This window comes from Clostridia bacterium (assembly GCA_017410375.1).
GTDB lineage: Bacteria > Bacillota > Clostridia > RGIG6154 > RGIG6154 > RGIG6154.
Genome location: JAFQQW010000005.1, coordinates 1 through 45811, shown reverse-complemented (window position 1 = coordinate 45811; position 45811 = coordinate 1). Strand labels below are relative to the sequence as shown.

Genomic DNA, 45811 nt, shown 5'->3' with positions numbered 1-45811 from the left:
TAAGAAGCTGGAAGAATACATACATTACTACAACAACAAGAGAATATCTCTTAAATTAAACGGAATGAGCCCGGTACAATACCGAACTCATTCTCAAGCAATTTAATATTAAATTTTGTCTAAACTTTTGGGTTCACTCCAAATTTACGTGTTTTCTTCATCATAGGTCTTTCTTTTTAAGTTTGTAGAACCTTCGTTTGCCTTTATACTCGCGTTTTTGCGGTCCGGACTTTTTTACATTCCCTTTATCAATCTAAAATGTAAACTCTTGCATTACGTCTGCCGAACTGAATGCATTCATTGTAGGTGTTAAAGAACAGGTCTACACGATTGCCTTTAATTGCACCGCCGGTATCCCCTGCTACAGCATAGCCGTAGGTCCAGGAACCGTCTACCGCTTCAATATAAAGCTTTGTGCCCAAAGGAATCACTCTCGGGTCAACCGCTACAACACCAACACCTGCGCGCATACCGGATGCGGTAATACCATATCCTCTGTCGCCGGGACGTTTGCCACAGCTTTCATACGACAAATCGTATGCAGTACACGAAACCGTAAAGGAATTTCTGTAGGATGTGGGCTTGGTCACCCATGTACCGAAAAAGGTCTGCTTGGTTTCAGGTCTTACTTTTGTACCCACATATTTAATTGTATCCACAGGCTTTACAAGCATTTCTTCAGCAAGCAATACCTTAGATACCTCTACGCCGTTTTCATAGCGCACTGCGTAGTTGTTGGAAACGACACCGTCCTGACCCTGTACAGATACATAAGAATCACCGATAAACATATCAGGACGCTTAATTTCAATGGTGTCATGCTTTATAATAACCTGTTCACTTACATTCACTTGTTCTACAGCAACCTCGGTTGCCGGGTTCTGACCTTCCGACAATGCTTTTGCAGCATATACGTGCGCGGTATATGTCGGAGCAATCACGATTGCGGTTAAACAAATTGCAAGAAGCACTTTGCCTGCCGACTTGATTTTTGCTTTTAACATATTTACCTCCCGGGGATTATGGCCCCTTTTTTTACCTCGCTAATTGTAACACTCTTTTAACATGTTGTCAAGTTCTTTTTTCCAACACGGTCTATTTTATCCAAAATCACGGAAAAAAATTCCTCCATTTTTCAGGTGCCGATTTCGCAAAAAATCAAAAGTGGTGAAAAAAACACAAAAAACAGTAAAAAACACCATGAATAGTGGTGATTTATCCCCACATACACTACAATTTGATTCATTTTTCTCTGTTTTCCGTTTCTTTTTCCTACGGGAAATTTTCGTTTATATTTTTGTAACAATTTAAATTTCAATTTTTTTCAAAAAAGTGTTCATTTTTGACAGACTTAATCTATAATACATTTTATTAACATTACGTTCATATAAGCAAAACACATTTCTAGCCCCGCAAATATGCGTTTCTTCTATTAAATAAATATATGTGCACACGGAAACAAATTCTATTGACAAATCCGCTGTTTTTTTATATAATAAACTTAATTAAGTATGCATGGAGGTATGTTTTGGACTTTTCAAGAATCAAATGGCAAGCCAATATCATAGAAGGTATCCGGAACGGCATCCGCACCAACACATTACGGCACGCCATGCTTTTTATCGGCTCGCCTGACACCGCAAAAGATTTGGCACATGCAACCGCAAACACCCTTCTTTGTGACGCAAGAGGCACCGATATGTGCAAAGTCTGCCCCGCCTGCAAAAAATTAATTGCCGGAAGCCACCCGGATAAAATTGTGGTTGAAAAATTAAAAGCAAAGCAAAGCTACGGTGTAGAGGAAGTCCGCGAAATGATTGGACGCATGTACATCAAGCCCTTTGAGGGTGACCGCAAAATATTCATTTTAGAGGATGCTTCTGCTCTGACTCCCGGTGCACAAAACGCACTTTTAAAGGTCATTGAAGAACCGCCCGCCTACGATATGATTATTATGTGTGCCAAAAAGGAAGAGGATTTGCTCCCCACTATTTTGTCCCGCATCACCCATAAATTCAAGCTGACACCGCCCGGCACGCAAGAAATACAGCTGTATTTAGAACAGAAGTATCCGGAAAAGAAATCCATCTGTGCTTTTTGTGCCGCTTTTTCACAGGGCGACCCGGCTTTAGCAGAAGCCCTTTTGGAAGAGGACGGTGCCTTTAGCCGCCGCAAACGACTTGCTTTGTTTTTAGAACGCCTGTGCGGTACCGAAAAATCCTGCATTTTTGATTTTTGCGGATATTTAAAGGACAATGCGGAGGAAATACAAAAAAACGCTGACTATATGTTTGCTATATTAAAAGACATGCTTTTTACAAAGCTCTCTGTTCCGGGATTATTAAATGAAGATTTAAAAGAAACAATTTTAAATCTTTCGGGAAAATGGAGCATAAAAGCAATTGAAAACACAGCCACCCGTTTGGCTGAATTACTGGAAGCACTGAAAAACGCCGCAGCATTTGAAGGCTCGGTGTTAAACTTCTTATTAGATACCTGGGAGGACTTACATGATTGAAATTGTAGGAATTAAGTTTAAAGACGGAGGCAAGGTTTACTACTTTGACCCTGCAGGCAATAAACTGGAGCTTGGCGCAAAAGCCGTTGTGGAAACCGCAAGAGGTGTCGAACTTGGCGACGTTGCCATTGCAAACAAAATGACAGATGAAAAGAATGTTATCTCACCGTTAAAGCCCGTTTTACGCGTTGCAACCGAGCAGGACATTCAAAGAGCAGAGGACAATATTAAAAAAGAAAAAGAAGCCTTTAAAATCTGTCAGGAAAAAATCGAAAAGCATAACTTAGACATGAAGCTGGTAGAAGTGGAATATACATTTGACCAGAACAAGATTTTATTCTACTTCACCGCAGACGGCAGAGTGGATTTCCGTGACCTGGTAAAGGATTTAGCTTCCGTATTCCGCACCCGCATTGAGCTTCGGCAAATCGGTGTGCGTGACGAAGCAAAAATGTTAGGCGGTCTTGGCATCTGTGGCAGAAAGCTTTGCTGTGCATCCCATTTAGGCGGTTTTGAACCGGTTTCCATCAAAATGGCAAAGGAACAAAACCTTTCATTAAACCCCACTAAGATCTCAGGCACCTGTTCCAGACTGATGTGCTGTTTGAAATACGAGCAGGAAGCCTACGAGGATTTGCTCAAAACCACCCCGAATGTCGGCTCGCTGGTTAACACGCCCGAGGGCAAAGGCAAGGTTGTGGAGGTGAATCTTCTGCGCGGCATGCTAAAAATACACTTTGACAAGGATGCAGAGGGTGTTTCACACCTGATGCATGTCAGCGACGTAACCGTTTTGAAGTCTGCAGAAGTACGTGTAAACCCAGAAGAAATGAAAAAATTAAAGAATTTGGAATAAAAATCCACTTTTTTTTAAAAAAATGTTTGCAAATATAAATATTTATGTTATAATAATCTAAATGGAACAAGGAGAAATACCTTTTTTCATAATTTGATGAAGTTAGAACGGATAGGAGGTGCCACGAATGGCTTACATTATCTCTGATGATTGCATCAGCTGCGGTGCTTGCGTAGACGAATGTCCCGTTAGCTGCATTTCCGAAGGTGATGGCAAATATGTTATCAACGCTGACGAATGCTTAGAATGCGGTGCATGTGCAGGCGTATGTCCTGTTTCCGCTCCTCAGGAAGCGTAAAACAAAAATGCAAAAAGAGCGACGGATTTTAAAGTTCGTCGCTCTTTTCATAAATCAGAAGTATTAAAGGTGAATGTATGAGCTTACGGTTAGACGACCTTGGGGTCGGAAATTTAAAAATCTGGCAGGACAAGGATTTGTTTTGCTTCGGCACCGACGCGGTGCTTTTAGCAAATTTTGTTTGTCCAAAGCCGAAAGATACCATCTTAGATATCGGCACGGGCAACGGCATTATTCCGCTTTTGCTGACCGCAAAATGCAATGCAAAAAAAATCACAGGGCTTGAAATTCAACCCGAGTCCGCTTCCCTCGCCCAAAAAAATGTAGAATACAACAGCCTTACAGATAAAATTGAAATCAAAGAGGGGGACATAAAAGATGTTTCTCTTTTTCCCGCCGCCTCTTTTTCCTATATAACCTGCAACCCACCGTATAAGCCGGCAGGAACAGGGCTGAAAAATCCGTCCTCTCCCCTTGCAATTGCACGACATGAGGTGCTTTGCACTTTAGAGGACATTATCAAGCGGAGCGCATACCTTTTGCAATCCAAGGGCAAGCTGGCTTTAGTCCACAAGCCCGAGCGTGCCGCACAAATTATATATTTAATGAAAGAAAACCGTATTGAACCCAAACGGATTTTAACGGTATATCCCAGAGAAAACACTGCACCCTGCCTGATTTTAATTGAGGGCATGAAAGACGGGAACGAGGGTTTAAAGTGGGAAACGCCGCTTACGGTATACGACCAAAACGGCGTATACACCGCTCATTGCAGTGCATTGTATCAGAAAACAAAGGAGAATCAGTCATGAATGGCGTTTTATATTTGGTAGCAACCCCCATCGGCAACCTTTCGGATATTTCGGAACGGGCGTTGGAGGTGCTGAAAATGTCGGATTTTGTCGCCGCGGAGGACACGAGGCACACCTTAAAGCTACTCAATCATTTCGGCATCAAAAAGCCGATGATCAGCTACTATGAACATAACAAGCTCCAACGGGGTGAAATCATTATAGCCAAAATAGCAGAGGGCGAAACCTGCGCGCTGGTAACCGATGCAGGCACCCCTGCCATTTCCGACCCCGGCGAGGATCTGGTACGTCAATGTGCCGAAGCCGGCATAGATGTCATTCCCGTCCCGGGTCCCTGTGCATTTGTGCAGGCGCTTATCGTTTCGGGTCTGCCCACCGGAAGATTTTCATTTGAAGGATTTCTTTCGGTAACCAAAAACTCCAGAAAAGAGCATTTGGAAAGCGTTAAAACCCTTCCCCACACATTGATTTTTTACGAAGCACCTCACAAATTACTGACCACCTTAAAGGATTTGCTGTCTGCCCTTGGCAACCGCAAAATCGCGGTTGTGCGTGAAATCACAAAGATTCACGAAGAGGTGTTGCGCACCGATATTTCGGGTGCATTGGCACATTTTGAAGAAAATCCCCCGAAGGGCGAGTTTGTTCTGGTGGTAGAAGGCTACACCGCATCTATAGAAGATGTACAAACTATTTCCGAGGAAATGATTTTAGAAAAAGCGCAAGCCCTTATGGATGCAGGCATGAGCAAAAAGGATGCCGCAAAAGAAACCGCCGCCTTTTATAATCTGCCCAAAAACAGCGTGTATAAGCTTTTGCACAGCTGATACACATTTTTAAGTCAAAAGCATATACTGTCATTGAGGTGACGTATATGTTTCAGATATTTCTTTTCTCTTTTGCAGGCTTTGGTCTGCTGGCGCTTGTCTTTACTGCTTTTCAGCTGATGCGCCGAAGCTTTACAGATGCCGTAATCCTCTACCCCATGTACCGGGAGCAGGGTGACGCGTATTTTTCACTCCGCACCTTAAGCAGTTTGTGTTTACCCATGGTGGTCATCACAAAAGACGGAGAGGATTTTTCCTCATTGGAAAACGAATTTTTGTATGCGGATTTCGTTTCCCAATCGGATTTTTCTGCATACATACATGACCGATACATAAGAAAGGATACATAAAATGGAGCATTTGTCCGGCACAATTGAAGAAATCATTTTCCGCAACGATGAAAACGGATACTGCGTTTGCGATATGAATGTACAGGATGTTATGGTAACTTTGGTAGGTTACCTTCCTTTTGTTGCGCCCGGCGAAATGATTGATGTGGAAGGCGAATACATCAACCATCCCACTTACGGCAAACAATTTTCTGTATCCACCTTCAGTAAAACACCCCCAAATTCCATCGAAGCCATCTACAAATACTTAGCGGCAGGCATGATTAAGGGCATTGGTCCGTCTACTGCGCAGAAAATTGTAGAAACCTTCGGGGAAGATGCTTTAAATATCATCGAAACCGACCCCGAACGCCTGGCAGAGCTGAAAGGTATCTCTTTAAAAAGAGCCATCGAAATCAGCAACAGCTATCAGGCACAGTTCGGGGTACGAAACATTATCATGTTTCTGCAACAAAACAATATTTCTCCCGTATACGCAGGCAGAATTTACAAGCAATTCGGCGGCAGCGCCATTGAAATCATTCAGAATAACCCCTATGTACTTGCCCGGGAAATTCAAGGCATCGGCTTTAAAACCGCCGATAAAATCGCCCAGGGCTTAGGTGTGCATGCCGACAATCCCGAGCGCATCAAGGCGGCAGTTATTTTTATTTTGCAGGAATCCTCCTCCAACGGACATGTGTACCTGCCCCGCTACACTCTGCTTTCCAAAACCATTCAGCTTACAGAATGTGACGGTGAGGCGGCAGACATTGCAGTAAGCGAGCTTTGCATGGAACACTATTTGATTCGTGAAGAACACGAAGCTTTTGAGGCGGTTTACCTTGCCGGCATGTATATGGCAGAAACGGGCGTTGCAGACAAACTGCGCGAACTAAACAACATTCCGCCCAAGTCGGTAACCCCTGCCCTGGAAAAGCTGGTAGACAAGGTGTCTGCCCGTATCGGCATTAATTTGGAAGAAAAACAACGGTGTGCCGCAATTACTGCCATGACCACTCCGGTTGTGGTAATCACAGGCGGTCCCGGTACCGGTAAAACCACCGTCATCAATACCATTATCCAGACCATGGAGGCAGATGGCAAAACCGTCCTGCTTGCCGCACCCACGGGTCGTGCCGCAAAGCGCATGACCGAGGTGACCAACCACGAGGCGTGTACGCTTCATCGCTTACTGGAAGCTGAATACTCCCGAGAGGAGCATCGCACAAAATTTGCCCGCAACGAAGCCTCGCCTTTAGAAGCGGACGCTGTGATTGTAGACGAAATGTCCATGGTGGATATTTTGCTTTGCCACGCCCTTTTACGGGCAATTCCCCACGGCACTTCCCTGATTTTGGTCGGAGATGCCGATCAGCTTCCCTCGGTAGGCCCCGGCAATGTATTGCGGGATATTATCAAAAGTGAAGGTGTGCTGACCATCCGCCTGACCGAAATTTTCCGTCAGGCACGCGAAAGCATGATTGTCATGAACGCCCACCGCATCAACAGCGGACAGTTTCCCGTTTTGAATCAAAAAGACAAGGATTTCTTTTTGATGAACCGCAATTCCCCCGAAAAAGTGGTGGAAACCATTGTGGAGCTTTGCAAATACCGTCTGCCCAAGGCATACAACGTAAATCCCTACACCGACATTCAGGTTTTAACCCCCATGCGTAAAAATGCTGTGGGTGTAAACGTGTTAAACGAAGCCCTGCAAAACGCCTTAAACCCCGCAGACAATAAAAAGAACGAGAAAAAGTTCGGCGAACACCTCTACAGAGAGGGCGACAAGGTGATGCAGATTAAAAATAATTATGACATTCCCTGGGAAAGCAATGACCCGTTCATGCCCGAGGGACAGGGTTTGTTCAATGGGGATATGGGCATCATCCAGACCATTGACAACCGCAATGAACAGATGACCATACTGTTTGACGAGGACAAGCTGGTAACCTATCATTTCGCTTCTCTTATGGAGTTAGAGCCGGCTTTTGCCACTACGGTACACAAAAGCCAGGGCAGTGAATTTCCCATTATTGTTATGCCTGTCTTTTCGGGGAACACCATGATGCAGTCCAGAAATCTTCTGTACACCGCCGTAACCCGTGCCAAACAGCTGGTGGTACTGGTGGGCCAGGAAACCGTTTTGTCCCAGATGATTGAAAACAATAACGAATTCCGAAGATACTCGGGACTACAGGAGCGTTTAACCTATGATTCTTAAAAATCTGTTCTTTCCGCCAAAGTGTATTTTCTGCCGGAAGGTCATGCCCATAAATCAAAAGCCGCCGAATCTTTGTGACAAGTGTCGGGTAAAATTACCCTTTTTACCGATACGCACCTGTCCCCGATGCGGAAAGGCTATGGATGCTGTGTATGAAAAGCCTTTCTGTCCCTATTGTGCAGGACATTTTCCGGGCATCCGCGGTATTGTTTCCCCTTTTCTGTATAAAGAAGAATTGCGTGAAGCCATTTTATGCTTCAAATTCCGCAACCGCCCCTACTATGCGCAAAGCTTTGCGCCTTTTCTTCTGGAACGGTTAAATAAGTATAACCTTACAAATTTTGATGCATTGATTCCCGTCCCTGTTTCTAAACAGCGACTGAAGGAGAGAGGCTACGACCAGTGTGTCCAGCTTGCAAAAGCCCTCTCCGTCCTGTCCGGGATTCCCGTGGTTCATATGCTCCGCAAAACCATGCATACCCCAAGGCAAAGCACCTTAAACAAAGCAGAACGCCAAAACAATCCCAAAAAGGCTTTTGAGGCAATTCCCACGGATAACCCACCCAAAACCGCACTATTGCTGGATGATATTTACACCACCGGTGCAACCACCCTCGCCTGCGCGGCAAAGCTCCGCAAAGAGGGTGTGAGAAACATTTATATCTGCACCGTCGCCATGCATTTGCCTTATATTACAAATGTTGAAGAAGACATAGAATTTTAAAAGGAGATAGCTTAGCTATCTCCTTTTAAAATTCTATATACACTTCCGGATTTACTGCTTTTTCGTTCTCATAAAGCTCAAAATGCAAATGCGGTTCAGATTGAGCTTCCACCAGAGCCGTTTCGCCCACTGTACCGATGACAGCGCCCTGTTCTACCGTCTCACCGACCTGCACCTTCACCTGTGCATCAAGATTCGCGTATTTGGTCAAAAATCCGTTTTCGTGTTTAATTTCAACGGTTTTTCCGTACATGTTATCTGCATAAATGGCATGTACCTCACCCTTTTCGCAAGCGCGCACCGTTTCTCCCACAGCACCGTACAAATCAATACCGGCGTGTGCCCGATAGTCTGCAAAAACCGGAGAATATACCAGTCTCTCTCCTGTATACGCAGTCATAACGTCTCCCGCAACCGGTGCGCAAAGTGCAAACAGATCTGCTTCCGCTTCTGCAATCGTTTCTTCGGGCATAGGTTCTTCGGGCACCTCTTCAACCACCGGAACAGTATGCATTTCCGGCTCAGGTACAGACAACATCTCCTGCATATTTTTCATGGACTGCTGTTGCGTATCCAATACATTCTGACTGATTTCGTTGGTTCTGGAGATATAATAACGGCTGATAACCCCTGTAAGTAAAATACCTGCCAGAAAAATTCCGACACCAATAAAAACCGGCTTTTGTAAAACTTTCATTCATTCTCCTCCTTTTCATGAATTCTATACAGATTTTCCCCAAAAAATTTAAAATTAAACCTTGTTTTTTTGAAAAAACTATTGCTATTATCCACAATATATGGTATGATATAAATACCATGAAACTAATTAGGGAGGAATACACATGATTAAAAAAATAATTACAGGTGTAATGTGTGTCGCACTTTTGCTTTCGCAACTTACCTTTTCTGTTTTCGCTTTTGACGATGTGGATGCAGAAAGATACAGCTGGGCAACTACACAGATTAATGAAATGGCTGACATGGGTATCATCAACGGCTTTGAGGACGGATCATTCCGACCGGATCAGGGCGTAACCCGTATTGACTCTTTGCTTCTGATTTCCAGAATTCTTGGTGTGAATAATCCGACAGAAGCAAAAATTGTTGAGCTCGCCGAAAACAATTATTATCCTGTTGTGAATTTATTGAAATATCCTGCCTACCAGAAAAACTTAGCATACATTTTATACCGCGAGGTTTTCAGTCCCGAAGAATTACAGACTTTTCTTAAACTGGATCTGGGCGCACAGCCCGTTAAGCGCTATGAAGCAGCTGTTCTTATGGTAAAAATGGCAAATGCAGAGGATGAACTGCTCAAGGCTGACGAAATTTCGCTCCCCTTTGCTGATGTGGAAGAAATTTCCGCAAAAACCTTACCGCATGTAAACTACTGCTACCAGCACGGTTTAATGAAAGGTGTAGAAGATAACAAGTTTGATCCCAACGGCATCGTAACCCGCGCACAAATGTCGGTTTTGCTTTACAATGCCATGAAAACGTTAAACCTTTCTACCGTATGCGGTACTGTTGAAGAGGTAAGCGGTTTCGATAACTCCATCACCTACATTGATGAGTTTAACAACAAGGAAGTATTTAATAATACCGGCGATGTTCGCATCACCTTAAATGCAGAAAACATTGAAGACATCGACATGATTTCCACCGGTGACATCATTAACGTTCAGTATTCCGGCAAAGACATTTATATGATTGAAGCCTTGACCGTACTGAAAGACGAAACAATTGAAGGCTATTATGCCGGAAAAGGTTCTTCCTCCACAATTCAGAAAATTCTGGTTCGCGAAATCGGAGACGACCCCAGCACCTTAAGCTATATTTTAGACGATGATGTTCGCATTTACTTAGACGGCGAAGAGGTTTCCATGTCTTCTCTGCAGAGTGGCGACCGCATTAAGCTCACCATTCGCGACAGCCGTGTAACCATTATCAACGCAGCTGCAAGAAAAACCACCATCAACGGCTATATCAGCGCCTTTGATTACGAAGAAGAAGGCAGCCTATCCATCAAGCTTTCCAACAACAGCGTTGTGACATATCCGCTCTCTGAAGACGACGTATCTGTTACCAGAAACGGTGATGAAGTAACCATGCGCGACTTAAAGGTTGGCGACAAGGTTACCGTTAAAATGGAATACGATATCATCTACTCTGTTGATGCAACCAGCGTAAAGAAATCCTACGAAGGTACCATTGAAGAAATCATCATTTCCAGCACCAATCCCAGAATCAAGATTGATATCGGCAAGGAAGAAATTGAATGTGCAATGGATAACAGCATCGCCATTACCATCAACGGTGAAGAAGCAACCATTTACGATGTTCGTCTCGGTTTCCCGGCAGTCGTTAAAACCGACAGCTCCACCGTAACCGAAGTAACCATCACCTCTACACCGACAGTTGAAAGCGTAAATGTAATGGGTACTGTAACTGAAGTAAACACCAACTATTCTTCCATTACATTACTCTTAAATGACGGCTCGTACGAAAAAGTGTTTGTGAAATCCGGTGCAAGCATCATCAACGGTACCACCGGCAAAAAAGCAACACTTTCTACCATCAAGCCCGGTGATACTTTAACCGCCGTGGTTTCCACCACAGGCTTTACCGCTGAAGCAATTTCCATCGTTGTTTTTCCCGCAGGTAAATAAATGAATAAAAAAGCTGTGCGAAAAGCACAGCTTTTTTCAAAGGAGTACAAAAATGATAAAGACCCAGAAATACTATGACTTTATGGAGCTTTTTGAGCAGGACGACTGCCCGATTTGTCTCATGCGCCAGAAATGGGCAGACGAGTTTATTGATGCTTTTTTGTACGAAGGCGTCAATGACCGAAATTTCCGTACAACCATCCGCAATAACGGTGGTCTCTGTCGCAAGCATGCCTATGATATGATGGCGCAGGGTGACCCGCTTGCCCACTCTATTTTATACAGCGACTTAATCGGTGACTATTTAAAAAATATTGACGCCAAAAAGAAACCCGGTTGTCTGGTTTGCTCTAAGGAAGTGGAAGCAGACGAGGTAACCTACAGAGCTTTTATGGAATACTTTTCGGGCGATAAGGCGTTTTATGACAAGTTTGCAGACACAAAATCCTGCATTTGCCGACCGCATTTAAAAGAGCTGAAGATACGCTTCAAAAAGCAAAAAGAGCTTTTAGCCGGGCTTTATGAGGTGCAGATTCGAAACTTAGAAACTGCAAAGGAGCATTTAGATGAAATTGTCCGCAAGCACGACTACCGTTATGCAAATGAAAGTATTACCGAAGAAGAAAAGCTTGCATGGCAACGCGCCGTAAAACTGATGGTAGGGAGGTAACTGTATGAACGCAAAAGAACGCATGAAAAGCGGAGAAATCTACTTTTGTGATGACGAAGCACTGATGAAAGAACAGATTTTATGTCTGGAGAAATTATACGACTTTAATCAGACACGTCCCTCAGAATTCGAAAAACGCGCCTTCCTTTTAAAAGAGTTGTTAGCTGAAGTTGGCAAAAACTGTTATGTAGAGCCGCCCCTGCACGCAAACTGGGGCTGTCACACACATTTTGGCAACAATGTATATGCAAATTTTAATTTAACGTTGGTGGACGATACCGATATTTTTGTAGGGGATTCGGTTATGTTTGGTCCGAACGTCACCGTTGCCACCGCAGGACACCCGATAAATCCCGATTTGAGAAGAGATGTGGCACAGTACAACATTCCCGTGCACATTGGAAATAACGTCTGGATTGGTGCCAATTCTGTAATCCTGCCCGGCATTACCATCGGAGACAATTCGGTCATCGGTGCAGGAAGTGTTGTTACCAAAGATATCCCCGCAAATGTTGTTGCGGTAGGCAACCCTTGTAAAGTATTACGCGAAATCGGCGACCATGACAAAGAATACTACTACAAAACCAAAAAAATTGATTGGGAGGCTTTAAAAAAATGAATCCTATTTCCAAGATTGATAAAAACTTTGATGTTTCCCAAACCATTGACAAGGACGATGTGGTGTTTTACAACATTAAAGAAAATGACTGGTGCTTACACGGTTTGAAATATGATAACAAATGCTTTTACCGTATGGACAAAGAGATTGCAAAAGAAGTCAGCACAGGCGTTGAAGTCTTGAACTACCACACATCGGGAGGCAGACTTCGTTTTGTTACCGATTCAGAGTATATTGCCATCTCTTTTAAAGGAAGCCTTGAACATCACATGAATCATATGCCTCTTTCGGGCAGCTCCAGCTTTGATATTTATGCAGACAACATATTTTACCGTCCTTTAATCACCACAGTAGATGCTGTAGGCGGTATGGATACCTATCGGGAATTCCCCGACCGTAAACCGCGCGAAATTTTGATACATTTCCCTCTTTATAACCCCGTTGATGAGGTGTATCTCGGTTTGCAGAAGGATGCTACCTTCCTGCCTGCAAAGCCGTATACATACCAAAAGCCGGTGGTGTTTTACGGCTCGTCCATTACGCAAGGCGGATGTGCTTCCAGACCGGGCTGTCAGTATTCTGCAATACTTGCCCGAAAGCTTGATTTTGACCACCTCAATTTAGGCTTTTCGGGAAATGCCAAAGGGGAACCTGCTATGGCTGACTATCTTGCAAACCTTGATATGTCCGTTTTTGTCATGGATTACGACCACAACTCAAGTGTGGAAGGATTGCAGGAACGGCACGAACAGCTGTTTAAAACCATTCGCGAAAAACAACCTGAATTGCCTGTTATCATGATTAGCAAGCCCGATTTTGGTATCCCTTACAACACAAAGGAAGAGGATATAAAACGTCGCGACATCATTTATACCACCTACAAAAATGCCCTTGAAAACGGAGACAAAAACGTATACTTTGTAGATGGCGAAAGCTTCTGGATAAACGAAACCGACCCGGGCGATTGCACAGTAGACGGCGTTCATCCCACCGACCACGGCTTTGCGCTCATGGCAAAAGGCATCGAGCCTGTTTTAAAACAAGCACTAGAATCCCTGAAAAAGGAGTGTTAAAAAATGAGCGATATTTCTAAAATTGATAAAAATTTTACAGTTCCCGAAGCGATAGACAAAAAAGATGTTGTGTTTTACAATGTTAAGGAAAACGATTGGTGCTTATACGGTTTGATGTATGATGAAACCCAGTTTTTTCGCATGGACAAATCAGTTGCAGAAAAAATCAGCCAAAATCTCATTTGGCTGAACGAGAACACCTCAGGTGGCAGACTTCGGTTTGTTACAGATTCAGACTACATTGCCATTTCCTGCAAAACCAACGGTATCGCAAGACCTAATAACATGACCCTTACCGGTGCTGCCGGATTTGATATTTACGGAGACAATCTGTTTTTCCGTCCGTTGGTTCCGCCCCCCAATACAACCAAGGACTATGACACCTATTGGGATTTCCCTGACAAAGGCATGCGTGAAATCACAATCAACTTCCCACTATATAATAATGTAGCCGATGTGTATATCGGTTTACAAAAAAATGCGGTGTTTAAACCTGCAAAACCCTATACATACCAAAAACCGGTTGTGTTTTACGGCTCATCTATTACGCAGGGCGGATGTGCCTCCAGACCCGGTTTGCAGTACACTTCCATTCTTTCCCGTGCGCTTGATTTTGATTATATCAACTTAGGCTTTTCAGGAAACGCAAAGGGTGAACCGGAAATAGCAGAATATCTTGCAAGCCTTGATATGTCTGTTTTTGTATTGGATTACGAACACAACGCCCCCACCCTTGAGCATCTTCAAAACACCCACGAGAATGTATTTTTAACCGTGCGCAAAAAACATCCCGAAATACCGATTATTATGATTACCAAGCCTGATTTCGGACACCCTGCACACGGCAAAGAAGGAATAGAAAACAGCATCAAACGTCGTGCCGTTGTCTATCAGACATACCAAAATGCACTTGCTCGTGGTGACAAAAATGTTTATTTTATTGATGGAGAAACCTTCTTCAAAAACGAACACGACCACGCAGATTGCACCTTCGATGGTTGTCATCCCAACGACCTCGGTTTTCATCTTATGGCAAAAGGCATTGAGCCTGTTTTAAAGCAAGCACTAGAATCCATTAAATAAAAAAAGACCGCGTTGCGGTCTTTTTTATTTGCTTTTTATCTGAACCAGGTCGTTCCGTCATCAAACGCAACTTTTTCGATATACACATTTCCGACTTTTCGCATTCTGCTGCAGTCATCAATTGTCCAGGTGTATGTCACAGTGTCTCCCCATGTTAAGTCGGCAAAATCGGTATAACCGCTTATGATTGCATCATAATAGTTATAATCATAAGTAATTTCACCATATGCATTCATGCATGTAAATTCCAGTTCAAAGGCTTCTATATTTTTATTGGATATGTTCCAAAGCACAAGATTCGCCTGCGGATTTCCGCTTGAATCATAGTCTACATAAGTATCCTTTACAACAATGGGAACACCGACCTGTCTATACAGCAGTCTGTAGTATTTCAGCAACAGCTCGACATGCTCATCGGTAGCATAGAGAGTACCGAAGTCTTCACCGTATATCTTGGTTTCCAGATATTCTGCAGCTGCAGCGTATCCCTGTTCGTTTGCCAGCTTGTTTGCCCAAGCAATCACAAAATCGCCATATGTATACCACCCTGCCGCCTGATATGCAAGCACCTCGCTTGGGAACACATATATCTCCTGCATATCCATTGTGAGCATCGGCACTTTCCAATAAGACACCTCCTGCATCACATGATTCGCGTGCAGATCACTTACCCACATTTTCAGTGCACGCTCGTTAGGAACCCAATGCACGTCTCCAAACATGGTCAATTCCTCCACAGGCACCATGGTATATCCGTTCATTGCATATGAAGTTATCCGCTTATTACCCGCATAAACCTTAATATCAGTTGCCAGTATATCGGTAAATTTTGTTCCCGGGGCATCTTCTTTACAAACCTCCATGGCAGTTACCTCTGTACTTCCGTTGCGGGTTATGGTCAGGCTTCTGTCATACTGATTCCAGAATACATCAAATCCGAAATTCTGTAAATCCTCCGCCACAACTACGGACTGTCCGTTCACCGCATAGGACGGAATGGCATAATGATTGATGTATACTACAATATCAGTATTCAAAGCCGTTCCCACTACATCTCCTACCTTCGCCTGTGCAATCATGCCAAAGCAAGACATAAGCATAACCACGCTCAAAACAACCGTCATTATTTTCTTCATTTCTGTTCCCCCTTTTTTGTCGATATATACAGTATAACACACCTCTGCTTTTTTCGCAAGAAATTTGTGTGTTTCACATCTCCATTTCATAGAAAAAAGGACATGATTTGAAAATCATATCCTTTCGCACGCTACGCTACTTTTATTATCAAGAAATATGCCTTTTAAAACAGTTTTTCACTCAATCCGCATTTGTAACACATGTTTGCACCTGCCGGATTTTTAGTTTTACATTCTTTACACACCCAATATCCCGCCTCATATGCTTTGGCATCCGGTTTTACAGCTACTTTAACTATCGGCACAGGCAATTCGTTATACATCTTAAAGTTTGCTGTTATTCTGGTGTTGTAAATAACATTTGCAAAAGCAATCAACAATACACCGACACAAGCAAACGAGAGGTATGCAATAACTCCCGTAATCAAATCGGGCAAAAATTCTATCACAAACGCCAAAAAAGCTTTTTCTTTTACAGCAGATGCAATCGTCACCCCATCGAGAATACCAAACAATACGAATACAATGCAAGCATATCTCCCCCAATGTCTTAATGTATTTGCCCAACTGTACAAACAAGAAACCACCGGATCCGGTCTTGCACAATCTTCCAACGTTTTAGGTCGCTCTCTTGCTGTCAACTCAAACAGTTCCTTCACTTTTCTTCCTCCTTTTTTCTTCCTTGTAAAATAAAAAATGCGTAGCCGAAGCTACGCATGAAAAACGCACAGCTCCGAGCCGCCAAGCAATTTCACACATACAAATATCACTACAAGTATGCAAAACAGAGCATGCATTTTTACCTAAAAGAAAAACGCACACTTATAGTGATTCTAAATATGAAATTACTTGGCATTTTTATTGTAGCACATATTTCCTGTTTTGTAAAGAAAAACTCTGCTCAAGTGAGCAGAGTTTTAAAATTATTTACATACTACATTTACAAGCTTGCCGGGAACAGCGATAACTTTAATGATTTGCTTACCTGCGGTAAGTTCTTTAATTTTTTCGCTTTCCATAGCTGCTTTTTCAGTATCTTCGCGGGAAAGACCGGACGGAATTACCAGCTTGTCACGGATTTTGCCGTTAATCTGAAGCACGATTTCTACTGAATCATCCACCGTTTTGCTTTCGTCAAAGGTCGGCCATGCATTTGCAGAAAGTGTACCCTCAAAGCCCAGCACCTGCCACATTTCTTCAGTGATATGCGGTGCGGTGGGGTTCAGCAAGTGGATAAAGGTCTTAAGTTCGCCCTTTGTCACACTACCCTTACGATAGAATTCATTGATAAGTGCCATGAGCGATGCAATCGCGGTGTTAAACTTCATCTTTTCGATGTCGTCGGTTACCTTTTTGATGGTCTTATGCATCAGGCTTTCCATGTCTTTGGAATATTCCGTTTCATCGGTTACAATATCCAGCAAGTTCCAGACACGTTCTAAGAACTTGTGACAACCCTTAACACCCTGTTCGGACCAGGGCGTAGACTGGTCAAACGCACCGATAAACATTTCGTAGGTTCTGAATGTATCTGCACCGTAGTTTTCTACAATATCATCGGGATTTACCACGTTACCACGGGATTTGGACATCTTTTCGCCGTTTTCGCCCAGAATCATACCATGGCTGGTACGTTTGTTATAAGGCTCGGGCATGCTGACAACACCAATGTCATATAAGAACTTGTGCCAGAATCTGGAATAAAGCAAGTGCAATGTGGTGTGTTCCATACCGCCGTTGTACCAATCCACCGGCATCCAGTAATCCAGTTCTTCTTTGGCAGCCAACGCACAATCGTTTTTGGGGTCGATATAGCGCAGGAAGTACCAGGAAGAGCCAGCCCACTGGGGCATGGTATCGGTTTCGCGCTTTGCAGGCTTACCGCACTTAGGACAAGTGGTGTTTACCCAATCGGTGATTGCCGCTAAAGGCGACTGACCGTCGTCTGTAGGCTCGTAGTTTTCCACATCCGGAAGTGTTAAAGGTAATTCGCTTTCAGGAACGGGAACGAATCCGCAGCAATCGCACTGTACCAACGGAATGGGTTCACCCCAGTAACGCTGTCTGGAGAATACCCAGTCACGCAGTTTATAGTTAACCTTCTTTTTGCCAACGCCTTTTTCGGCAAGGTATGCGATAATCTTCTGAATCGCTTCTTTTACCTGCAAACCGTTCAGGAAATCGGAATTCATCATCACGCCTTCCGACACATCGGTGAACGCTTCTTTTTCCAGGTCTACATTGTCGCCCTCAACCACCTGAATGATGGGGAGATTAAATTTCTTTGCGAATTCATAGTCACGAGTATCGTGTGCAGGTACTGCCATAATCGCACCGGTACCGTAGGTCATGAGTACATAATCGGAAATCCAAACCGGAATTTCTTTGCCGTTTACCGGGTTGATGGCACGGATGCCTTTCATTTCTACACCGGTCTTATCTTTGGCAAGCTCGGTTCTTTCAAAATCGGACTTTTTAGCTGCCGCTTCGCGGTAAGCCTTGATTTCGTCCATATTGGTAATTTCAGATGCAAATTTGTCGATAAAAGGATGCTCGGGCGAGATAACCATGTAGGTTGCACCAAACAAGGTGTCGGGACGGGTGGTATATACTCTGAGCTTTTCGCCAACTGTTAAAGCGAAATCAACCTCTGCGCCCTCAGAACGGCCAATCCAGTTTTTCTGCTGAATTTTAACGCGTTCTATGTAGTCAAGGTCATCCAAGTCATCAATCAGACGCTGTGCATATTCGGTAATTTTGAGCATCCACTGGCTCTTTAACTTCTGTACAACCTGGCTGCCGCAACGTTCGCAAACACCGTTTACAACTTCTTCGTTTGCCAGACCGCACTTACAGCTTACACACCAGTTAACCGGCATTTCCTGCTTATAAGCAAGTCCTTTTTCAAACAATTTCAAGAAAATCCACTGGGTCCACTTGAAATAATTCGGGTCTGTGGTGTTGATTTCTTTCGACCAGTCAAAGGAAAAACCGATGCTCTTTAACTGACGCTTAAAGTTTGCCACATTGTTTTCGGTTACAATGCGGGGATGAATCTTATTTTTGATTGCAAAGTTTTCGGTGGGCAGACCAAATGCATCCCATCCCATGGGATACAGTACGTTATAGCCTTCCATTCTTCTTTTTCTTGCCACAATGTCAAGGGCAGTATAGCTTCTGGGATGTCCTACATGCAAGCCGTAGCCCGAGGGATACGGAAATTCTACCAAGCCATAAAACTTCGGCTTGGATTTATCTTTCGAGGACGCCTCAAAGGTATGATGCTCGTCCCAGTATTTTTGCCATTTGTCTTCAATTTGTCTGAATTTGTAATCCATCTTATATCAAAACCTTTCTGTTTATCAATCAAAGTGAATCGGGTGCAATTTCGGTTGCATCCGCCCAGAGACGTTCTAAATTATAAAACTCTCTTGCATCCGGCATAAACACGTGTACAATCACACCGCCGTAATCCAGCAGAATCCAGGACGCGCTGTCATGACCTTCTACGTGATTAACTTCAATGCCGTCTTTTTTTAATTCTTCTTCAATGGCACCGGCTAATGCTTTTACCTGCGTGTTGGAGTTACCGCCTGCGATTACAAAGTAATCGGTTACCACGGTTACATCCTCAAGCTTTAAGATTTTCACATCTTGTGCCTTGTGCTTACCAAGCGCCGCCATTATTTTTTTTACGATTTCTACGGATTCCATAAAGTCCTCCTTTATAAAATTTACTCTAATTCTTATTGTATCACAAATTTATATAGATTTCAACAGAAAATTCCGTGCATTTAAAGAATTTTTGTGTACTTTCATGCCATTTTCATGCAAATAGGAGATGGTATTCTCCATCGCCTGCAAAACCGCCTTATCCAGATTTTCTTCCGCAAGGCTTCTGAGCTCTTCCACCCCCGGCTGCGTGCGATTGGGTTCAATCACATCTGCCAGATACACGATTTTTTCTAAAACCGACATATTTTCTCTGCCCACCGTGTGGTAAAAACAGGCATTATACATATCTTCATCAATTTCAAAGTGCTGTTTAGCATATTCTGCTCCGGCAGGGCCATGCAACAATGCACGGGTTGCACGCATTTCTTCATCCAGATTTAAATCCTTACAAAGCATACGCATTTGTTCAATGGTATCTTCCTTTACAATGTCATGCAATAAGCCTGCCGTATAGGCTTTTTCGGGGTCTGCACCATATTTAAAAGCAAGCTTTTTAGCACACTCTGCAACCCCTAAGGTATGCAAAAAGCGTTTCTCCCGAAGCTTTTGCACCAGCACCTTTAAAATCTCTTCATTCATACAATCCATTCCTTTTAATATATGCATACACCTTTTCAGGCAGTTCGGTACAATCCGCCTCCGACCTGAGTGCGGTAGAGGAAACATCCGGCGTCAAAAGTGGCACAAATTGCACTTTGGGACTGAATTTTTCCTGAATATCCGTTACCTTTTTTTGGTATTCTGTCTCCGAAAACGCACCGCTTCTGTCCGAAACAATAAACGAAACCTCCCGGAATAACCGCTCCGGCTCTTTCCAGCGGGGCAAATCCACAAACATATCCGCACCCATAATAAAAAATATATGATCCTTCGGATATTTTGCACGAATTGCTTCCATTGTATCCACCGTATAGCTGTTTCCCTCTCGTTTTAATTCCATGTCGCAAGGCTCCATGCCCGGTTTGTCCTCCAAAGCAAGCTGTACCATTTCATAGCGTGCCTCTGCCGAAACCTGCGGTTCATTTTTATGAGGCGGACGGGCGGAAACCATAAACAAAACCTTATCCAAAATGCCCTTGCCGAGCAACTGCTCAGCAAGGGATATGTGTCCGTTATGAATGGGATTAAATGTACCGCCAAATATGCCGATATTCATATCTTACCGCCTTAGAATACAAATTCAAATTCCAACTCGTCCATGCGAACGATGTCATTTTCTTTAATACCTGCTTTTTCCAGTGCCTCAATGATGCCCTTTTTGCGGAGCATGGTCTGGAAATAGCTTAAAGATTCGTAATCATCAAAGTTAATGGAGTTAATCAGCTTTGTGACATACGGACCTTCCACCACATAAATTTCATTTTCCCGACGCACGGTAAATTCTTCCATAGGTGTAAAGGTGTAATCCACATGGTCAATGCTTTCCACTTCAATTTCAGGAATCGGAATTTCTTTGAGCATGGACGCAGTATACGCCATAAGCTCTCTTACACCTGTCTTGGTTGCCGCAGAAATTTCAAAAACTTTGTATTCACGACGTTCCATTTCTTCCAAGAAAGCTTTGTACATATCGGGATCGGTTAAAATATCTGTTTTGTTTGCCGCCACAATCTGCGGACGGGAAGCCAAATCCGGATTATATGCCACAAGTTCTTTGTTAATCAGGTCAAAATCCTCTATGGGATTTCTGCCCTCGATGCCTGAAACATCCACAACATGAATGAGCATACGGGTACGCTCTACATGGCGCAAAAAGTCGTGTCCCAAGCCTGCGCCTTCGCTTGCGCCCTCAATCAATCCCGGAATATCCGCAACCACAAAGCTTTCGCCTTCTCCTGCGGAAACCACCCCAAGATTGGGAATAAGCGTTGTAAAATGATAGTTTGCAATTTTAGGCTTTGCAGCACTTACGGTAGACAAAAGTGTGGATTTACCCACATTCGGGAAACCCAAAAGACCCACGTCTGCCAGAAGCTTTAATTCAAGCTCCAGTTCACGTTCATCCCCTAAAGTGCCCACCTTTGCAAATTTAGGTGCCTGACGGGTTGCGGTTGCAAAATGTACGTTGCCCCAACCGCCTCTGCCGCCTTTTGCCGCTACAAAGGTATCGCCTTTTTCTTTCAAATCGGCAACAATAACGCCGTTGTATTTAATCACCGTACCAATCGGCGCTTTGATGGTAAGGTTTGCACCGTTTTTACCGTGACATTTGCCCGCAGTACCGTCCCCACCGTTTTCCGCCAGGTACTTTTTCTTATATTTAAAATCCAGAAGAGTGGACAGCTGATTATCCGCCACAAAAATTACGTCGCCGCCGTTACCGCCGTCGCCGCCGTCAGGACCGCCGGATGCAATATACTTTTCTCTGTGAAAAGACATGCTTCCATCGCCGCCTTTTCCGGCTTTTACTAAAATTTTCGCTCTGTCAATAAACATTTTTATCCGCTCCTTTCCTATATTTTCAAAGTAAAAAGTGCCGGTACTATAAAGTATCGGCACCTTGCAGTTTCATTATTCAGCAGCGTATACACTAACCTGCTTCTTGTCTTTACCTTTTCTTTCGAACTTAACCTGTCCGTCGATCAAGGCAAACAGTGTATCGTCTCCACCCTTTTTAACATTAATACCGGGATAGATTTTGGTTCCTCTCTGTCTAACGAGAATGTTACCGGCCAAAACGTGCTGACCGTCGCCACGCTTAACGCCAAGGCGTTTAGACTCGGAATCTCTGCCGTTTTTGGTACTGCCGACGCCCTTCTTATGTGCCATGTAATCTCACCTCCGAAATTTTCGACTTAAACTTTAATTAAAAGTTAATTTTTTCAATCTGAATCTTTGTGTAAGGCTGTCTGTGACCCTGCTTTTTGTGATAACCCTTTTTCGGTTTATACTTGTAAACAATGATCTTCTTGTCCTTACCCTGGCCAATTACTTTCGCTTCAACAGAAGCGCCTGCGGGATTAACGGTAAATCCTGCATCAGAAGATACTGCCAGAACTTCGTCAAACTTAATGGTATCATCAACAGCAACGTCTTTCTTTTCGATAAACAAGGTATCGCCTTCAGACACTTTATACTGCTTACCACCCGTTACGATAATTGCGTACATAACGGTTTCACCTCCTGTATTTTAGACTCGCCGATACCGGTGGCTTTCGCACTTCATAAACCATTTTCGAGCGGTTACACTCAATGATACCACATCTTTTTCCGTTTGTCAAGAAAAATATTTCATTTTTTGCGTTTTTTTCTTAATTTTAATTCTGCAAATGTATTTGACTTTCACATATGAAAGTGATATAATGTTTTTAGGATAAATGATTGGAGTGTTTATATATATATGAAAAAATTCTATTTAAGCCAGGTGCTGATTACCACTCTTTTTGTCATTGCTGATATCATCGGTACAATCTGCAGTGTCCTCGGTTTGGAAATCTTACTGTACGGTCTGGACTTTGCCGATAAAATCTCTGTGTACAAAATTGTGTATACGGCACTTGCTCTGCTATTTTTCCAGATTTGCTTTTTCCTGCTTTCAGGCGTATACAAAAAATACTGGCAAACTGCAGGGTTTACGGATTTTGCAAAGCTTTTGTTCTCAACGCTTTTCATTCTGTTCCCCATGATTCCGCTTTCCATTATCCCGAAATCTGTATTTTTACCCACCGATCATATTTTTACCGCTACTCTTTTATGTGCGGTACTCTCCTGCTTCACCCGCGCACTGTTACATATGTATCACCGCATGGCAGTCCGCATTGTCAAAAAGCACGGCAACAAAAAGAGCAGTAATCGTCTTTTAATTGTAGGTGCAGGCGAGGCAGGTCAGATTGTTGCCCGGGAAGTGAGCATCAATACCAAGCTTAATTATAATGTTATCGGCTTTGTGGATGACGATCCGTCTAAGCTTGGTATGACCATTAAAGGTGTCGAGGTTTTGGGTCGTATTTCCGACATCAAAAGAATCTGTGAAGAAAAAGAAATCACCAATATTTTATATGCAATCCCCTCGGCTGACGAGGAAACCACAAAGGAAATTTTAAACCTTTGTAATCAGACCGAATGTAAGGTTAAGATTGTTCCCAGTCTGGATCAGATTATTTCTTCGCCCGACAAAAGTCTTGCCAAGCGCATCCGCGACGTGCAGATTGAGGACTTACTCCCCAGAAGCCCGATTGTCTTAGATAATGGCGCTTTAAAAGACAGTCTCGGCGGAAAAGTGGTTATGGTAACCGGCGGTGGTGGTTCTATCGGCAGCGAGCTTTGCAAACAGATTGCCGTTTATGAACCCTCTCAGCTGATTATTGTTGACATTTATGAAAACAATGCCTATGACCTTACCAATGAGCTTTTATATCTGTATCCCGATTTAAACATTAAAACACTCATTGCTTCTGTTCGGGATAAAGACCGCATGGACTCCATCTGCAAGCAGTACAAGCCTTCGGTCATTTTCCACGCAGCGGCACACAAGCATGTTCCGCTTATGGAGGATTCTCCCTGCGAAGCCATAAAGAACAATGTGTTCGGCACCTTGAATATGGTACAGTGTGCGGCGCAAAACAATATTCCGAAATTTGTCATGATTTCCACAGACAAGGCGGTAAACCCAACCAACGTTATGGGTGCCACCAAACGTCTTTGCGAAATCATTGTGCAGGCATACCAGAAGATAAGTTCCACCAACTTTGTTGCAGTTCGTTTCGGCAACGTGCTTGGTTCAAACGGCTCGGTTATTCCGTTGTTTAAGCGTCAGATTGCCCGGGGCGGTCCGGTAACACTGACACACAAGGAGATTACCCGCTTCTTTATGACTATCCCCGAAGCCGCACAACTGGTGCTTCAGGCATCCCTTTATGCAAAGGGTGGTGAAATCTTTGTACTGGACATGGGACAGCCGGTTAAAATTTATGACCTGGCAATGAACATGATTAAGCTTTCGGGCTATGTGCCTTATGAAGATATCGACATTCAGATTACCGGTCTAAGACCCGGTGAAAAGCTTTATGAAGAGCTTTTAATGTCCGAGGAAGGCTTAGGACAAACCGCGCACAACAAGATTTTCATCGGCAAGCCCTCTTTTGCAGAATTTGAGGAATTGAAGCCGAAGTTAGAAGCGCTTTACACCGCAGCCCATGCACAGGACGAACAAAAAACCCGTGAATTGCTCATGGATTTAGTCCCCACCTTCAAACCTGCCAATAACTAATTACAGCCCTTTTTTAGGGAATAGGAAAAAATGTTCGGAATGGACAAACTGAGCCCAAACCGCGATATAGCGCGGTTTGGGGTTACCCGAAGGCGTACAAAGGTACGTCGAGAGGCGAAGTTTGTTCATAGCAAAAACGCATTTATCAAAAGAAAACACGCAAAATTTTGCGTGTTTTCTTCATTTCGTGTCTTTCTCGTGCGTTTGCACAAACTTTGTTCGCCTTTATACTCGCGTTTTTGCGATCCGGACTTTTTTTACATTCCCTTTTATTTGACAAAAAATGACATTTATGCTATACTGCACTTACCGGACACATTGCAAAAGCAGGAGGTTTTTATGAGAAAATTTATGCGCCCGGTATTGGTGCTTTGCACAATTTTAATTTCACTCACAATACTCCCAATACCAATACATGCAGAAGAAAGCTGGCTCTGGCCGGTTCAGCACTATTATAATATCAGCTCCGGCTACGGACAGAGAAACAGAGGCTGGCATCAGGGCATTGATGTGGATTCCACCGGCGTCGGCAATATTACCGGCAAACCGATTGTAGCAACCAAAAGTGGTTATGCAACCACCTATCCAAACTATGGTACTGCCGGAAACTTTGTTTCCATTGACCACGGTAACGGATACATTTCCCGTTATATGCATTTGGACAGCATCGCCATTGAAGACGGATATGTCGAGCGCGGACAAATCATTGGATATGCAGGCAACACAGGAAATTCTACAGGACCGCATCTGCACTTTGACATTAAATTAAACGGCGAGGAAGTCAATCCCATGCCGATAAATATCGACGAAAGACACACCTATTTAGGAAGCTCCGCTCCCTTTTCCGAATCTTTGGAATATGACTATTCCGAGGAATCATATGCCTACGATTCTGCGCAAATTCTTTATACCAATCAGATGCTGGAAATCGGACAGAATGGCGACATTGTTTCCCAGCTGCAATCCTCTCTGAACTTAGCAATGGGAACCAATCTTCCGGCAGACGGTGAATTTGGTCCTTCTACAGAAGAGCTGGTTAAACTGTTTCAACAGCTCCACGGATTGGAAATTGACGGCATTGCAGGTCCCGGCACCATTGCCAGATTAAATGAAATCTGTTTGAATCAAAGCCTGTCTCCGACCGTTTCCCCTGTGGATATAAATTCAAAAATATTTTTAACAGTCGGCGTTCCGCACGCCCATGTTTTCGGCAAAAGTCAGGAAACCGACTCTGCGCCCATTATCGTAGAGGGCAGAACCATGATTCCGGTTCGCTTACTTTCTGAAAGCCTAGGTGCAACCCTTTACTGGGATGCCTCTGCCCCCGACACAACCATCGTAGTCAAGGACGGCATACAAATCAACATTTATATTGATTCCAATGTGGCGCGTGTCAATGATTCGCAGGTGGTGCTTGACAGCCCTGCATTCATAGAAAACAACAGAACCTATGTACCTGTCCGCTTCATATGTGAAGCGCTCGGTGCGCAAATTGACTGGAATCCCGATACCAAAACAATTTCAATTACGCCGTAAACAAAAAACCAAGTGCAATCGCACTTGGTTTTTTTATATCAGTTCATCTGCTGAAAAAATTCAATCAGTTCACCGTCAGGACCCTTTACGAAAGCAATAACCGCTTCAATGGGAGGCTGTGCCGGCAAGGTGTATTCTGCAGGTGCTTTATGAGACGGTGCACCGTAAGCGATCGCCTTTTCATAAGCCGACTTCGCATCTGTAGTGTTTAATGCCAGGTGAAAATAGCTTCCTGCAGGCTCTGCCGGGTATTCCGCCTTTTCTCCGTCCGAAAACAGCTCAATGCAGTTGCCGTTACCCATGTCAAGAAGTGCAATTTTCTTACCCGACCCTGCAATCCAACTGCGATACACCGTAAAGCCCAAGCCCTCGGTATAAAATTTTAAAGATTTTTCAAAATCCGATGCGGAAAGTGCAATATGATGAAATCCGCAATTTTCAACTACCTGATTTGCCATTTTAGTAAATCCTCCTTAAACTTTTTTGTTATAAAATCCACGGGTAAAGGCAAACTCTGCCGTCTCCCCGTTTTCATACATGGTTAAAATCCGCTTCGCCTCTGCTCCGCTTTCTGTTGTAAACAGAAAAACATGATCGGTATCAGGCAAAAGCTTTTCTTTATCCCCGATATACAGCGGACACGCGTTGTAAATCACATTTCGATGGGGCATCTCGCAAAACACAGGAAACGCACGGTCGGTTTCATCCTTTAACAGCCCGTACCCCTTAAAATCAATGCACGCATTTTTGTTCTTCATAATACAATTTTGCATCACCATAACAGGATACCGTCCGTACACCACCGTCGAAGCGGGCAATGCTTTTTTCATATCCCGAATCTGACCGGCATTGGCTTCCATAGAAAGAGTTACCTCGCTCACGCCCAACTCCTTAAGCATTAAAATGCTTTCGCTGTTGAATACATTCAGCCCCGTATCTGTTGCAACTAAAAAACCTTTTTCTTTCGCCCTTGCAAGCTGTCCGATATTCCGGCAGACTGCTTTGGTAATTCCAAACGCTTTTACAAGCTCCAGCTTTTCTTCTACCCGTTTCCACTCTCTGTCCCAAATCACAAAGGGCAATAAAACAGCGGTTTTTTCGCCGTAATTTCGGTCAATCAGATGAAGTGGCAGGCGGATTTCATCTACATAACCCGCTATCGCCTCAGCTTGCTCTTTGGTATTGCAAACCGCAATTTTCCGCCCGGTCTGTGCCACCTCCAAAACAGCCGGCAATGAAGCCAAAAAGCGTCTCGGCTCTTTTTTTGTCAATTCCGCCTCAAAGGCTTCCACACACGCACGACGCAGGCGGTTTAACGCGCCAACAGGTATAAACAAGCCCTTTTCTATATCGCATTGCAAAGTATCCATCACAAAATCGGTATTGCCAAGCTTTGAAAGCTGTTTTTCACAATCCGACACAGAGGTTTCGTTTTTCTCCGCGATCAGCGGAATATCCCCTACCGCTTCGGCACAATGGGTTTCGTTATAAAACATCAGCTTCATCGGCTCATCTTTTCCCGCCGTAAAGCTTGCGTTGATTTTAATCTTCTTTTCAGGGATTTCCACTTCCGCCTCACGGCTTTGTGCCTTGTCCTGCTCGGTACGAATGCCAAACATCTGCCTGCCTGTTTTATCTTTATAATATCCGTTTGTAAAGCCCTCTCTGGAGAAAAGCTCTGCCAAGAACTGCATTTCCTCAGGCGTTGCATTGCGGTTTTGGTCAATCAGCTTCCGGTAGACCGAAACCACCCCTGCCACATACGCAGGCGATTTCATTCTGCCTTCTATTTTCAGCGAATGCACACCCGTTTGCATAAACGAAACAAAATCTTCTGCCATACACAAATCCTTAAGGCTAAGCTCATAGCCGTTCCCGTAGGCTTTACGGCAGGGCTGTGCACATTTTCCACGATTACCGCTTCGTTCACCAATAACACTGCTTAAATAGCACTGTCCCGAATAGCACATGCAAAGAGCGCCGTGAATAAAAGCTTCAATCTCCACGGGAGAGTTTTTCGTGATATATTCAATTTCGGATGCAGGCAATTCTCTGGACAGTACCACCCTCGAAAAGCCCATTTCCGCGGCGGTTTTTACACCGTCTAAATTACAAATTGTCATTTGTGTGCTGGCGTGAATGGGAAGGTCGGGTAAAATACGTCTCAGCATTCTTGCAAGACCCAAATCCTGCACAATCAAGCCATCAATGCAAGAATCGTTTATCATCTGTAAAAAGGCATCCAGTCCGTCTTTTTCCTGGTCGGACACCAATGTATTTAAGGTCAGATATGCCTTAACACCAAACCTGCGGCAATATGATGCAGCCTGCACAACCTCTTCATCGGTAAAATTTTTGCCGAACACTCTGGCATTGAATGCCGTTCCGCCAAAATACACCGCATCTGCACCGGCGCTTACAGCTGCTTTTAAGGCTTCAAACGAGCCTGCGGGTGCCAACAGTTCCATACTCCACCGCCTTTCTTGTTGCTTTCTTTCATTATACAATCATTTCGACAAAAAGTAAAGCAACTTTTTGCTAAAATTTTTATGAATCTTCACACTCTTTTCACATCTTTACTGTATAATTTTTCTTAGACTGAAAAATGGAGGAAAATGTATGTCAATTTTACGGAAAAAGACAGCAACAGACGAAAGCAAAGCTCCCGATATCCGCATCCGGAAATCCGGGAAAAAGAAGAGAATCATCCTCATTATTGTATTGATTTTGCTTGTTCTCATTGCCATTTTTGCATTTCGGGGCTGCAAAAGCGAGCCAACCGCAAACATTCAAACCAAAACTGCCACCGTCATTCGTGACAGTCTTGAAATCACCCTTTCCGGTTCGGGTACAATTGAAGCCAACGAGCAACGCGAAATTACCGCACTGGTAAAAGGCGATATCACATCTGACTTTTTTGAAAAAAACGATATTGTGAAAAAAGATGACCCGCTATATCAGTTTGATGTTTCGGATATGGAAACCAGTATTCAAAAGGCTGAGGATGCTTTAGAAAAAGCCCAGCGGAATCACAATAAAAACATGGAGGACATGTCTAAGCTTGTCATCACCTCTCCCGTTTCGGGTGTTGTGTCCGAAACGCACGTTTCCAAAGGCGATGACGTCGCAAACGGTACGCCCGTTTTAACAGTACAGGACAACACCAAAATGATTTTAAGCATCGAATTTAATGAATCCGACCGTTCGGCTTTGTACATAGGCGCACCTGCAACCGTTCATTTAGAAGGCTCTGCCACCACCTACGGCGGCACGGTAGAACGCATTTCCACAGGCTCTGTAACCAACAGCCGCGGTGCGACGGTTATGAAGGTGGACATTGCGGTGTCCGGTATTAATACGTTAACGCCCGGCGTAAGCGCAACCGCCATCTGCAACGGCGTTGCCTGCAACACCGCAGGTACCTTTGATTATAACAAGGTGCAAATTGTAAAATCCGAAATTTCCGGCACGGTAGATGTGCTAAACTTTAAGGTTGGCGACTCCGTCCGTCAGGGAGAGGTTGTGGCAAAGCTGTCCAGCTCCTCTCTGGAGGATGCGCTCTTTGACAGCAAAATGTCTGTTCAGGATGCTAAACTCAGCCTGAAAAACTTGCAGGACACTTTAGAAGATTATACCATCAAAGCACCTATCGACGGCACAGTTATTGAAAAAAATGTTAAGGCAGGCGATAAGCTCGACAGCAGTACAGCCACCTCTGCCATGGCAATCATTGCCGACATGTCTGTTATCAAATTCACCTTAGCGGTGGATGAGCTGGATATAACCAAGGTTAAGATGAACCAGAAAGCCACCATAACCGCGGATGCACTGGAAAATGAAACGTTTACCGGCTATGTATCTGAAATCAGCAGTGTGGGAACCACTACAAACGGTGTAACCACCTACCCGGTTACCATTATTATTGACAACCCCGAAGGTTTGATTCCCGGCATGAACGTGGAAGCAACCATTATTACACAATCCGCAGAGGATGCTTTACTGATTCCCGCCACCGCCTTAAACCGCGGCAATACGGTTTGGGTCAAGGCAGATTCAAAGTCTGCCAAAAACGGCAAAAAGGTCGAAAGCAAACAAAAAGCAAATGACAAAAGCTTTGAGGGTTACGTGCAGATTGAAGTAGAAACGGGCTTAAGCAATGACTCTTATGTAGAAATCACCTCCGGTCTTTCTGAAGGGGATGAAATTCTGATTACGACAGTTGTGGTAAACAGCGAGTTTGACCCCGCAAAAATGATGCAAGGCGGAGGCATGCCTGCCGGTGCCCCCAGAGGCGGTATGCCGGGTGGTGGCAACCGTGGTAACATGGGAGGCGGTACGCGGTGATAGACTTAGAAAATATTTATAAAATCTATGTGGACGGTGACAGCGAAATCCACGCCTTAGGCGGTATTTCGCTTCATATCGACGAAGGAGAATTTGTCGCAATCGTCGGACAGTCCGGCTCAGGTAAATCCACCTGCATGAACATTATCGGTTGCCTGGATGTGCCAACTTCCGGCACATACAAGCTTTGTGGCATAGATGCAGGCACCCTGACCGAAGACGAGCAGGCACAATTCCGCAATCAGACTTTAGGCTTTATTTTTCAGCAGTATAACCTGATTCCCAAGCTCACCATTCTGGAAAATGTGGAACTGCCTCTGATATACAGAGGATATTCAGCGAAAAAAAGAGAAGAACTGGCAATAACCGCACTGGAAAGAGTCGGGCTTGGGGACAGACTCAAAAAATTTCCTTCTCAGCTTTCAGGCGGGCAACAGCAGAGAGTCTCCATTGCCCGGGCGCTGGCAGGGAACCCTTCGGTCATCCTCGCCGATGAGCCAACCGGGGCATTGGATTCCAAGACAGGCATTGAGGTACTTGCCCTTTTAAAAGCCTTAAATAATGAAGGCAACACCATTGTGCTGATTACCCATGACAACTCTATCGCAGAGCAAGCCAAGCGCATTGTGCGGATTCAGGATGGTAAAATTATTGAAGACCGAAAAACCAACGCCTCTGAAAGAGAGGTGACCGAAGCATGAATTTAAAGCAATCCTTCAAGCTTGCCATCAAAAGCCTCATGACCAGCAAAATGCGTGCATTTTTAACCATGCTGGGCATTATTATCGGTGTTGCGGCGGTTATCATTTTAGTCAGCATTGTAGACGGTTTTTCCAACACCATAACTGATAAATTCAGCAGTATGGGCACCAATACTCTTACCGTTTCCATTCAGTCAAGAGGCAGCACCCGCACAGTAGATGTGGAAGACATGCTTTCGCTTTGTGATGAAAACAGCGACATTTTAGCAGGCGCGTCCCCAAACGTTACGGTAATGGGTACACCGAAAATCGGTACAGAGGATTTGTCCTCTTCCACAACCGGTGTTTCGGAGGCTTATCTGGATGTATCTACCGATACCTTAGAATCGGGCAGATTCATAAGCTTTAGTGATGTAAGCACACGGCAGAAAGTCTGTGTGGTCGGCAGTTATATCACGCAGGAATTCTTCAGAGGCAACGCTGTCGGTCAAACCCTTAAAATCAACGGCAATACCTTTAAAATTATCGGCACGTTGGAAGAAAAGGCAGACAGCACCGAAAGCTCCTCCGATGACAAAATTTTAATTCCCTACACCACCGTCCGCTCCATCACGCCTTTTTCGCAACCTGCAAGCTATACCTTTGCGGCAGTGGACGAAACCAAATCCGATCAGGCAAAGCAAATCATTGAAAGCTATCTTTTTAAAATTTTTGCAGACGATTCGCTTTACACAATTATCAGTATGACAGAGCTAATTGATATTATGGATGAGCTGACCGGTCAGCTGTCCACCATTTTAGCAGGCATCGCGGCAATTTCCCTGCTTGTTGGCGGTATTGGTATCATGAACATCATGTTGGTATCGGTTACCGAACGGACAAGGGAAATCGGTATCCGAAAATCCTTAGGTGCCAGACGGTTCGATATCATGAGTCAGTTTGTGGTAGAAGCTGCCACAACCAGTGCCATTGGCGGAATCATCGGTATACTTTTGGGCATTCTTGTCTCCTTTTTAGCCGGTAATCTTATGGATATCCGGGTAGCCCCCTCCACCTCTGCCATTCTGATTTCATTTACCTTCTCTGCCGCAATCGGTATACTGTTTGGCTACTTCCCTGCAAGGAAAGCCGCAAAGCTTAACCCGATTGACGCATTAAGACACGATTAAGAAAGGATAAAGCTATGAAAAAACTTCTTTCTGTTCTATTGATTTTGTGCATATTTCTCTCTTTGCCCGTAACAGGCTTTGCAAAAGTGGAAAACGATGCACAGATTCAGGAGCTTCTCTCCCTTTTAAACATTATGGTGGGCGACCCCGACGGTAATTTTCATCCGGAACGCCCGGTAACCCGTGCTGAATTTGTAAAGGTTGCCATTATGGCTTCGCCCTATCGCAATGCGGTGCCGGAAATTTCATCCACCTCACCCTTTGGAGATGTTCCTTATACCCTTTGGTCTGCCCCTTACATTGCATTGGCATCCGACAGTAATCTGGTAAGCGGATATCCCGACTCCACCTTCCGACCCGATAACACGGTGCTTTTAGAAGAGGGGGTAACCATTCTTCTAAAAACTTTGGGCTACAGTGAAGCGGACTACGGAAAAGTGTGGCCCTCGGGTCCCATGAGCCTTGCCAAAAACCTGGATTTGCTTGAAGATATGGATAAATTTACGGGTGACACCTTGCTACGCAGGGACGTTATGCAGCTGCTCTACAACACCTTAAACACAAAAGCAAAGGGTTCGCAGAATGAGCTGATTAACGGCTTAAATTATGCGTATCTGGAAGACACCACCGTTATTGCAACCCAGAACGAAAACAAAAGCATCAGTGCAGACAGAGTTTTAACCTCTGCAGGAACGTATAAAATCGGCGACCATTTTAACCGCTCTCTGGTTGGCAGAAAAGGTGCCGCATTCATTAAAAACGGCGATACATTAGAGCTTTTTATTCCCAATGCCCAAACTTCGGAAAGTTATAGTGTATATAAGGCGGAAGGCAACAGCATCACCGTACAGACAGAAGGTAACACATCCGATTTGTATTTAAGCAATGACCTGATTTGCTATACAGGCACACAAACCGCAAACGTGTCCACTGCAAAATTCAATCCCGGTGACCTGCTTACCGTTTATTATGATGCGTTGGGTAATACCGATTATGTGATTCACCGCAAAACTGATTTAAACTACACTTTAGCAGAGGATATCGTTTTGCTCGCAACCCAGACTGAGGACAAAAGTGTTGGCAAAGACAGCATTTTAACCTCTGCAGGCACCTACAAAATGAACGGTATTGTAAACAGCTCTATGGTCGGGCAAAAGGGTGATGCCTTTATTCAAAACGGCGACACCATCGCTGTTTTTATGCCGGATACCCAAAGCATCAAAACACATCCCGTTTTTTCGGTTGTGAATACCGATATTTTAATTTATGAAAACAAAAGCACCTCTACCCTTGCGATAGATGATGCTACAGTTTGTTATTCCGGCAGACTTTCGGGTACGCTTTCGGATATTCGCAGTCAGATGCAAACCGGAGACACTTTGAAAATAGCTTACGATAAAGACGGAGACGTTGACTATCTGTTACATCAGAAAGCAACCTTAAAAGGACCTTATACCGTTTTAAGCAACGCATGGATGTCTCAAAACGGCATTGCGGAAAATGCTTCTGTAATCCGCAACGGCAAAACGGTTACAAGCAACGAAATCGGTCTGCATGATGTGGTTTATTATGCAGAGGACTTAAATCTGGTATGGGCATATAGCGACTCTCTCACCGGTATTTACGAAAAAGCAACACCCAATCAGGACAACCCTTCGTCTGTTGTGATTTCCGGAAACACTTTAAGTATTGAAAGTGCCACCGCTTTTAAAAAATTAGCATCGGGAGGAAACGTACGACTTGGCGACACCGTAACAGTTCTTCTGGGCAGAGACGGTGCCATTGCCGATGTTGTAACAGGCGATACACAAATCGTTCAGCACGGTCTGCTGATTGGCACCGGCACAAAGGAATACATCACCGAAAGCGGAAACACCGAATATGCCTACTATGCAACTGTCGCTACGGCAGACGGCAACACCTTAGAGGTAAAAACGGGCAAACAGGACTTTGAATCTGCCAGAAGCGAAATTGTAACCGTAACCACCAAAAACGGAGTAAGCAGTATTGCAAGAACCAATCAGACCCCGGATTTAAACGGCACCTTCAATGCAACCAAAATGACCTTAGACGGCAAAACCGTTGCGGAGGACGTTGAAATTTTAGATATTGTCGGGTATAGAAACGCATCTCGTGTACCCATTTACGAAAAGGCATTTCCGCAACAGCTCCACAACATTACCTTAAACAAAAACAACATTGCGTACGTAGGCTTTAACCAATCAGGTGAGATTGATGAGCTGTTTTTAAACGATGCCACCGGAGATCTCTGGAACTACGGTGTTGTAACCGAAGTAAATAAATCAATCGGAGGTATGTCCGCCAGCGGACAGTATGTCATCAACGTAAACGGTGTGGAACAAACCTACTCGGCAAACAGTGCCTTTCCTATCAACACTAACAATGCCATTCAGTATATTTTGCAAAACGGCGCTTTAACCCACGCAAAAGCACTCAGCAAGCTTGCAGGAACCGTTACCAACATAGACGATAAATATGTTTACATGAGCAGCGGTCAGAAATACGCATTAGGCGAGGGACTTGCGGTATATAAGCACTACAACTTAGACTGGCACTATCAATGGATTTCTCCGGAGGATGTTGACTTATCTTCAGGCTCCATTCAATGCTACAAAGAGAATAATAAGGTTCGCGTTATTGTCTGGACCGTAAATTAAACCGCCAAAAGGCGGTTTAATTTTTTCCATGAATTACATCTTTTCGAATGAAAAAAAAGGACAAACTAGGTAAAAAGGAGTGATTAAAATGCTTCGTACCGACCTTGCCCTTGAAGCAAAGGAAATGTATCACGAAAACGCAGGCGAAGTCACCGAAATCGACGGCGTGCGCGCAAAAACCGTTGACAAAGACGGGTTAAAAATTACCACGGTTGAAATTTTAAACGAAAAAGGAAAGCAGGCTCTGCAAAAGGAAATCGGCACCTATATCACCATTGAGATGCCCGCCTTTAAGGAATACGGACATCTTTTTTACAAAGCAGGCAGCCTGGCATTAAAAGAGGCGCTTCATACACTTTTAGATATTTCTTCCGAGGATAGTGTTCTGGTAGTCGGACTCGGTAACCGAAATATTACCCCCGATGCCTTAGGGAGCAAGGTCACCGATAAGCTGATTGTAACCGGACATCTTTGTGCTTTAGCACCTGAGGCGGTTAAAGATTTGGGAAAGGTCAGCTGTCTTGCACCCGGGGTAATGGGGCTGACGGGCATGGAAACTGCGGACATCATAAAGCAGGTTATTCCTCTAGTTCGCCCCAAAGCTATTTTAGCCATTGATGCTTTGGCGGCGCGCAGCATGGAACGGGTCAGCACCACCGTTCAGCTGTCCGATACCGGCATAAGCCCCGGTTCGGGCATCGGCAACACCCGTTCTGCCCTCTGCAAAGAAACCTTAGGCATTCCGGTAATTGCTATCGGCGTTCCTATGGTTGTGGATGCCAAAACCCTTGCCTATGATGCGCTCCAACAAGCAGGTGCGGACACAAAAGCACTGGAAATTTCTCTTTCCGATACCGAAAATCTGCTTGTAACGCCAAAGGATGTGGATCGGATTATCACCCACATGTCAAACTTAGTGGCAGCCGGAATCAATCTTACCTTACACAATCTGACCATAGAGCAAATCTATGACTATGTGGGATAAATCGGGGTTTTAGAGCATAGGATAGTGTGGAGGGCTATATATGTTACAAAATTCCAGACTCGCATTTATTATATTGCTCCTGCTGTCCGGCATCGGGATAGCCTTTTTAGGCTGTCTGCTTCCCTACTGTCCCACGGAGCTTTGTCTTGGTACGACCTATGCCGCCTACGCTCTGCAACAGGGACATACCTCTTATCCTGCATTTGTGGCAAGCACCTTAAAAGAAGCCATGACGCCTGCCGAAAAAAAAGAGGTGCCCGACAAACAAAAAACAACTCCTGTTTTTACGTCTGCAAAAACTGCCAATAAAACGAACTATGACTATTCCACGTTTCCTGTTCAGAACAACACGGCTTTAACAGTCGATCTTATATCGGAAATGAAAAATTACAAGCCTCCCAAAAAGCAAACGGATGCACCGCAGATTCTGATTGTGCACACCCACGCCACCGAGTCCTTTTCGGGAACAGATAACCGCTCTACCGACAAAGAGCGCAATATGATTGCGGTGGGCAAGATTTTAAAGGATACACTTACCCAATACGGTTTTTGTGTTCTGCACGATCAAACCTTACATGACTATCCCAACTACAACGGCTCATATGCCAATTCTGCCGAAACGATATCAGGGTACTTAAAAAAATACCCTTCCATTGAAATCGTGCTGGATCTGCATCGGGACGGAATTGTTTTAGAGGACGGCACAAAGGTGCCTCTCTCCGCAACCAGAGATGGGCAAAAAATTGCAAAACTGATGCTGGTGGTGGGTACAGACACCAATCTTACCCATCCTGCCTGGCGGGAAAATTTAAAATTTGCCGCAGGACTGCACGCCTCTGTTGAACAAATTTGTCCCGGTGCCATGCGTCCCTTGAGTCTCCGCAAAGAACGCTTCAACCAACAGCTTACCCCCTGCACCGTAATTCTGGAAATTGGCACCAACGGCAACACATTGGAAGAAGCAAAGCGCAGTGCATTACTTTTGGCAGATGCTTTTTATACATATATAAAATAAAGGAGCATCTTATATTGCGAATATTTTTAAAAAGTACCCTGGCTATTATCGTACTGTTTGTACTGGTTATATTCATTGAAAAAAAGCTGTGCTTCATATACGGTTTTGAACCGCCCGACCCACTCAACACCATATTCCGCGTCTATTTCCCAAAATAAAAATATTTTTGTTTTTTTGCAAAAAAGTTATTGACAAACGGTTAAAAATGTAGTATAATGTTTTTTGTTCTCCGGAACGTTTACGCGAGTGTGCTGGAACTGGCAGACAGGCACGTTTGAGGGGCGTGTGCTTAACGGCGTATGGGTTCAAGTCCCATCACTCGCACCATATCTTTTTTGTACCGGGGTGTAGCGCAGCTGGTAGCGTACTTGACTGGGGGTCAAGTGGTCGCAGGTTCAAGTCCTGTCACTCCGACCATAGTGACCATAAGAAAGAACGTTAACCGTCTTTCTTATGGGCGCTAAAAAAGTTAAATATAGCGGAATGGTGTAAGGGTAGCACAAACGACTCTGACTCGTTTTGTATGGGTTCGAATCCTATTTCCGCTGCCATCTTAGAGTGTGTTCGGCTGAATCAGCAGAGCATGCTTTTATTTTTCGATAAAAACGAAAGGATGAAACAAAATGTATACAGCAAATGCAAACCGCTACAGCGAAATTCAGTATAACCGTTGTGGCAAAAGCGGTTTAAAGCTACCACCCGTCTCCTTGGGTTTCTGGCATAATTTCGGTACAAACGATAGTTTCTACAACATGAAGCAAATGTGTTTTACCGCCTTTGATAACGGCATTACACATTTTGACCTTGCAAATAACTATGGTCCCCTGCCCGGAAGTGCAGAAGAAAATTTGGGCAAAATTTTAAAAGAAGAAATGTTTGCGTACCGGGACGAGCTGGTCATCAGTACCAAAGCAGGCTACACTATGTGGGATGGTCCTTACGGCGACTTTGGCAGTAAAAAATACATGCTTTCCAGCCTGGACCAAAGCTTAAAGCGTTTAGGACTTGAGTATGTGGACATTTTCTATCACCACCGCATGGACCCCGAAACACCGTTAGAAGAAACCATGCACGCCTTAGCAACTGCCGTGCACAGCGGTAAGGCACTGTATGCAGGTTTATCCAATTACAACGGTGAAACGATGGAAAAAGCTTCCGCTCTTTTAAAAGAAATGAACTGCCCCTTTATCATCAACCAGAATCGATACTCCATCTTAGACAGAACCGTAGAAAAGAACGGACTTTTAGCTTCTGCCGAGAAAGAAGGAAAGGGCGTCATTATTTTCAGTCCCTTAGAGCAAGGCGTTCTCACCGACCGCTATTTAGACGGCATTCCTGAGGATTCCAGAATCCGCACCAGCGGCAGATTTTTAACCGAAGCCGCACTAACCCCCGAGCGAATGGAAAAGGTTCAGAAGCTTAATGAAATCGCAAAGGAGCGCGGTCAGTCCCTTGCACAAATGGCTTTAGCCTGGGTTTTAAACCACTCTGCCGTAACCTCTGTTTTGATTGGTGCTTCCAAACCCGAACAAATTTTAGAAAATTTAAAATCAACCGAAAACATTACTTTTTCTGCCGAGGAATTGCAAAAAATCGATCAGATTGTTCTTTAATAAAAAAAGGGCTTGCGTACATATTGTACGCAAGCGTTTTTTTATCTGATCATATTTCTAAGCGGTTCAAAAATAGTGTAAAGTGTATTAAATGCAATGGTGTCATCCCCATCACCGTAGGTAAATTTATCTTTGAACGTCTTTTTCTCCTCCGCACTCATGCTTTCATAAGCTTCAGCCACAACACTCATTTCATACTCGCAAAGAGAAGCCACGAAATCTGCATCAATCAGCACATCATCGGTTGCACTGGCAATTACAATTTCGATTGCAGAGTAGGTATCATTTACAATGGTATCTTCTGCCTCATTACCGATACTCATATTACCTAAAAATTCCAGTGCAGTATTCAAATGTGAGATGATTTCTGCATTCTGCTCTGCAATGGACACTTCCGGCTCGGGCGGTGTTGTCGTCTCATCACCGGAACCGGTATTCTCGTTGTTGTTCTGAGAATTATCCACTTCCCAGCTTTCCGGTGGTTTAAAGGATGTTCCCGGCTTGCTTGTATTTCCGGTATTGCCGGTGTTGCCGGTGTTGCCCGTATTCCCTGTGTTTCCTGTGTTGTTATCTTCTTTATCCTCCGGCTTTTCAGGCTCATCAGGTTTTTCTTCCACCGGCGGTTTCGGTGCATCCATAACATAACGCGAAAAAGCTTCACAGAATTCTGCACGGGTTATATTTTCGGTCGCACGGAATTTACCGCCTTCTTCCAGAGTCATAATAAAGTTACTGATAACCAGCTCCACATAAGGCTTCGCCCAGTCGGAAACCGAATCGGTAATAACCGGATGATACCCCAAATCAACAAGCGTATCCACGCGGGTTAAAATGGTGCAGGTTTCTTCACGGGTGATGTTGTTGTCACCACGGAAGGTGTTATCTTCATAGCCTTTGATATAGCCTGCTTTCTGTGCAATCAGCACATGGTCCTTATACCATTGGGTATCATTTACATCTGTAAAGTTATTGTCCGCCTTTTCGGTGTAACCGAAAATCATATTTACAATTTTTGTCAGCTCACCACGGGTAATCGGATCGTTCGGGCGGAATGTGCCGTCACCGTCACCCACAATGATACCTGCCTTTGCCATTTTATAAATTGCTTTGCCTCGGGTTGTATTTGCATCCACATCGTCAAATACAATTTCTGCTTTTTCGGTTGTGGGTGTGTCCGCAAAAATCTGCACACTCATACAAACGGAAAAAATAAACAATGCTGCCAGTATAATACTCAATATCCTTTTCATACCAATCTCCTTTCAATTGGGAAATGGGCAGATTTCTCTGCCCAAACTCCCCCATTTGTTATCTCATATCTCTCTGAATTGTGAATTTCACGCCGCGGATGTTAATCTGATAAGCATCCACAACAATCAGCTTCGTATTGGTATTGGCAGGTGCCTTGAGTACATCAACGCCCTGATCTGCAACCATTACAAGCACATCATAGAGAGAATCGAATGCGCTTTCCACTCTGCCGCTGTTCTTGATTTCATCCAGTTTTTCAGCGTAAGTGCTTGCCTTTTCGTTACCAAGTCTGTCAACGATTTCCTTAATGCTTGTGCTTTCGAACTTGTCGATTGCCTTCTGCAAAGTACCGTCGTCAATCTTTTCTTTGAGTTTTGCCTGCAATTTCGGTTCTTTACTGTAGAAGATATCATACAGGAAATCAACTGTAATTACAGGTTCTTCAATACCAAGCAGAATATCGTAAGCTTTCTTGGGCTTTTCTTCGCCAATATCGCTATACGCGCTGTCTAAATAGATGTTAATTACCTTATCAATCTTCGGTTCAAATCTGTCAAGCAGTTCGTTGACTTTAGAAACCTTATTGATAAGTTTTTCCACCTTGTCGGGCAAATCACCGGTTGCTTCAAATTCAATCAGCAACTCGTTAATCTTTGCCTGTGCTTTGTCTGCTTTGCCATAGATTGCATCAAACAAAGCTTCGATTTCAGCTTCAGAAAGGTTTGCAGTATCGCCATACCACAAGATTGCATCGTCTGCAATCATAACCATCTTCTCTGCATAATCCAGATAATCCATGGTATCTGCAGTGTCTTTAAGCTTATAGCCTGTAAGCTCATCAGTTGCAGGACCTACATGAATCAAAAGCTCATCAATCGGATTGTGCTGTACGATGAACTGCAGATATTCGTTTTCATCATAACGCAATGCCGGGTATTCAAGAAGCTTTTCTTCAGCCTTAAGCTGTGCTTTTTCGTAGATATCATTCAAAAGCTGAACTACGTTGGCTTTGAAAATAATCGAAGTGGTGTATTCACGGGTCTGACCGTCTGCCTGTACTTCGTCTACTGTATCCTGAAGTCCCTTTGCATAATCTGCAGTTGCGGTATCAAACATTTCTTTCAGGAACTGGTCACCCATTACCTCAAGAACCTTATCCACAACCGGATTGTCTACCATAACAATGATTTCTTCATAGGTGAATCTGGATACTGCGTTTGCAATTGCGGAAGCAAATACCGCGCTGTCTTTTGTTACTTCAAAGCTGTCATCGCCGTTCTTGAATGCCGCAATAAAGTCTTTGTAGTACTGCAAATCCTTCAGATAGCCGTAAATCATATCAGCCAGCTCGTCGGTTTCGCCTCTCTTATTCACTTCAGCCACATACTTCTTAATCATATCGGTGTCAATCAGGTCTGCAACATCTGCATCAATCAATACCTGGTCGATTATCGCACGATTGGTCTTGATAAAGTCAACATCCAGATCATTTTCCACAAATCTTCCGATATAGGATTTTACGGTGATAACCGTATCATCGGAGGTATCCTGAATAAATTCGGAAACCATATCGGAAATCAGGTCTGTCGATGCTGTGCCCAAAGCACCGTCTGCAGCTTCTTCGTTTACCGCTTCCTGTGCAAGTTTAAGCAAGATATCTGCATAATCATCCACAGTCATGGTGCTTGTAATACCTGCTCTGTAGGTAGTCACAAACTGTTTGTCAAAGGAATCACTTTCAATGAACAGCGTTACGCATTTTCTAAGCTCAGTTTCATCGCCCATCAAAAGCTCGATGTATGCATCAAGTAAGTCGATGTTATGATTTAAAAGTTCGTTAATCAACGAAATGATTACATTATCCTGCACCTCAGATGCGTGGTCTGCTACCAGTTCATCAATTTCAGCATACAGAGTCGGGTCGTAGGTTGCCGCAGTTGAATCTGTAATACCGTCTAAAACATAATCTTCCACTACATCGTAAGAGGTGTGCAGAACGTCTTTTACTTCATCCGGATGATCGTCTCTGTAGGTCTTAACAAAGTTAATCAGTTCGTCTGTGCTCATACCTGCCAGCGGTCCGTTGGAAACGTCTTTCACTTCAGTCTTAACCGATTCAATCAGTGCGGCAATATCTGCGTGCAGACCGGTTTCGTGCAGTGTGTCGTTTACATATGCTACAAAGATTGTATCAATCAAAGCTTCATCAATACCTGTGGGTAAGGTTTTGTCCAGATAATCTGCCATTACCTTTGCGAGGGCATCGTTTGCCAGGTCGTTGTCTACACCGGTTTGCGTAAAGCTGTCCATAGCAAGTGTTACAATTTCAGGCTTAAGTTCTGCCCAGATTTCGCTGCAAGCATCTGCCTGCTGTGTGCTATCAAGAAGCGCATATGCGTTTCTGAAATCAGCAAGGTCTGCAAAGCCCTTTGCCTGAACAGCCGCTTCAATCTGGCTGTCGTAATCGGAATAATCGCCTGTTCCTTCGGTGATGTATGCTAAGATTGCATCTCTTTCGCCTTCTAAAAGGTCAGAAACAACCGTTTCCAAAGCAGAGCCTGCAGTAAAGAATGCCGCAAAGGAGGAATCTGCTTTCAAAGCTTCAAAAATATCCGCTTTGAATGCATCACTCTGTAATGCACTTTCTGCTGTTGCATGCAAATCACCGCCGTCTTTTACCATGTTGGTTAAATATTCGGGATGAACATGCAAAACCTCTTCTATAAAGTGTTCACTTTCAACCAATTCATCCAGGAAGTCCGCTTTTACGTTGTCCTGCTTAAGTGCATTTTCAATCAATGCGTCTGTAGTCGAAATCAGGTCGATTACATCATCTTCAAAGAAGTCAAGCATGGTTTCAAGCAATACTCTGTTGCTCAAAATTTCTTTTCTTAAGAGTGCATCATCTTCCAGGTGTTGTCTGATGATTGCCAAAAGGTCCGCAAAGAATGCACTGTCCGGATCTTTAGCTTCCTTTTCTAAGAACGAAATGATGGTCGGTTTCAAAGTGCCGGTCGCATTGTCTACTACATAGTCAATAACAGTTTCCTTTAAGGGTCCCTTCATCAGGCTCAGCAATTTTTCATCATCCAGACTGTTCATCAGGCTGCCTGCTACAGTTGCTGCCAGCTGTTCTCTGAATTCCTCATTGCCGATGATTTCATCCTTCAGATAATCGGTAATGGGTTTCTGGAGTATAGGATTGCTGAGATTATCATAAATAGCATTGACAACCAGCTCTCTGTTGTTTGTATCGGTTAACAGTGTAAGCAGAACATCATCCGGTAAGCCGGTGATAATCTTATCAATACCGATGGTCGCAATCAGAGACTGGATATCTACCATTGCCAGTACAGAATCCAACTGATCGGGATCCTCAAGAGCGTTTTCAATGTACTGTTTTACTTCTTTTTCAATGTCTTCTACCTTAATTACTGTTGTAATTTTAACCGGAAGCTTGGAAATCTTGATTTCTCTGTTTTCAGTAATCAGATCTAAGTCAGCGAGCTTATTGAACAGCTTAGCTTCTTTTTCAGTAAAGATGTCCATATCCAAAGCCCAATCCATCTGCTTATTGAAGCTTGCTAAGAGGTCTTTACCTGTATCTCTTAAACGAGTAGGCTCACCCTTTGTCGGGTTATAATTGTCAGCAGAATCGATGTAGTGTGCCTGTACCTGGAACGCCTGCGGTAAGCGGTCATTTTCAATCATGAAGAAAATACGCTTTAAGAGCAGATGTACATCGGTATCCCCGGTAATGGCTACATTTTCATCAAACAATTCCCATGCACCGGTTTCGGGATTTACGTACATCCACTGTGCAAATACTTCGTGCTTGTCATTGTTATAAAATGCTGCCCAGTCTGCTTTCTTGATGTAGCCGATTGCTTTTACATTTTCAGCCGCCTTGATTGCTTCTGTCGGGTATTCTGCATTTTCCACATTGTCGTTGTATTCAACCGACAGGTTATCGCCCAGCTGTTTTCCTGCAACTGCTTCCGCGCCGTTAAAGAAACGAACGGTATAGGTCTGAACTTCCCAAACTGCTACAGCCGTTGTTGCCGCAGACACTACATAGTTTTCATCCACAACATTGCCGTTTTCATCTTCCCAACGCAGGAAGGTGTAGCCGGTCTTGGTCGGATCTGCAGGCATTTTATCGCCAATTGTCTGACCGTCTTCTACATAGATAGAAGCATAATCGTCGGTATCGGTTGCTTCCAGTTTAAACGTTACCACAAAGCTGTCTGCAGGAATGAGTTCCCATTTTGCATACAAGGTGAAGCCGTTTTTCACAACGGTGGTTGTAACAACTTCATCACCGGTACCTTCGGCATTGGAATACCATCCCTTGAACAGATAATCTGTTCTGGAAGCATCTAAGGGGCATCTTACATTCAATGCTTCGCCGTACTTGTACTCAATTTCCTTCTTGATACTGCTATCTGAGAATAAACCGCCGTTTGCTTCAAAGACTACAGTAAACTGTTTTAAGTTATAGTAAATGTCAACCACGGTAGTGCCGTCAGCTTGAATGGTTTTCTGGCTGAAGCTCTGGGTATCATGCGACTCGTTATATTCAGTCTTCGCTTCTGCCTCAGTATCGGCACCTGTAGTACCTGTCTTTGTTTCCGTAATCAGCTCATATGTATCATCAAGCTTCTGTACATAATGGTTTACGGTATAGCTTACATTGCCGGGTTCCCATTTTGCATAAACGGTTACATCTTCTGTAAACTGTGTTACGCCGTATTCAACAGGTGTTCCGTTATAGAAAATCCATCCCTTGAACACATAACCCTGCAATGTGGGTTCTGTTACATCATCTTCAGCAAGTGTCCAGCCATAATCACGGGTTAAGGTTGCATGTACAGGCGTTGCCGCTGCAGCATCCACCTTAAAGTTAACCGTTACCTGAATGGTCTCAAGCTCTGCAGTAACAGTCAAGTCTTCGGTAACAGTTGTTCCAGAGGATACCGCATTACCGTTCTGGTCTTTCCAACCCAAGAAGTTTTTACCTGTTACAACAGGATCATCAGGCATCTGGCCGCCGATAGGAGCGCCGTCTGCTACTGTGATGGTTTCGTAGGTCGCGCCATCAACCACAAAGGTTACGGTAAAGCTACCTACAACAACCTGCTGCCATACTGCAGTAATCTGCATATCGCCTTCAACGATTGTTGTATCTGTTACGGGGTTGCCGTTCTGGTCTTCCCATCCCATGAAGGTCCAACCGGATTTAGTCGGGTCGGAGGGCATCTGTAAACCAATTGCATCACCGTAGGTTACGGTAATGGTTGTAACCGCCTCACCGTTATCGGGATTAAAGGTTAAAGTATAATCGTTTACGGTATATTCTGCAGTAATCTGCATATCGTCTTCAACGATTGTTGCATCTGTTACAGGGTTACCGTTGCCGTCTTTCCAGCCAACGAAGGTATGACCTGCTTTGGCCGGGTCAGAGGGCATCTGCAAACCGATTGCATCGCCGTAGGTTACGGTAATGGTTGTAACCGCACCGCCGTTATCGGGATCAAATGTTAAAGTGTAATCGTTTACAGTATATTCTGCTGTAATCTGCATATCGTCTTCAACGATTGTTGCATTTGTTACAGCGTTGCCGTTCTGGTCTTTCCAACCAACAAAGGTATGACCTGTTTTGCTCGGGTCAGAGGGCATCTGCAAACCGATTGCATCGCCGTAGGTTACGGTAATGGTTGTAACCGCACCGCCG

The 45811-nt window shown here is 44.1% G+C and carries 38 protein-coding genes, 3 tRNA genes and 1 other annotated feature; of the genes, 26 read left to right on the top strand and 15 right to left on the bottom strand.

All coding sequences use genetic code 11. The annotated features are described in order from the left end of the window. A partial coding sequence (locus tag IJE10_00890; protein ID MBQ2966662.1) for an IS3 family transposase occupies nucleotides 1-106 on the top strand: 106 nt, incomplete at its 5' end. Between the two features lie 142 nt (nucleotides 107-248). Here IJE10_00890 and IJE10_00885 read toward each other — a convergent pair. Beyond that, nucleotides 249-674 carry a 3D domain-containing protein gene (locus tag IJE10_00885; GenBank protein MBQ2966661.1) on the bottom strand — a complete coding sequence of 142 codons (426 nt, stop codon included), beginning with the start codon at nucleotides 672-674 and terminating at the stop codon, nucleotides 249-251. Nucleotides 675-1528: 854 nt separating this feature from the next. Between IJE10_00885 and IJE10_00880 the strand changes: the two genes are divergently transcribed. From IJE10_00880 to IJE10_00845, 8 genes are all read left to right on the top strand, one after another. After that, the gene (locus tag IJE10_00880; GenBank protein ID MBQ2966660.1) at nucleotides 1529-2518 is read left to right on the top strand and encodes a hypothetical protein; all 990 of its coding nucleotides are present in this window, start codon (nucleotides 1529-1531) and stop codon (nucleotides 2516-2518) included. Beyond that, complete coding sequence (locus tag IJE10_00875) at nucleotides 2511-3374, top strand: stage 0 sporulation family protein (GenBank protein ID MBQ2966659.1); 864 nt, start codon at nucleotides 2511-2513, stop codon at nucleotides 3372-3374. Before IJE10_00880 ends, IJE10_00875 begins: the two co-directional genes overlap by 8 nt. A 127-nt stretch (nucleotides 3375-3501) precedes the next feature. Beyond that, a complete protein-coding gene (locus IJE10_00870; protein MBQ2966658.1) occupies nucleotides 3502-3672 on the top strand; it encodes a 4Fe-4S binding protein in 171 nt (56 codons plus the stop codon). A gap of 77 nt (nucleotides 3673-3749) precedes the next feature. Further along, entirely contained in the window at nucleotides 3750-4484 is a 735-nt protein-coding gene (locus IJE10_00865; GenBank protein MBQ2966657.1) for a tRNA1(Val) (adenine(37)-N6)-methyltransferase, read from the top strand. Then, the gene (gene rsmI, locus IJE10_00860) at nucleotides 4481-5311 is read left to right on the top strand and encodes a 16S rRNA (cytidine(1402)-2'-O)-methyltransferase (GenBank protein ID MBQ2966656.1); all 831 of its coding nucleotides are present in this window, start codon (nucleotides 4481-4483) and stop codon (nucleotides 5309-5311) included. Before IJE10_00865 ends, rsmI begins: the two co-directional genes overlap by 4 nt. Nucleotides 5312-5358: 47 nt before the next feature. Then, nucleotides 5359-5661, top strand: a complete 303-nt coding sequence (locus tag IJE10_00855; protein ID MBQ2966655.1) for a hypothetical protein — start codon at nucleotides 5359-5361, stop codon at nucleotides 5659-5661. Nucleotide 5662: 1 nt separating this feature from the next. Continuing rightward, nucleotides 5663-7867 carry an ATP-dependent RecD-like DNA helicase gene (locus tag IJE10_00850; GenBank protein MBQ2966654.1) on the top strand — a complete coding sequence of 735 codons (2205 nt, stop codon included), beginning with the start codon at nucleotides 5663-5665 and terminating at the stop codon, nucleotides 7865-7867. Then, entirely contained in the window at nucleotides 7857-8591 is a 735-nt protein-coding gene (locus IJE10_00845; protein ID MBQ2966653.1) for a ComF family protein, read from the top strand. Before IJE10_00850 ends, IJE10_00845 begins: the two co-directional genes overlap by 11 nt. 25 nt (nucleotides 8592-8616) lie before the next feature. Here IJE10_00845 and IJE10_00840 read toward each other — a convergent pair whose 3' ends face one another. Then, nucleotides 8617-9288, bottom strand: a complete 672-nt coding sequence (locus IJE10_00840; GenBank protein ID MBQ2966652.1) for a M23 family metallopeptidase — start codon at nucleotides 9286-9288, stop codon at nucleotides 8617-8619. A 145-nt stretch (nucleotides 9289-9433) separates the two neighbouring features. Between IJE10_00840 and IJE10_00835 the strand changes: the two genes are divergently transcribed. From IJE10_00835 to IJE10_00815, 5 genes are read left to right on the top strand one after another with little or no spacing between them, the layout of a single operon-like run. Next, the gene (locus IJE10_00835; protein MBQ2966651.1) at nucleotides 9434-11260 is read left to right on the top strand and encodes an S-layer homology domain-containing protein; all 1827 of its coding nucleotides are present in this window, start codon (nucleotides 9434-9436) and stop codon (nucleotides 11258-11260) included. A gap of 52 nt (nucleotides 11261-11312) precedes the next feature. Continuing rightward, complete coding sequence (locus IJE10_00830; GenBank protein MBQ2966650.1) at nucleotides 11313-11930, top strand: hypothetical protein; 618 nt, start codon at nucleotides 11313-11315, stop codon at nucleotides 11928-11930. A gap of 4 nt (nucleotides 11931-11934) precedes the next feature. Beyond that, nucleotides 11935-12549: a sugar O-acetyltransferase gene (locus IJE10_00825; protein ID MBQ2966649.1), complete on the top strand. Its 615-nt coding sequence runs from the start codon at nucleotides 11935-11937 to the stop codon at nucleotides 12547-12549. Further along, a complete protein-coding gene (locus tag IJE10_00820; protein MBQ2966648.1) occupies nucleotides 12546-13622 on the top strand; it encodes a hypothetical protein in 1077 nt (358 codons plus the stop codon). The genes IJE10_00825 and IJE10_00820 overlap by 4 nt, the downstream gene beginning before the upstream one ends. Before the next feature lie 3 nt (nucleotides 13623-13625). Continuing rightward, the gene (locus tag IJE10_00815; GenBank protein MBQ2966647.1) at nucleotides 13626-14705 is read left to right on the top strand and encodes a hypothetical protein; all 1080 of its coding nucleotides are present in this window, start codon (nucleotides 13626-13628) and stop codon (nucleotides 14703-14705) included. Between the two features lie 35 nt (nucleotides 14706-14740). On the opposite strand, the gene IJE10_00810 is transcribed toward IJE10_00815, so the two are convergent. The 9 genes from IJE10_00810 to rplU all read right to left on the bottom strand — a co-directional run bounded on the left by IJE10_00810 (nucleotide 14741) and on the right by rplU (nucleotide 22685). Next, nucleotides 14741-15841: a hypothetical protein gene (locus IJE10_00810; protein MBQ2966646.1), complete on the bottom strand. Its 1101-nt coding sequence runs from the start codon at nucleotides 15839-15841 to the stop codon at nucleotides 14741-14743. Between the two features lie 164 nt (nucleotides 15842-16005). Beyond that, nucleotides 16006-16500 (bottom strand): hypothetical protein, encoded by a 495-nt coding sequence (locus tag IJE10_00805; protein ID MBQ2966645.1) that lies wholly within the window; start codon nucleotides 16498-16500, stop codon nucleotides 16006-16008. A 264-nt stretch (nucleotides 16501-16764) separates the two neighbouring features. Further along, complete coding sequence (locus IJE10_00800) at nucleotides 16765-19179, bottom strand: leucine--tRNA ligase (GenBank protein MBQ2966644.1); 2415 nt, start codon at nucleotides 19177-19179, stop codon at nucleotides 16765-16767. A gap of 28 nt (nucleotides 19180-19207) precedes the next feature. Beyond that, nucleotides 19208-19555: a ribosome silencing factor gene (rsfS, locus tag IJE10_00795; GenBank protein ID MBQ2966643.1), complete on the bottom strand. Its 348-nt coding sequence runs from the start codon at nucleotides 19553-19555 to the stop codon at nucleotides 19208-19210. 48 nt (nucleotides 19556-19603) lie between these two features. Beyond that, nucleotides 19604-20155 (bottom strand): bis(5'-nucleosyl)-tetraphosphatase (symmetrical) YqeK, encoded by a 552-nt coding sequence (yqeK, locus tag IJE10_00790; protein ID MBQ2966642.1) that lies wholly within the window; start codon nucleotides 20153-20155, stop codon nucleotides 19604-19606. After that, nucleotides 20148-20732 (bottom strand): nicotinate-nucleotide adenylyltransferase, encoded by a 585-nt coding sequence (nadD, locus tag IJE10_00785; protein ID MBQ2966641.1) that lies wholly within the window; start codon nucleotides 20730-20732, stop codon nucleotides 20148-20150. Before nadD ends, yqeK begins: the two co-directional genes overlap by 8 nt. A gap of 11 nt (nucleotides 20733-20743) precedes the next feature. Continuing rightward, entirely contained in the window at nucleotides 20744-22012 is a 1269-nt protein-coding gene (gene obgE, locus IJE10_00780; GenBank protein MBQ2966640.1) for a GTPase ObgE, read from the bottom strand. Nucleotides 22013-22087: 75 nt separating this feature from the next. Continuing rightward, nucleotides 22088-22345 (bottom strand): 50S ribosomal protein L27, encoded by a 258-nt coding sequence (rpmA, locus tag IJE10_00775; protein MBQ2966639.1) that lies wholly within the window; start codon nucleotides 22343-22345, stop codon nucleotides 22088-22090. Nucleotides 22346-22382: 37 nt separating this feature from the next. Next, nucleotides 22383-22685: a 50S ribosomal protein L21 gene (gene rplU, locus IJE10_00770; GenBank protein ID MBQ2966638.1), complete on the bottom strand. Its 303-nt coding sequence runs from the start codon at nucleotides 22683-22685 to the stop codon at nucleotides 22383-22385. Between the two features lie 13 nt (nucleotides 22686-22698). Next, nucleotides 22699-22771 (bottom strand) — a sequence feature (ribosomal protein L21 leader region). A 427-nt stretch (nucleotides 22772-23198) separates the two neighbouring features. Here rplU and IJE10_00765 point away from each other — a divergent pair. Further along, entirely contained in the window at nucleotides 23199-24785 is a 1587-nt protein-coding gene (locus tag IJE10_00765) for a polysaccharide biosynthesis protein (GenBank protein MBQ2966637.1), read from the top strand. 339 nt (nucleotides 24786-25124) lie between these two features. After that, complete coding sequence (locus IJE10_00760; protein ID MBQ2966636.1) at nucleotides 25125-26321, top strand: peptidoglycan DD-metalloendopeptidase family protein; 1197 nt, start codon at nucleotides 25125-25127, stop codon at nucleotides 26319-26321. Between the two features lie 38 nt (nucleotides 26322-26359). Here IJE10_00760 and IJE10_00755 read toward each other — a convergent pair whose 3' ends face one another. Together IJE10_00755 and IJE10_00750 are read right to left on the bottom strand one after the other, a co-directional pair. Beyond that, nucleotides 26360-26779, bottom strand: a complete 420-nt coding sequence (locus IJE10_00755) for a VOC family protein (protein ID MBQ2966635.1) — start codon at nucleotides 26777-26779, stop codon at nucleotides 26360-26362. Nucleotides 26780-26794: 15 nt separating this feature from the next. After that, entirely contained in the window at nucleotides 26795-28789 is a 1995-nt protein-coding gene (locus IJE10_00750) for a U32 family peptidase (GenBank protein MBQ2966634.1), read from the bottom strand. A gap of 151 nt (nucleotides 28790-28940) precedes the next feature. Between IJE10_00750 and IJE10_00745 the strand changes: the two genes are divergently transcribed. The 10 genes from IJE10_00745 (at nucleotide 28941) to IJE10_00700 (ending at nucleotide 38826) form a co-directional block, all read left to right on the top strand. After that, nucleotides 28941-30665, top strand: coding sequence for an HlyD family efflux transporter periplasmic adaptor subunit (locus IJE10_00745; GenBank protein ID MBQ2966633.1), 1725 nt, complete (start codon nucleotides 28941-28943; stop codon nucleotides 30663-30665). Beyond that, nucleotides 30662-31366, top strand: a complete 705-nt coding sequence (locus IJE10_00740; protein ID MBQ2966632.1) for an ABC transporter ATP-binding protein — start codon at nucleotides 30662-30664, stop codon at nucleotides 31364-31366. The genes IJE10_00745 and IJE10_00740 overlap by 4 nt, the downstream gene beginning before the upstream one ends. Beyond that, nucleotides 31363-32535, top strand: coding sequence for an ABC transporter permease (locus IJE10_00735; protein ID MBQ2966631.1), 1173 nt, complete (start codon nucleotides 31363-31365; stop codon nucleotides 32533-32535). The genes IJE10_00740 and IJE10_00735 overlap by 4 nt, the downstream gene beginning before the upstream one ends. Nucleotides 32536-32549: 14 nt before the next feature. Continuing rightward, complete coding sequence (locus tag IJE10_00730; protein MBQ2966630.1) at nucleotides 32550-35213, top strand: S-layer homology domain-containing protein; 2664 nt, start codon at nucleotides 32550-32552, stop codon at nucleotides 35211-35213. A gap of 79 nt (nucleotides 35214-35292) precedes the next feature. Continuing rightward, nucleotides 35293-36198 (top strand): GPR endopeptidase, encoded by a 906-nt coding sequence (locus IJE10_00725; GenBank protein ID MBQ2966629.1) that lies wholly within the window; start codon nucleotides 35293-35295, stop codon nucleotides 36196-36198. Nucleotides 36199-36238: 40 nt separating this feature from the next. After that, complete coding sequence (locus IJE10_00720; GenBank protein MBQ2966628.1) at nucleotides 36239-37213, top strand: stage II sporulation protein P; 975 nt, start codon at nucleotides 36239-36241, stop codon at nucleotides 37211-37213. Between the two features lie 242 nt (nucleotides 37214-37455). Continuing rightward, nucleotides 37456-37540 (top strand) — tRNA-Leu (locus IJE10_00715). Between the two features lie 14 nt (nucleotides 37541-37554). Beyond that, a tRNA-Pro gene (locus IJE10_00710) sits at nucleotides 37555-37630 on the top strand. Nucleotides 37631-37690: 60 nt separating this feature from the next. Beyond that, nucleotides 37691-37764 (top strand) — tRNA-Gln (locus IJE10_00705). 72 nt (nucleotides 37765-37836) lie between these two features. Next, the gene (locus tag IJE10_00700; GenBank protein ID MBQ2966627.1) at nucleotides 37837-38826 is read left to right on the top strand and encodes an aldo/keto reductase; all 990 of its coding nucleotides are present in this window, start codon (nucleotides 37837-37839) and stop codon (nucleotides 38824-38826) included. Between the two features lie 41 nt (nucleotides 38827-38867). Here IJE10_00700 and IJE10_00695 read toward each other — a convergent pair whose 3' ends face one another. After that, on the bottom strand, nucleotides 38868-40076 hold the full coding sequence (locus IJE10_00695) for an S-layer homology domain-containing protein (protein MBQ2966626.1): 1209 nt from the start codon (nucleotides 40074-40076) through the stop codon (nucleotides 38868-38870). Between the two features lie 58 nt (nucleotides 40077-40134). Beyond that, on the bottom strand, nucleotides 40135-45811 hold a 5677-nt coding region (locus tag IJE10_00690; GenBank protein MBQ2966625.1), incomplete at its 5' end, for an InlB B-repeat-containing protein.

Coding starts and splice junctions, on each gene's coding strand:
- IJE10_00885 (MBQ2966661.1), bottom strand. CDS start 674: ATGCTTGTAAAGCCTGTGGATACAATTAAATATGTGGGTACAAAAGTA.
- IJE10_00875 (MBQ2966659.1), top strand. CDS start 2,511: ATGATTGAAATTGTAGGAATTAAGTTTAAAGACGGAGGCAAGGTTTAC.
- IJE10_00870 (MBQ2966658.1), top strand. CDS start 3,502: ATGGCTTACATTATCTCTGATGATTGCATCAGCTGCGGTGCTTGCGTA.
- IJE10_00865 (MBQ2966657.1), top strand. CDS start 3,750: ATGAGCTTACGGTTAGACGACCTTGGGGTCGGAAATTTAAAAATCTGG.
- rsmI (MBQ2966656.1), top strand. CDS start 4,481: ATGAATGGCGTTTTATATTTGGTAGCAACCCCCATCGGCAACCTTTCG.
- IJE10_00855 (MBQ2966655.1), top strand. CDS start 5,359: ATGTTTCAGATATTTCTTTTCTCTTTTGCAGGCTTTGGTCTGCTGGCG.
- IJE10_00850 (MBQ2966654.1), top strand. CDS start 5,663: ATGGAGCATTTGTCCGGCACAATTGAAGAAATCATTTTCCGCAACGAT.
- IJE10_00845 (MBQ2966653.1), top strand. CDS start 7,857: ATGATTCTTAAAAATCTGTTCTTTCCGCCAAAGTGTATTTTCTGCCGG.
- IJE10_00840 (MBQ2966652.1), bottom strand. CDS start 9,288: ATGAAAGTTTTACAAAAGCCGGTTTTTATTGGTGTCGGAATTTTTCTG.
- IJE10_00835 (MBQ2966651.1), top strand. CDS start 9,434: ATGATTAAAAAAATAATTACAGGTGTAATGTGTGTCGCACTTTTGCTT.
- IJE10_00830 (MBQ2966650.1), top strand. CDS start 11,313: ATGATAAAGACCCAGAAATACTATGACTTTATGGAGCTTTTTGAGCAG.
- IJE10_00825 (MBQ2966649.1), top strand. CDS start 11,935: ATGAACGCAAAAGAACGCATGAAAAGCGGAGAAATCTACTTTTGTGAT.
- IJE10_00820 (MBQ2966648.1), top strand. CDS start 12,546: ATGAATCCTATTTCCAAGATTGATAAAAACTTTGATGTTTCCCAAACC.
- IJE10_00815 (MBQ2966647.1), top strand. CDS start 13,626: ATGAGCGATATTTCTAAAATTGATAAAAATTTTACAGTTCCCGAAGCG.
- IJE10_00810 (MBQ2966646.1), bottom strand. CDS start 15,841: ATGAAGAAAATAATGACGGTTGTTTTGAGCGTGGTTATGCTTATGTCT.
- IJE10_00800 (MBQ2966644.1), bottom strand. CDS start 19,179: ATGGATTACAAATTCAGACAAATTGAAGACAAATGGCAAAAATACTGG.
- rsfS (MBQ2966643.1), bottom strand. CDS start 19,555: ATGGAATCCGTAGAAATCGTAAAAAAAATAATGGCGGCGCTTGGTAAG.
- yqeK (MBQ2966642.1), bottom strand. CDS start 20,155: ATGAATGAAGAGATTTTAAAGGTGCTGGTGCAAAAGCTTCGGGAGAAA.
- nadD (MBQ2966641.1), bottom strand. CDS start 20,732: ATGAATATCGGCATATTTGGCGGTACATTTAATCCCATTCATAACGGA.
- obgE (MBQ2966640.1), bottom strand. CDS start 22,012: ATGTTTATTGACAGAGCGAAAATTTTAGTAAAAGCCGGAAAAGGCGGC.
- rpmA (MBQ2966639.1), bottom strand. CDS start 22,345: ATGGCACATAAGAAGGGCGTCGGCAGTACCAAAAACGGCAGAGATTCC.
- rplU (MBQ2966638.1), bottom strand. CDS start 22,685: ATGTACGCAATTATCGTAACGGGTGGTAAGCAGTATAAAGTGTCTGAA.
- IJE10_00765 (MBQ2966637.1), top strand. CDS start 23,199: ATGATTCCGCTTTCCATTATCCCGAAATCTGTATTTTTACCCACCGAT.
- IJE10_00760 (MBQ2966636.1), top strand. CDS start 25,125: ATGAGAAAATTTATGCGCCCGGTATTGGTGCTTTGCACAATTTTAATT.
- IJE10_00755 (MBQ2966635.1), bottom strand. CDS start 26,779: ATGGCAAATCAGGTAGTTGAAAATTGCGGATTTCATCATATTGCACTT.
- IJE10_00750 (MBQ2966634.1), bottom strand. CDS start 28,789: ATGGAACTGTTGGCACCCGCAGGCTCGTTTGAAGCCTTAAAAGCAGCT.
- IJE10_00745 (MBQ2966633.1), top strand. CDS start 28,941: ATGTCAATTTTACGGAAAAAGACAGCAACAGACGAAAGCAAAGCTCCC.
- IJE10_00735 (MBQ2966631.1), top strand. CDS start 31,363: ATGAATTTAAAGCAATCCTTCAAGCTTGCCATCAAAAGCCTCATGACC.
- IJE10_00730 (MBQ2966630.1), top strand. CDS start 32,550: ATGAAAAAACTTCTTTCTGTTCTATTGATTTTGTGCATATTTCTCTCT.
- IJE10_00720 (MBQ2966628.1), top strand. CDS start 36,239: ATGTTACAAAATTCCAGACTCGCATTTATTATATTGCTCCTGCTGTCC.
- IJE10_00700 (MBQ2966627.1), top strand. CDS start 37,837: ATGTATACAGCAAATGCAAACCGCTACAGCGAAATTCAGTATAACCGT.
- IJE10_00695 (MBQ2966626.1), bottom strand. CDS start 40,076: ATGAAAAGGATATTGAGTATTATACTGGCAGCATTGTTTATTTTTTCC.